Genomic DNA, 53,096 nt, shown 5'->3' with positions numbered 1-53,096 from the left:
GACCTGCTCGATCTGCGCGGCCACCCGGATCAGCAGATCCTCCCGTCCGGCCGCCGCCACGAGCTGCACGCCGACCGGCATGCCCGCCGCGTCCCTGTGCAGCGGCAGCGAGACGGCGGGCTGGCCGGTCGCGTTGATCGGCGAGGTGTAGGCCACCACCTGCGCGGTCCTGCCGAAGGCGGTGCTGAGATCGGCGGGCGGGATCCAGCCGAGCCGGAACGGCGCCGCCCCCGACGACGGCATCAGCAGCAGGTCGTTGCCCCCGGCCCACCAGGAGGCCATGCGGCGGCGGAAGCCGTCCACCCACTGGGTGGCCAGGATGTGGTCGGCCGCGCTGTTGGCGCGGGCGGCGGTGACCATGGCCGCGTTGCGCGGTTCGAGCTCGTGCAGCTCCACCGGCCTGCCACGGGCCGCGCCCAGGCTCACGACGTGCGCGGCGAGGTTGTTGGCGACGATGGCGCCGAAGTGCCGGGCGAACTCCGGCTCGGCGAGCGCCGGCGGGCCGCCGGGGGTCACGTCGTGACCGAGGCTCTCCAGCAGCGCCGCCGCCCCGGTGACGGCCTCGGCCAGGTCGGGGTCGGCGGGCACGTCCGGCCTCGGGTGGGCGGTCAGGAAGCCGATGCGCAGGCGTCCCGGGTCGGCGTGCAGTTCGGCGGTCAGGGGGCCGGGCAGCGCGGGGGCGTCGTAGGGGTCGCCCGGCTCGTAGCCGGAGACCGCGTCGAGCGCGGCCGCCGTGTCGCGCACGGTCCTGCTCACGAAGCCGGGGCAGGAGAAGCCGCTCCAGCCCTCGCCCATGGACGGGCCCATGCTCAGCCGCCCGCGCGTCGGCTTGAGCCCCACCAGGCCGCACAGCGAGGCCGGGACGCGGATCGAGCCGCCGCCGTCGCTCGCCGTGGCCAGCGCGACCATGCCCGCGGCCACCGCCGCCGCCGAACCGCCGCTCGACCCGCCCGCCGAGTACGCCGGGTCGTAGGGGTTGCGCGTGGGGCCGTACGCCACCGGCTCGGTCGTGACCGTGCTGCCGAACTCGGGGGTGTTCGTCCGGCCCAGCAGCACGAAACCGGCCCGGCGCAGGCGGACCACGCCATGGCCGTCCTCGGCGGCGTCCAGGTCGTCGCGCACCCGCGAGCCCGCGGCGTACGGCTCGCCGGCCTGCCGCCAGCCCAGGTCCTTCAGCAGGATCGGCACGCCGCGGAAGGGCGCGTCCGCCGGGAGGCCGTCGATCTCGGCCAGCGCCCGCTCGAACCGCCGGTGGACGACGGCGTTGAGCTCGCCGTCGTGGGCCTCGACGGCGGCGATGGCGGCCTCGGCCAGCTCGCGGGCCGACACCTGCCCGTCCCTGACCGCCTGGGCCTGGCCGACGGCGTCGAGCCGCAGCACGTCGTCCATCAGCCCTCCCGGACCGGGGCCAGGTCGCGCACGGCCTGCTCGATCGGCACCTCGCCGCCGGGGATGGGCGCGAGCACCAGCGTGTCGAGCCCGTTGTCGACGTACTGGCGGATCCTGGCCCGGCAGGTGGCGGCGTCGCCGTGCACGACGAGGGCGTCGACCACCTCGTCGGGGATGGCCTTGAGCGCGGCCTGGCGGTCGCCCGCCGCCCACGCCTCGTGCATGGGACGCAGCACCTCGCCCCGGCCCAGCCAGTCGTGGAAGGCGGCGTAGGCGGGCACGGTCAGGTAGCTCGCCAGCATCCACCTGGCCATCTCGCGCACCTTGTCGGCGTCCTCGCTCACGCAGACGAACAGCCGGGCGATCAGCTCGGTGTCCGGGCCGATCTCGGCGCGCACCTTGGGCACGTCCTCGGGGGCGAGCCAGTTGGTGATCGCGCCGTCGGCCTCCTCGGCGGCCAGGCGCAACATCCGGGGCCGCAGGGCGGCCAGCACGATCTTGGGGGCGGTCTTCGGCGCCCGTTCCAGCTTGAAGCCCTTGATCTCGAACGTCTCGTACCGCTCGGAGACCTTCTCCCCCGCCAGCGCCCTCCGCAGGAAGCGCAGCGTGTCGCGGGTACGGGCGTACGGCTTGGCGAACTCCACGGCGTTCCACCGCTCGACGATCGCCGGCGAGGAGGAGCCGATGCCGAGCACGAACCGGCCGGGGGCCAGGTCGGCCAGGGTGGCCGCGGACATGGCCAGCAGCCCCGGCCCCCGCGTGGAGACCGGGACGATCGCGCTCCCGAGCCGCATCCCCGGCGCCCACTGCGTGGCCATCGCCAGCGGGACGAACCCGTCGTTCCCGTTGACCTCGGCCGACCAGGCGTCGGTGTAGCCGAGGCCCGGCAGCTCCGCGATCAGCTCCTGCGACCTGGCCAGGGAACGGTCGTAGAAGGGGATGGTCATGCCCCAGTTCGGCGTCATTCATGGCCTCCGGTTCGGCGACGGTGAGCCGACCCTACCAAGCGGCCATACCAAGCGGTATGTCACCGCGAGAGCCCCCTCAGGCCCGCAGTTCGTGCACCGCCGCGATGAAGTCCTTCGTGATCCCCTGCAACCCGGGCAGATGTGACAGCCCCACCAGCCGGTCCACCAGCGGCACCGTGACCTCGATCAGCCGGTACGTCCGCACGCACCCCGGCGAGGTGTCGTGCACCCAGAACAGCACCATGCCCATCGACAACAACCACAGCAGCTCGGGCAGCTCCGCCCGCAGCTCGGCGTTCATCCGGTCCTTCGACCCCTCGACCACCTCGCGGTAGATCCCGATGGACGCCTCCCGCGCCGGCGACGACTGCGCGCTGAACGGGCTCAGCGGGTTCGTCGGCTCGGCCGCGTGCTTGAAGAACTTCACCGCGAACTCGTGGTACGGCTCCGACACGCGCACCCACTCGCGCAGCACCCCGCTCAGCCGCGCGGCGAACGACCTCTCCGTGGCCAGGAACTCCCGGCAGGCCTGCTCGTGCTCGGCCTGCGCACGGTCGTAGTAGGCCTGGATCAGCGCCTCCTTGCTCTCGAAGTAGTAGTAGGCGTTGCCCACTGACACCCCTGCCTCGGCGGCGATGGCGCGCATGGTCGTCGCGTCGAAGCCACGCTCACGGAACAGTCGCAAGGCCGTCTCGACGATGACCTCTCGGGTGCTCTCCGATCCTCTGTTTCGGGCTTCGGACACGTTCGTCACTTTACGTCTTGAAAGCGCGGTGGGTCATGGAGTGGCACGGTGATCGCCGCCACAGGGCAAAGATGACTATGAGACATGAGTTATCTCCTGGGAATGGTGGGATTGTCGTTTCAGGCGGAAGGGCTCTTTTCCGCGAAAAGGCATCGACATGTGGATACGTGGAACAGCGCGCACCTTCGTGGTGGCGCTCCTCGGCATTCAGATCACCATAATCGCGCTGGCGTCGGCCGCTTCCGCCGCCTCCCACCCATCAGGTGGAGAGCGGGTTCAGGCGCCAACACCGTTCAACCGTCCTGACGAGACCGGGGGGATGCTCGACCTGTCCCTGTGGTTCCCGGAGGGGATCGACGGACCGTGGACCAACATCCGGCAGGCCGCCGTCGAGGCGGCCCTGGCGGAGACATACCAGGTCGAGCAGCACCAGGCGGACCCCGCGTCCGCCAAGTCACAGCTGTCGAAGGAGGACTCCGAGGAGACGGAGGACGCCTGGGCCGAGGCCGAGGACGCGTTCGCCGCGCAGTCGGACATGCAGGACCACGCCGAGCGCTCAGAAGCCGTCACGAGGCCCGCGAGCGTCGAGGAGGCGGTGGCGCCTCAGAGTCGGCCACAGAGGTCGCAGAAGCGATCTCAGCTTGATCTGGCGCGTGTGCTGCCCAGGCAGGCCGCCATGCACATGACCCACGCCCTGGCCGCCCGCTGGCTCAAGAGCTCGGGCCTGCGCACGAAGTCGTCGGGCCACTGTACGAGCCGCCACATGCACCACTGCACCTCGCTCGACTCCGTAAGGGCCGGCACGATCGCCCGGATCATCGACCTCAAGCATGACAGCGGCTGCCCGGTCCTGGTGACCGGCGGCACCGAGGCGGGTCACGCGCCCGGCCAGTACAGCCACGGAAACGGCTACAAGCTCGACATCACGCACAACGCGTGCATCGACCGCTACATCACCAGGCACCACCGCAAGACGGGGGTCCGCGGCGACGGCGCCGCGCTCTACCGCTCCGCCACCGGAACCGTCTTCGCCAACGAGAGCAGCCACTGGGACATCCTCTTCCGGTGACAGGCCCCGCCCGCGGGAGAACACGCACCGCCGGGAAAGCACGAGTCGTCGGGAAAGCACGAATCGTCGGGAGACGCGACCCCTCGGAGAAGGCGACAGAACCCTCCGGGAAAACGCGAAGGACGCCGCACACTGGCACGGCGTCCCCACGGAGTCGGCCGGGCTACAGCTCGGAGGCCACCAGCTCGGCGATCTCAGCCGCGTTGAGCGCGGCGCCCTTGCGCAGGTTGTCGCCGCAGACGAACAGGTCGAGCGTGTTCGGGAAGTCGATCGCCTGGCGGACGCGACCCACGTAGGTCGGGTCGTTGCCGACCACTTCGAGCGGCGTCGGGAAGACGCCGTTGGCCGGGTCGTCCATCAGCACCACCGTCGGCGCCGCCGAGAGCACGCGGTGGGCGTCCTCGACCGTGATCTCACGCTCGAAGCGGGCGTGCACGGCCAGCGAGTGGGTGGTGATCACCGGCACGCGGACGCAGGTCGCCGAGACCTTCAGGTCGGGGATGCCGAGGATCTTGCGCGACTCGTTGCGCAGCTTGAGCTCCTCGGACGCCCAGCCGCCGTCCTTGTACGAGCCCGCCCACGGCACCACGTTGAACGCGATCGGCGCCGGGAACGGCGACTCGTCGGGCAGCTTGCCGGCCAGCGCCTTGCGCACGTCGCCGGCCGTCTGGCCGAGCGAACGGTCGCCGGCCAGGGCCTCGACCTCGTCGTACAGCCGGGCCGAGCCGGCCACGCCCGCGCCCGACACCGCCTGGTAGGAGGCGACGACGAGCTCCTTGAGCACGTACTCGGCGTGCAGCGCGCCCATGGCCGCCATCATCGACAGCGTGGTGCAGTTGGGGGTCGAGATGATGTTCCTGGGCCGCTGCCGCGCGTCGAGCGGGTTGACCTCGGGCACCACCAGCGGCACGTCGGGCTCCATGCGGAACGTGCCGGACTTGTCGATCGCGATCGCGCCGCGCTCGGCCGCGATCGGCACCCACACGGCCGACACCTCGTCGGGCACGTCAAAGATGGCGATGTCGATGCCGTCGAAGACCTCGGGCGCGAGCGCCTGGACCACGACGTCCTCGCCGCGCACGCTCAGCACCTTGCCCGCCGAGCGCGGGGAGGCGACGAGACGGATCTCGCCCCAGATGTCCTGCCGGCTGGACACGATGTCCCGCATGACGGTGCCCACGGCGCCGGTGGCGCCGATCAGGGCGAGATTGGGCCTGCTCATCGTCCGCTACCTCCGTAAACCACAGCTTCGACCTGGTCGGCGTCGAGATCGAAGGCACGGTGGGCGGCCGCCACGGCCGCGTCGACACCGTCCTGCTCGACGATCACCGAGATGCGGATCTCCGAGGTGGAGATCATCTCGATGTTGACCCCCGCGTCGGCGAGGGCCGCGAAGAACGTCGCCGTGACGCCGGGGTGCGAGCGCATGCCCGCGCCGATCAGCGACACCTTCCCGATCTGGTCGTCGAAGAGCAGCGACTCGTAGCCGATGCGGCCCTGGATCTTCTTCAGCGCGGTCAGCGCCACCTGGCTGTCGGCCGTGGGCAGCGTGAAGGAGATGTCCGTGCGGCCCGTGGCCGCGGCCGAGACGTTCTGGACGATCATGTCGATGTTGATCTCGGCGTCGGCCAGCGTTTTGAAGATCGAGGCAGCCTCGCCGACCTTGTCGGGGACCCCGACAACAGTGATCTTGGCCTCGCTCCGGTCGTGCGCGACGCCGGAGATGATCGGCTGCTCCATCTCGGTTCCTTCGGTGTAAGGGTCGGAGACGACCCACGTGCCTTCCGTGGTGCTGAACGAGCTGCGTACGTGGATCGGCAGGTCGAACCGCCGAGCGTACTCGACGCAGCGCAGATGCAGGATCTTCGCGCCGCAGGCCGCCATCTCCATCATCTCGTCGTACGAGATCTTGGGGATCTTGCGGGCGACGGGCACGATGCGGGGGTCGGCCGTGAAGATGCCGTCGACGTCGGTGTAGATCTCGCAGACGTCGGCCTCCAGGGCCGCCGCGAGCGCGACCGCGGTGGTGTCGGAGCCGCCGCGGCCCAGCGTGGTGATGTCCTTGGTGTCCTGCGAGACGCCCTGGAAACCGGCCACGATCGCGATGTGACCCTGGTCGAGCGCCTCACGGATGCGGCCCGGCGTCACGTCGATGATGCGCGCCTTGCCGTGGGTGGAGTCGGTGATCACGCCGGCCTGCGAGCCGGTGAACGAGCGCGCCTCGTGACCGAGGTTGGCGATCGCCATGGCCAGCAGGGCCATCGAGATGCGCTCTCCGGAGGTCAGCAACATGTCGAGCTCGCGGCCCGGAGGCAGCGGCGACACCTGCTCGGCCAGGTCGAGCAGCTCATCCGTCGTGTCGCCCATCGCGGAGACGATCACGACCACGTCGTTGCCGGTTTTTTTCGTCGCGACGATCCGCTGCGCGACCCGCTTGATGCAGGACGCGTCGGCGACGGACGAACCACCGTACTTTTGCACAACGAGCGCCACGAGAGTCTCCCGGTCTGGACTGTGAACTGCCAGTCTACTGGGGGCCTCTTATGGGCCTGATGGTTCATACCACTATGTGGATGATCATCACACGGTGGTGGCTTCCTCCGCCACGTCGAGCCGCGAGTGCGCGGCGAGGGCCTGCAGCGCGCGCATCGCCGCGCCCGCGTGGTTGCCCCAGGTGTTGAAGTAGGAGTACTGCCACCACCACAGCGCCTCGTGCGGACGGCCCGCGTGGAAGTGACGCAGTCCGTGGATGAGGTCGGCGGCCACCGCGGTCAGGTCGTCCGACAGCCGGTACGGCGTGACCGACGTGTCCTTGTACGGGTCGAACACCTCGGCGTAGTCGTCGACCGCCTCCAGCCGCTCGGCCAGCGCCGTGCGCACGCCGTCGATGTCGGGGTCCTCGCTCATCGGCGGCTCGTAGTTGCCCGACAGGATCACGTCGCGGTTGGCGCCGAGCTTGGCGCCGGCCAGGCTCACCTGCGCGACCTCCACCAGGAGCAGCGACCAGATCGCGTCGCCGCCCTCGCCGCCGGCGACCCTGGTCAGGCCGTCGACGTAGTTCTGCGCGTGCGCGGCGATCTCTTCGGCCAGCACATCCCACATATCAGACATCCAGGAGCCTCCGTCCTTCGAAAGCACGGCCCAGGGTCACCTCGTCGGCGTACTCGAGGTCACCGCCCACCGGCAGGCCGCTGGCGAGTCGTGTCACTTTGATGCCCATCGGCTTGACCAGACGGGCGAGGTAGGTAGCGGTCGCCTCGCCTTCGAGGTTGGGGTCGGTGGCGAGGATGAGCTCGGTGACCCGCCCGTCGGCCAGGCGCGTCATGAGCTCGCGGATGCGCAGGTCGTCGGGGCCGATGCCGTCGATCGGGCTGATCGCGCCGCCGAGCACGTGGTACGTGCCGCGGTACTCGCGCGTCTTCTCGATCGCCACGACGTCCTTCGACTCCTCGACCACGCAGATGACGTGCGTGTCGCGCCGCGGGTCACGGCAGATGCGGCACTCCTCCTCGGAGGCCACGTTGCCGCACACCCGGCAGAAGCGCACCTTGTCCTTGACTTCGAGCAGCGCGTGCGCCAGCCGCTTGACGTCGGCCGGGTCGGCCGCCAGCAGGTGGAACGCGATGCGCTGCGCGCTCTTGGGACCGACCCCGGGCAGCATGCCGAGCTCGTCGATCAGGTTCTGGACGACCCCTTCGTACATGCCTAGAACCCTGGCAGCTGTCCGAGTCCGCCGCCGCCCAGACCTTGGGCGAGCGGGCCGAGCTTCTCCTGCTGCAGGTCGGCGGCGGCGCGCACCGCGTCGCGGACGGCCGCGATCACCAGGTCGGCGATCGTGTCGGCGGTGTCCTGCGGGTCGGCCGCGTCGATCACGCTCGGGTCGATCTTGAGTTCGAGCAGCTCACCTGAGCCGTTGACGACGGCAGTGACCATGCCGCCGCCCGACGAGCCCTCGATCTGCGCGTCGTTGAGCTCCTGCTGGGCGCTCACAAGCTGCTGCTGCATGAGCTGAGCCTGCTCCAGCAGCTGCTGCAGGTTGACATCCCCTGGGTTCACCGTCGTGCGCTCCTCGTGGCTCCGGTTCTTGACTGCCACGAGCCTACGGTGTTTGGGCGGCGTCATGTACTGGGAGGGCTCCCCATGTTTCCCTCCAGGCATTCGTCACGGACCTTTGTCATGGCCGGATCTCGGCCCCCCTCCAGTGTCCGAGACCCGGCCATCACGTCGGACGGAGCGGCCGCACCACGCCGACGCGTGTTTCGGAACGGTAGTGCGCCCAACGTTGCACACACGTTGCGTTCATTCAATCACCCTACGCAATCCCCCTGAACAGCTTGCGCATATCGCCGCCAGGACGGATGCTCGTTGTTGACTACTTGGAGTGACCGATGAGTTACGGCCATCTCGATGCGTACTCCCGTCTTCTACGCGGAGCACACGAAGCGGCGGCTACCGGGCAGAGCTCGCCCGATTCGCCCCGCACCCTGATCACGGCCTCATGGCGGCGATCGCTCGCGGCGGGGATCGACCCGGATGGCCGGAGCGCCCCTTTGGTCTGCGAGTCCTCCGACGTCGTCGAGATCCGCGAGGCTCATCCGCTGCGGCCGCTGCTGCCCCTGCTCGCCCAGACGCTCTCCGGCCTGGCCGACGAGGCCGAGCACGTCATGATCGTCACAGACCGTGACGGACGAGTGCTCTGGCGTAACGGCAAAGGCGGCATCCTGCGCGATGCGGACCAGGTGGGCCTGGCCGACGGCCATCACTGGGGCGAGTGCATGGCCGGCACCAACGGCATCGGCACCGCGCTGGCCACCGGCCGGCCGGTGCACGTCTACTCCGAGGAACACCTGATGCGGGTGCTGCACGTCTGGTCGTGCAGCGCGGCGCCGATCAGCGATCCGGAGTCGGGCGACGTCATCGGCTGCGTCGACGTCAGCGGCATCGCGCGGTCCCTGCATCCGGCGACGGTCGCCCTGGTCGGCGCGACGGCCAGGCTCGCCGAGTCGCAGCTCGCCGTACGGATGCACGAGCGCGACGAACGCCTGCGCCGCCGCTACGAATCGCTGCGCAACCGCGGCGGCATCCTGCTGTCGCCCACTGGCCGGGTCATCTCGGGCGATCCCATGGGCCGGCTCGGCGCCCGCCTTCCCGTGTCCGGCCAGCGCATGATCCTGCGTGACGGGAGCGTCGCCTTCCTCGAACCCTTCTGCGACGGCTACCTGCTGCGCGACACGCCGTCCGCGACGCCGCCCACCCTGCGCCTGACCTGCCTGGGCGAGGGCACCCCGACGGCCGACCTGGGCGAGCGCCCACGTCAGCTCTCACTGCGCCACGCCGAGATCCTCGCCCTGCTCGCCCTGCACCCGCAGGGCCTGTCGGCCGACCAGCTCTCGTTCCACCTCTACGGCGACGACGGCAACCCGGTGACCATCCGGGCCGAGATCCACCGGCTGCGCGGTCAGCTCGGGGAGGTGCTGGCGGCGAAGCCGTACCGGTTGGTCTGCCCGGTCGAGGCGGACTTCCTCGGCGTTCACCGGCTGCTGGCCTCGGGCGACACCGCCGCGCTGGCCCGCGCCTATCCAGGGCCGCTCCTGCCGCGCTCGGAGTCGCCGGACATCCGGCGCGAACGCGAGGAGCTCGAAGCCCAGGTACGCGCGTGCCTCCTGCGTCACGGCTCGCCCGACGACCTGTGGGCCTACGCCCAGACCCCCAACGGCCGCGACGACTACCAGATCCTGGAACGCCTGTCGGCCCTTCCGCCGACGGACCCCCGCTCGGCCGCCGCCCGCGCCCGACTCTTCCCCTGACCCTCGCTCAAGGACCCCCGCTCGGGCGGAGTGGGCCTTCGGTCAGGTGTGGTCGATCTCGCCGATGACCTGGGCGCCGAGCTCGCGTTGCAGCAGGGCCATGCCGGAGACGGCGTCGACGTCGGCGTCCGCGTCGTTCAGCGGGTCGACGTCGTCGGCGTCGGCGGCCTTGTCACGGCCCGGGATCGCGCTCGGCCACGCCGCCGTGCCACCCGCACGTGACCCCGGGGCACGCGGACCCGCCTGAGCGGCCGCCTTGGCGGCCGACCGCGCGGCGGCCAGCCCCGCTCCGACCGGCGCGGCGGCGGGCTGCCGGGCGGTCACGGTCTGGGTGGGGTCGGGGCTCGGCGGGGAACCGGGGCTGAGGTCGTCGGGCGCGTCGGGCCACGACTCGTCGGTGGTCGGGCGCGCGGACTCGGTGGTCGGGCGCGCTGACGCGGCGGCCGGAGGTTGGCCCGGGTCCTGGGAGCCCTGGTCGTCCTGGGAGCCGCCGTGCGAGCCGGACCGCCCCTGGGAGGTCGCCTGGACGCCCGTCCCGCCCTGCGGGCTGGTCGTCGCCTGGCTCGCGGCCGGGGCCGCCTGGGGAGCGGGGGCGCCGTGGCCGCCCGACGGCGGCTGCTGGCGGGCGGGGGCGCGGGTGGCCTGGGGCGCCGGAGAGCCGCCGACCACCGCCTCGACCCGCCAGGTGCCGCCGAGCACGTCGCCGAGCGCGGTCGCCACGACGGCGTCCTTGCCGCCGCCGGTGAAGTTCTTCATCGCGCCGACCTGGCTGAACCCGAGCGTGACCAGGTTGCCTTCGACGCCCACGACCTGGGCGTTCGTACTGACGTTGGCCCAGACCACGATGCTGCGCTGCTTGAGCGCGGCCAGCACGGCGGGCCACTGCTGCTGCATGCCGCCCGCCCCGCCCGCGACCGGGCCCGCCGCCGCGGGCGCCTGAGCGACAGGCGCCTGGGCGACGGGTGCGGGCGCGTCGGAGGCCGGAGCCGCCGCCGAACCGGGACGCACGGGCTCGGGCCAGTCGTCGGCCCCGCCGCCCACCGGCCCCTGACCACCGGCGGAACCGTTGCTCCCCGCGGGCGTCGCAGGCTCCGGAACCGCTACGTCGCCGCCGACCGGCGCCGCCGTGCCGACGGAGACAGCCGGGGGCGCGACGGGAACGTGCACGTCGTGGCCGCCGCCCGGGGCGGCCGGACGCGGGATCGTCACCGCGCCCGCCCTGGAGGCCATCTGGGCGACCGTGCCGCCGCGCTCCAGACGTTCGAGCCGGGCGAGCAGGGACGCCTCGCCCTGCGAGGCGCCCGGCAGCAGCACGCGCGCGCACATCAGTTCGAGCAGCAGCCGCGGCGAGGTGGCGCCGCGCATCTCGGTGAGCCCCGCGTTGAAGATCTCGGCCGCACGGGTGAGCTCCGCCGGCCCCATCGAGGACGCCTGCCCCACCAGCCGCTCCAGCTCGTCGGCGGGACGGTCGAGCAGCCCGCTGGACGCCGCCTCGGGCACGTTGGCCAGGATCACCAGGTCGCGGAAGCGCTCCAGCAGGTCGGAGGCGAAGCGGCGCGGGTCGTGGCCGCCCTCGATCACCCGGTTGACCGCCTGGAACACCTGGCCGCCGTCGCGCGCTGCGAACGCGTTGACGACCTCGTCGAGCAGGTCGCCGTCGGTGTAGCCGAGCAGGGAGACGGCCTTGGCGTAGGTGATGCCGTCGTCCTCGGCGCCGGCGAGGAGCTGGTCGAGGATGGAGAGCGAGTCACGGGCCGAACCGGCGCCCGCGCGGACGACCAGCGGCAGGGCGGGCGGCTCGAAGGGCACGCTCTCGGAGGTGAGGATCTCCTCCATCAGCGCCTTGAGCGTCGCCGGCGGCATCAGCCTGAACGGGTAGTGGTGCGTACGCGACTTGATGGTGCCGATGACCTTTTCCGGCTCGGTCGTCGCGAAGATGAACTTCAGGTGCGGCGGAGGCTCCTCGACGAGCTTGAGCAGCGCGTTGAAACCCTCGCGGGTCACCATGTGCGCCTCGTCGATGATGTAGATCTTGTAGCGCGCCGACACGGGCGCGAAGAAGGCACGTTCGCGCAGGTCACGCGCGTCGTCGACACCGCCGTGGGAGGCCGCGTCGATCTCGATGACGTCGAGGTGGCCGGGGCCGGTCGGGGCGAGCGCCACACACGACTCGCAGGTGCCGCAGGGGTCGGGCGTCGGGCCCTGCTCGCAGTTGAGAGAGCGGGCGAGAATGCGCGCGCTGGAGGTCTTGCCACATCCGCGGGGGCCGCTGAACAGGTACGCGTGGTTGATGCGGCCCGTACGCAACGCCTGTCGCAGCGGATCTGTGACGTGTTCCTGACCCTTGACCTCGGCGAAGGTCCCGGGTCGGTACTTGCGGTAAAGCGCAAGGCTCATGCGACCATCCCGCCTGCGAGGGGGCTCTCAACGAAGAGACCCCCCGCACACCCGCCAGAGCCCGCTTATCCTTGCTGCCTTCCGGCCCTGGGGAGGTTCACAGGATGACGCCGCGCGAGGGGTCCCTGGACAGTCTAACCGGCCTCAGCAGTGCTCGCTCCACGGTTCGGGTTGAGCATGTCCTGGAAAAATCGCGGTCACCGCAGTGCCGGAAGTCCGGTAAGCTCGTCGACGGAGGATTCGCCTAGTGGCCGAGGGCGCACGCTTGGAAAGCGTGTATAGGGCAACCTATCAGGGGTTCAAATCCCCTATCCTCCGCCAGCTCCGAGGGGTCATGCCATGGTCAACGGCATGACCCCTCTTGCTTTGGGTCTCATTTTGGGTCTCAGTTGGCCTCTTCGGGGCTCCTTTCCGCCTCCCAAATGAGACCCCCGACTTGCTTGGCCACGGTCTGCCGGATGCCGTCCGTCACGTGCTGGTACCGCGCCGCCATGCCCGAGCCGGACCACCCCATGATGGACATCACCGTTCGCTCGGGCACGCCCAGGATGAGCAACACCGTGGCGGCCGTGTGGCGAGCGTCGTGAAGACGACCATCCCGTAGGCCAGCGGCCTTCAGCAGAGCCTTCCACTCGTGATAGTCGGTGTACGGACTCACGAGGTGACCGGTTGCCGTGGTGAAGACCCAGTCGCCCTCTTGCCAGAGCTGGCGAGCCTTTTCACGGTCCTTGTCCTGCTCCGCCTTGTGTTTCCTGAGCAGGTTCACCAGCTCGTCCGGCAGACCGATCACGCGCCGTCCAGCCTTCGACTTGGTGTCCGAGGTGGCGTCGTTGACCTGCTTGCGCTTCGGGCAGAAGCCGGGTTTCCGGTCACAAGGTTTGTCGCCGCAGCCGTGGGCGTACTTGGGACGCTGACGGCTGCGCCGCACCCGCAGGACGCCCTTGTCGAGATCCACATGCGCCCAGCGCAGGCCAAGCGCCTCCCCTTGGCGCAGACCTAGAGCCAGCGCGATCCCCCACCGCGCGCTGTTTCGTGGTAGCTCGTCAGCAGCCTTGAGGAGGAGGCGGATCTCGTCGATGTCGTAGGGCTCGATCTCGGAGTCGGCGAGTACCGGAGCCTTCGCCAGTGTCGCCGGGTTCTTCGTGATGTGGCCACGCCGTACGGCCTCGTTGAGCGCGGCCCGGATGGTGCGGTGAACGTGGTGAGCCGTGCCAGCGGACCGGCCGGAGCGCTGGATCTTGGCGTACAGCTTTTCGAGGTGTTCGGGCTCCAGCTTGTCGAGGCGGTGAGCACCGATGCCCGGGATCAGATGGGTCACCACGTCCACCTTGTATCCGGAATGTGTGCTCTCGCGGATGGCGGGCGGGACAGCGATGTTCTCGATCCAGTGGGTCAGCCACTTCTCGACCGTCCATCGTTGGCCAGCCTTTCGGACGTTCCCGCTGTCCCGTTGACGCTCCAGTTCGCGGACGGCCTTGATGACTTCGGACTCCGTCTTGCGCTTCACATGGCGGCGGTCGGGCGTCCCGTCGTCCCTGACCCCCACGGTCACCCGGCCGTGCCACTTCCCGTCGCCGCCGAAGTAGATGCTCGATGCGCCGTTGGGCCTGCGTCCCATGTCAACGACTCCCTTCGCGGAGGCCACTCACGTAAGCGGCCAGGCATTCGATGGGCACCCGGCGAAGTCGGCCGATGCAGACGGACTCCACTTCGCCGGTCTTCACGAGCTGGTACATCTGCGTTCGCCCGATCCTGAGCCGGTGCGCGGCCTCTTCGACGGTGAGCAGCAAAGGCATGTCCTCCTGGGTGGCGATGTCGGTCGTGTCGAGCCGGACGCTGTCCGGCACGGTGATGGTCATGACGGCGCGTCCTCCTCGTGCACAGGGACGGCAGGGACAGCGGGCAGGGTTGTCTGTCCCTGCTCGTTGATGGCGTTCGTGCTGGTCAAGGCAGGTGCTGGGACACTAGGGACGCCGGGGACACCTTCTGAGGCAGGTGTCGCCGGTACCCGGTAGCGGCTGTTGGCGTCCACGCAGAGCTGTCCGTCGCTGGCCATGCGCGGGCAGGTCTTGCGGACGTTCTCGTAGGACAGGCCGGTGCCGTCGGCGATGGTCTTGGGTGTGCTGTTCGGGTTCGCGCGGAGGTAGCGGACGATGGTCGCGCGGGTCTCCCCCAGCGTGTGATCCTCTGGTGGTCCGTCCAGCAGGTGCCAAACTCCGGCGGCGGGCTGGAAGGCCATCGCGTACTCAGCCTCTTCGACGTCGCGGCCGGTGACGTGCAGTACGCCGTCGGCGGTGCCGCGCTGGCGCTTGAGCACCAACGTGGCGTCGGCCGCACCAGCCAGGCCGTTGGTGCCCGAGACCTGCTCCAGGAAGTCGTCAGAGCCCATCTTGCGGACGTGATGAACCAGGACGACAGCCACGCCGTAGGTGTCCGCCAGGTTCTTGGCCCGGCTCATGGCGGCATAGTCGGCGTCGTACGCAGACAGGCCAGGCGGCGTGGTCCCCCGGACCTTCGCGAAGACGTCGATGACGACCATGCGTGCGCCCGGGTTGCGCTCCAGCCACCGGGCGATGGACTGGTCCCCGCCTCTGGGAAGGGTTTCGCACGCCGTGGCCAGGGTCAGTCCGCGCGGGGCTGGCTTGCCTCCCAGGATCTTGCCCATGCGCGACTGGAGACGGCGCGGTGTGTCCTCCAACGCCAGGTACAGCACCGGGCCGGGCTCTACCTCGATGGCCTCCAGAGCCTTGCCTCCCCCTGCGACGGCGACGGCCGTGGCGAGTGACAGCCACGACTTGCCGACTTTGGGAGGACCGGCCAGCAGGTTGAGCCCTTCGGCGATGACGCCGGGTACAGCCCACTTGGTTGGCGGGAAGGTGACGGACATCAACTCATCGGCGGTCCAGGAGGTGCGGAACGGCCTTGGTGAAGCTCCTTGGTCGCCAGGCACGTGGACCGCATCACCCGCGACCAGACGTAGATGTGGTGGGCGTTCGTTCGTCATGCGGCCACCGTTCGCGGGCGGCGCGCACCTGCCCGTAGTCCGCTCGCGATGGTGCGCATGGCCTCGCCGAAGGGCTGACCCACCTGTTGTGCGGCGTCGACGAGCCAGCTCGTGACGTCTCCCTCCGCGAGCTCCCCGCCGGCCACGAGTTGCCCGAGAGCGACCGACGCACGGTAGAGCGCGATGTTGTGGCCGTGAGGCGGTGAGCTGGTCACCCGCTCCAGCTCGCCGGTGATCGCGGCGCGCAGGTACGCGCCATGCCGGTCGGCGGCGAGAGCGATGGAGACGGGTTTCTGTCTGGGCAGCGGCTTGGGTCGCAGCAGCTCTGTCAGCCAGGACGGCAACGGAGCCACGGGCGCGGGGTGAAGCACGTTGTACCGGCCATGACCGTCGCTGGCAGCGACTCGGCTGCCGGGGCCGACGACGTAGCCGCCCGTTGCTCGCGTGTCGATCAGCCAGCCCAACGCGTCTTGGGTGTTGGTCAGGGTCACCCCGTCAGGGGCGCTGTAGTAGAGATGCAGGCCGCCGCGCCGCGTACGGACCTGGAACGTCTCCAGAGGCAGTTCCTGCCCCTGCTCGGCGCACAGGGCCGCGAAGACATCAGCGCCGTGCCGGATGCCGGAGCGGTCCCACGCGGGCGGTGGCGTCTGGCCGGGCTTCGGCATGTCGAGGTCGATGACCACGAGTCCCGACGGGCCGCAGGCAACGCCGACGTTGTACGGCCTGCACCAAGTGGCGCGGATGACGTCGGGCTCTACGGCGGCGCGCTCCTCCCAGCGGGTGAATCCGCGGGGCGGCTCCTTGCCGCCCGGAGCAAGCGGGAAGACGTGCCAGCCACGAGCGGCGGCGGCCAGGGCGTAGCGGATCGGGTCAACGGTCATGGCGCTCTCCTGTTCGTGGTTGGTCATCGGGTCCCGTCGTTGTGAAGGCGGCGGGCGAAGTTGTAGGCGTGGCGTCCCCAGCGGAGCCGCAGGCCGGTGCCGTTGCAGCGGCGGCAGTCGTGGGTGCCTCGGCCGATGCGGTTGGGCAGGTAGCGCTTGCCGTGGCACTTCTGGCAGGTGGCGAACGGCCGGATCCAGCACGCCATGACGTAACGGAAAGTGACTATCGCGACGATCGTCACGGCGGCGATAGCGAGGAAGGTGACGGGGTCCAAGACAGCCTCCAGCGGCCTGTTTTTGGGTGTCGTCAGCCAGGGCGCTAGCGCGCTAACGCCCTGATCAGGGAAGGTTTTGGAGTGCTAGCGGAGGTGCTAGCGCTAGCAGGGTCAGCCGCTAGCGCTAGCAGCCTCCGAGCGGTCAGCCGGAACCGTTCCGACGGTTATGTTCGGCGATGGCGTCGGCCAGATCGTCGAAACGGATGCCACGCCGGGTGACGGGCTTTCCGTCGATCCGGCGGCCGATGGAGGCGACCGTCACTCCGTGCGGCTTGAGCGCGGTGGTGAGCTGTTCGGAGGCCCAGCCGTTGTAGACGTCCGGTCGCAGCTCGCTCAGGTAGCCGCACAGGGTTTCGTTCCAGGCGCCGTTCTCCCCTGCGGGCCAGACCTTCGACAGGTCGGCCAGCAGGTCGAAGGTGGGCGCGTCGTCACGGGTCTGGGTGTCGGGTTCGGGCAGCGTTCCTGCGGCGGTGCGGAGGGCGATGGCCCGGGTGACGACCTTCTGAGCGTCGTCGGAGTTCACCTCGTACGAGCGGCGGGCGGCCGGAGTGCCCAGACCAGCCAGGATGCCCCATCCGGCCTCCACGACCGGCTGGAAGACGGTGGCGCGGTAGCCGTTCTTGTACATCGAGGTGCCGAGGATCATGTCGTTGGCGACCTGGTCGGCGACGCTCATGCAGTAGCGGGTGTTGACGTTGCGGGTGATGCCGGTCGGCAGGCTGTCCTTGTCGGGGATTTGGGTGCCGATTAGCAGGATCACGCCAAGGGCGCGGCCGAGCTTGATGACCTTCTCGCAGATCTCCCCGGCTTCCTTGCCGTGCTTGGGGTCGAGAAACAGTTCCTGGATCTCGTCAATCCCCACGATCAGCGGGTGCAGATCAGAGCCCTTGAGGCTGGCCAGCTCGGGAGTGACCTTGTTCTCCGGGGCCTTCCCGAGAGCGGCGTAGTGGGCGATGCGCTTGGAACGACGCTCGCACTCCTTGTACAGCCAGCGGATCATGCCAGCGCAGCGCGCCTTGGTCTCGTCGTCGAAGCCGTTGCCGTACTCGGTGCAGACCGGCTCCAGGACCTTGAAGTCCCCGACGCCCTTGAGTTCGTAGATGCGCAGCTCGGCGCGCGGGTCCAGCGAAGCGGCGAGGACGGCCAGGCGCAGGGCGAAGGTCTTGCCGGAGCCGGGCTGTCCGCCCACGAGCCAGTTGCGGAACATCAGCGAGGCGTTGACGGTCTCCATGCGGGGCGTGGTGGCGAACGGGAAGGGTTTGAAGACGTCCACCTTGCCGTCTCGCAGAAGTGGCCAGGCGGGCTGCTTCATCTCGGACGCGGGCTGGTAGCCGACCCAGAGCGCGAGGCGGCCGGGGTGGCCGGCACCAGGCTCGGGCCAGACCTGGTCCATCGGCAGGCGCATGGCGGACGCCAGGCGACCGCGCCGCGCCACCACATCAGCGGCCTCGACGCCGTAGGGCAGGTCGATGATGGCCAGGTGGCCGGGACCGTCGCGGTGGATCTCCTGCGGGAAGCTGATCGCGTTCGGATCCTTGCTCACGGCCTGGTTGATGCCAGCGATGCCGCAGTGCATCAAGGCCCGACGGACCAGCTCGGCGGTGAGCTTGCGGTAGCGCGGTCCCTCCGAGACGCGATCCGTGATGGGTGCGTCCGCCGGGCGTCCGGCCCGTGCGAGCACCGGCAGCGCGGCAGCCTGAGTCGCCCACCGAACCCACGTCGGCAGGTCGGCCAGGGCGAACACGAGCAGCCCGACAGCGGCCAGGACGCTGCCTCCGGCCAGCACGAACCAGCGCCACCGGGACTGACGCTGGCGCTGCTTGTCGAGCTTCAGCCAGGTCTCGGGATCGTTCCGGTCGGCGGCGTACTGGCGCAGCGCCCAGTTGCCCTCTTCGGCCGTGGCCCAGTGGAGCAGGCGGCCAAGGGTGCCGAACAGTCCGGGCACGGCGTACCAGAGCGTCTTGGCGGCGTACTTCGGGGCGCGTACGGCGTGGTAGCCGACGACGTATCCTGCATCCCTGGCCTGCCAGGAGAGCATCGCCCGGATGCCCTGCCAGGTGCGGAACCTGGCGGGGATGATGGGTGCCCGACGCTGAGCCTTCTGCGCGGGGTACGGCACGGCGTCTTCGTCGGGCGGATCCACGGGACTGCCAAGGGCCTGGTCCTCGATGGCGATCGTCTCGCGGTCGAAGAACTCGTCGGACTCGGCGTCCTCTTCGGTGGAGGTCGCCCGACGACGGCTGTTCAGTGGCACGACCTGGCCGCCGCGCTCGTCGGCCTTGGGCGGGTCGGCGAACTGGAAGCCGTTCAGGTCGGCCGAGGATCCCTCGGCGAGTGGGTTTTCCGGTTCGTGCGGGTTCTGCGTCATGATGAGGTCACCTCGTTGCCGTAGCTAGGGGCGGGGTTGCGGGGCGCGACCGGAGTCTTGGCGGATGAGGTCGCGCCCTGTGCGTTGGTCTGGAAGGCCATGTGGATCTCAGCCCGGGTACGCGGGCCGGTGACCAACATGCGGATGAAGATGGCCACCGGCACGGCCAGACAGGCGGCCGTGGCGATCATGGCGATGTGGAGCATTGGGAGTCCTCCTCTCAGGTGAAGTTGGGATTGCTGCGTAGGGCGTCGCGAACGGCTCGGGCCGTGTCCATCCCGCAGCCCAGGGCGCGGCGGAACTTGTCCGCCCCGGCATCGACCGAGAGCTGACCGGTGCCGACCAGGCGGCGAGCTCGGGCGGTCAGCTTGTCCACCGTCGCGGCATTCACCCTGTACGAAGGGGTGGTAGGGGTACCGGAAGAGCTGTGATCGAGACCGGAGAACGCGGCCAGGATGATGGGCAGCGCGGTCACGACCGCCACCGCGACGATCGGCCCCAGGACGTGCAGGACCAGCCGGGACAGTGAGAAGTCGTCGGCCACGAACGGCAGGTACGGCCAGGCGTTCATGGAGAGCGTGAGCCCCAGGAACAGCCACTCGATCCGTACGAGCTTGGGGTCGTCGAGCGGTTGGCCTCGCGTGCCGAGATAGGCGCGTGCGCCGACCACGACCAGCAGGGCCAGGGACAGGAACGGTTCGACCAGCCAGGCGAAGACCCAGGCCGGAGACCAGGGCGCGGCACCGTCGGCGGCGAAGTGCTGCACACCGGCCGTTGACCAGGCCAACGCCAGTGTGAGCGAGATGAGCGCGGCCGTAACGAGCAGACGCCGCATCCGTGCGGCCTGCCAGGCGCGCATCTCGGGGTCTTGGGCCAGCGTGTGAAGTCGCGCCGCCTGCTGTGCGGACTTGCGGCGCTTGCGCACCTTGGGCGTGTCCAGCAGCAGCGGGGCGTCGTCCTCCTGGAGGTCGGCCAGCAGGTGCGCTTCGGCGACTTCGGCGCGTAGCTTCCGCACCCTCCGGGTCTCACCGGTTGCTTGCGGTCGGGGCGACGGAGTGGAGGCTGAGCCCTGATTGGCGAGCTCTTCCAGGTGGGCCAGCGCACTGGCCATTTCCTCTGGAGTCGGCTCGTTGGACGGGTCGGGATTACCGATGATGCTCATGACGGGTTGGTCCTTTCAACGACCGGACTGAGAGCGGGCGAGAGTGCGGCAGACCAGGCAGCCGCCGTGCGAGCGCGGGCCGTGGGTGCGGCAGAGCTGCACCTGAACGGCTGCGGTAGGGCCGCAGTGGCGGCAGCTGTACGGACTCTGAGAACGGCGAGTGCATTCAGAGCACTGGAAGCGGCCGGCCATCACGCCACCACCTGTGCCGCGATGGTGTTTCGGTCGTCGGGGCTGAGCCCTGCCCAGATGCCCTCACCGGGGTCGAGCTCCAGCGAGTAGGTCAGGCACTCGACCAGGGCCGGGCAGCGGCGGCAGATGGCCTTGGCGCGCTGTTCGCGCTCCTGGCGCTCGTCGCGCCGCTCTCCGTCGATGCCGGTGAACAGGTCGGCCGTGTCGGGGCCGCACGCAGGATCCGCGTCCAGGACAGCGGTCAGCAGGTCGGCCAGGGTGACGGAGCGGTTCATGCCGACACCCCCGTACCGATCAGGAGATCGGCGAGGATCAGCTGGGCGCAGGTGGGACAGACGGCAGGGATGGGAGGCTCGGTGCCGGGCGGGCACTCCTCCACTCCCTCGCAGACGATGCAGACGAACTGCATGTCCTCAGTCATGATGAGAACACCTCTCTTGAGGAGGCATCGGGGCGGCTCGTGTCTTGGCGGATGAGGGCCGCTCCGATGCCGAATGTGATCGACAGCGAACGATGGGACTTGCTCAGGCCCCATGACGGGAAGACCTGAGAGCCGTTCGATCAGGAGCCGATTCCCCCTGATCAGGCCGCCTTTTCAGTGGGAGGCGGTCACCCGGATTCAGTTCTCAACTGCGGCGGTTGCTCCAGCCCGTCGGCGTGCGCCGATGTCGGCGCCTTCCCAGGTCTTCCGGCTGTGCAATTCGGGCTGCTTGGCCAGCTAGGCCGCCAAGCAGTCCGGCATACTTCCCGCCTGACCAGGTTGGCTAGGCAGGTTGTACAAGCATCATGTTGATTGGCCTGGCTAGTCATGTCAAGAGGCATGACCAACTTGGCTAGTAATGTTGTTCAGGTGGGGCTACGATCGGGGCATGAGACTCGATCCGGACGACCCTCGTCCGCCCTTTCAGCAGGTCGCTACGCAGCTCAGAGCGGCCATCCTCACCAGGAAGTTCGCGCCCGGGGAGAAGCTCCCCTCAGGGCCGGAGCTCGCCAAGACCTTCGGCGTGGCGCGCCAGACGATCCAGCAAGCCATCCGCCTACTCAGGGAAGAGGGGCTGATCGTTTCCCGACAGGGAAGCGGCGTGTTCGTCCGGGAGAAGACCGCGCGCCCCGTTGGCCTGCGTCCTCACATCGAGGAAGCGTTCAAGCGGCCCGAGGTGTCCATAGACTTCGCCGGGTTCTCCGGCGAGACGTTGCACGGCGCGGTTCAGGAAGCGCTCGACAACATCCGGGCGGGTCGCCTGACTCCCGAGCGCATCTCCATCCGGCTCCTGCTGCCTGACACCAGCCGCCCTTGGTCCCTCCCCTGCCGGGTGGACAACGGGCAGGACGAGCCCCTGTTCAGGCAGCGGGCAGAGAAGATCATCTCCCGGCACGCCCAGGCCATCGTGGACTCGGTCCATGAGCTGAGAGATCTCGGCCTGGTGGCGCATGCGTCTGCCCAGGTGCGGATCAGCGGAGAGCCGCCCCGGTCCAAGATGTACGTGATCAACGGGGAAGAGGCGTTCTTCGGCTACTACGCCGTGGCAGAGCACACTGTGGCCTTGGGCGGTGGGCCTGTCGAGATGTTCGACCTGATGGGGAAGGACACCGAGCTCTTTCACTTCGCGCTGAGCGATGGTCCCGATTCGACGTCGGCTCAGTTCGTCGAGCAGTCGTCCGCGTGGTTCGACGCGGTGTGGAACAGCGTCGCCCACGAGGCGGCGTAATGGCGCTCTCGGGATCGGCGGCCGTCCGGGCGGTCATGGGCGAGACTCGATGCCTCCTGCTCGACTTCGACGGGCCGGTCTGCGACATCTTCGCCGGACTGCCGGCGCCTACGGTGGCGGATGCTCTCCGCGCCACGCTGGAAGCAGCTGGCGCACGGCTTCCACCGACAGTGCGCGCCACCAATGACCCGCTGGAGGTGTTCCGGCACAGCGCATCCCTTGGCGACGAACTCAACGAGCTCGCCATGAGGAGACTCACCGAGTTGGAGGTGAAGGCGGCCGGAGTGGCACGGCCGACACCGGGAGCGTCGGAACTCATGGAACGGGCACGCGACAAGGCCCTGCCCGTGGCCATCGTCAGCAACAACTCCGTGGCCGCAGTGACGACCTTCTTGGATCGGGAAGGACTCGCCGACCTCGTTGAGTACGTCTCCGCGCGAGCCACTGCGGACCCATCCCTCATGAAGCCGAACCCGCACTTGCTCAATCAGGCGCTGGTCCATCTCGGCGCGGAGCCGTCGTCTGCTCTGCTGGTCGGCGACTCCACAACTGATGTCGAGGCATCCAAGCACGCCGGGGTGATTGCGGTCGGCTACGCCAATCGGCCGGGGAAGGTCGAGCGGCTCAGTGACGCAGGAGCGGATCTCATCGTCACAGGTATGCAGGAACTGGCAACAGCGCTCAGATGAGCCACCGCCCCCCGAACCCCCTTCTCGCAAGCTATCCCTGGTAACCCAGCCGTGCTCATCTATGTCTTCAACGAGCTCCGCTGACCACGCTCTGTCATCGTCGATTCACTGCTATCAGCGGGTGTTCTTCGACGAGAAGGAGCGGCTTCCGTGACGTACAGCCAGGTGGTGCGACCGGCGTGAACTCGCCCGCCGCGGTGGCAGCTGCTATTAGGGTGCTGCTTGTGCTCTATGCCCTCTACGCCCGTCACCTGCGCTCCCGGCTGCTGAAGGGCCCACTCCCCGCCCACGTCGCCCTGGTGATGGACGGCAACAGGCGATGGGCCAAGGAGATGGGGCTGGACAACCCGAGCCAAGGACACCGCCACGGCGTCGAGCACATCGAGACCGTCATCGGCTGGTGCGCCGACCTCGACATCAGACACGTCACCATCTACGTCGCGTCCGTCGACAACGTTCGCAAGCGCGAGTCGGCGCAGGTCGCCTTCTACATGGGACTGATCGAGGAGATCATCGCGGGACGGCTGGTCGACTCGGCCCCCCGCTGGCGGCTCCACGTGGCGGGACGGCTCGACGAACTGCCCGACCCCACGGCCCACGCGCTCAAGCTCGCCATCGACCGTACCCGCGACAGGGAAGGCTTTCACCTGACGCTCGCTATCGGATACGACGGCCGGCAGGAGGTGGTCGACGCGCTCAGATCCGTGCTGACCGACAGGGCGGACGCGGGCGTGCCAATCGACGAGCTCGCCCGAACGATCACCGCGGACGACATCGCCGCCCGCCTCTACACGGCCGGGCGGCCCGACCCGGACCTCATCATCAGGACAAGCGGGGAGCAGCGGCTATCGGGGTTCCTGATCTGGCAGTCGGCCAACGCCCGGCTCCACTTCTGCGAGGTGTACTGGCCCGGGTTCCGCCACATCGACTTCCTGCGCGCCCTCCGCTCCTACGCCGCCCGCCGCCCCTCATCCCACGAGACCTCGAACCCCCACCCCGTAACCACAGCCCCGTGACCTCGTGACCCGCGTGACGCCCACCGTCCCATGACCCATGACCGTCGTGACTCTCGTGACCCCCGATCCCATGACCCCGCCACCTCCCGGCGGTCACCCGCCTTTCGTCGCGACCAGAACGTGGCCGTGCAGGGGCGCGTGTAGGGCGCCGTCGGGCGCGGCGGGTTCCCGCAGGACCAGTAGGTGACGACTAGGCGCACGCCGTCCTCACCGGCGTGAGCCCTGACCGTTTCGCCTGCACAAACGCCCTTCACTCGTGATCGTCCTGCGGATAATCCGCGGACTGGCATCTCTGGGCACCCGACTTCAGAGCAACGCTCTTCCCGCTTCTCAGGGGCCCTTCAGGGGCTCCCTACGCCTCCTGATCCCCCGATGCAGGACCAGCGTCGATCGCTGATCGCGCCAGGACCTCAGCCCGACCATCCGAATAGGTGACGACCAACACGGGTTCGCCCTCCGGCAGGTTCAAGGTCATGCGCTCCTTGGCCGTCGGCATCCGGGCAGTGATCCTCGCGGGCTTCTCCAGGCTCACCACGGTCAACTCCGGTGGCTGCCGGACGGTGCTCCCCCGCCGGTTCTCCGTGTCGATGAGCCCTTCGGTACGCAGGAGCCGGAGCGCTTGGCGAACGGTCGCCTTGCCCGTGCCGAACTCCTCCGCCAGGGCGTCTTCGTTCTTGAGCTTGTCTCCTGGCCGCAGTGTGCCCTCTTCGATCTGGGCGCGCAGCAGGTCAGCCACCTGCCGGTAGAGCGGCGTGAACGAGTTCGGATCAACCTGCACCGTCCCATGATTCTGGTGCAATAGCGCTTCTGCACCTTTACGCTATTGCGCTATAGAGCAATCTTAAGCGCCTGGTGACCGACTCCACACAGGGAAGTGCAACCATGACCGGGTACACGACCGTCCCGTACACGATCGCGTTCGCCAACGAGCTGGTGGCAGACCCGATCGCCTTCGAGCCCTTCGCGGGAAGGCTGCGCCTGGCCTACCAGCCATCGCAGCCCGGCGACTGGATCAGGCCACCCGCTGCGGAACCATGGCGGCCGGACATCCTCCGAGCAAGGACCCGCGACTTGCGAGACAAGCCTGATCAGCGCGGCCCCGAGCGCATGAGGAAGCTCAACACGCGACGGCAGTGGCGCTGCATGAACAAGCTTCTCTGCCAGGTATGCGGTGGGCCGGCAGCCGACCTGGAGTCGGGTCTGATCCCCTGGCCGCTGACCAAGACCGTGTTCGAGAGGACCGGCTTGGACAGCGGCCGTACCAACGCTCCGCCGACATGCTGGAGCTGCGTCCCCAAGGCGCTGGAACAATGCCCGACGCTCCGGACTGAATTCACCTTGTACACAGTGAGGGCCGTCGAGAGCGTCGGTGTACTGGCTGATCTATACCGGCCAGGAATCTTCCATGAACCGATTCCGACCGCGCACAACGTCTTCGTTCCATGGGATGCGCCCCGATACCACCCTCGTACGCTGGCCGTCGCCCAGGTACTGGAACTCCGTGGCATGAAACTCATAGGGCCTTAGAAGGATCATCATGCGATTTCGAGTATCAGCGTCCCTGCTGTCCCTGCTGTCTCCGAGCCTGCCCCGACCAGCACAAACGCAGAGATCGTCCAGGGACTCTCGCAGAGAGTGCTGTCCCAGCTGTCCCGAAGAGCAAGAAAAGCCGTTCTATACGATCCGGGCTTCTGAGTCCGTCTATGGTCCCCTTCATGGAGGACCTGTTCGGCGGCGCTGCGCCGTACTACGCCAGATACCGTCCGGGCTACAGCGAAGCGGCGATCGAGCACCTGGCGGAAACGCTCGGCTCGCACAGCCGAGTGCTGGATCTCGGCTGCGGCCCTGGGACGATCGCGATCCCGCTGGCCCGGCGGGTGAGGGCGGTACTCGCTGTGGACCCGGCGCAGGAGATGCTCGCCGAGGGCAGGCGCCTGGCTGGGGGCGTCACCAACATCACCTGGTTGCACGGCGACTCGACCGTTCTGCGGGCATTGCCGCCGTTCGAGCACGTGGTGATGGGTCGCTCGTTCCACTGGATGGACCGTAGGTCCGTGTTGATGGAGCTGGACGAACTGCTGCCGCCTGGCGGCGCAGTGGCTCTGATCAGCCCAACAAGGCAGCAGGGAGAGCCGTGGCAGCCGGACGCGCAACCGTGGCAACGAGTCGAAAGGCGGGTATGTGAGGAATTCGGGCTCGACATCCACACCGCCGCCAACTCCTTCCACGCCACCGGCGAGCACCACCACGAGATGCTGGCCGCCTCACCCTTCAGCAGCATGGAATCTCGTGAATTCAGCCGCCTTCTCACCTGGAATGTTGACGGGCTGATCGGGCTCCAGCTCTCCTACTCCTACAGCTCCCCCGCCCGGCTCGGCGACAACCTGTCCGCCTTCGTCAAGACCTTGCGACAAGCGTTGCTCGCCGACAACCCAGCAGGCCAGTGGGAACAGACACTTGCCATCGAGGTACTGGTCGCCAGGCGGCCTGGGCGCTGATCTTGCCCGGCACCCATGAAGCGCCCATAAATTGCGCTTCGCCCGCCTTCCTCGGCCGCGCTACGCGCGGAAGACCGCTGTAACACCCTGGGGGGCGACCCCAGTGTTACAGCCGATTCCCCTCTGCATGGGTCTCATTCGGGGTCTCAGTTCATCCCTGTACAGGGGTGTTCATCAAGGTCTTCACAGGGTCTTTCGGCCCAGCTAGAGGCCACCATGACCGGTGGCGAACGAAGGTCCACAGACTTGGAAAGCGTGTAAAGGGCAACCTTTCAGGGGTTCAAATCCCCTATCCTCCGCCAGCTCAGAAGGGGTGCGCCGAGATCACGGCACACCCCTTCTGGCTTTCCAGTCTCAGTTGGCCTCTTGAGAGGGCTCTTCCCCTCCTCGCTCGACTCCCCGAGCAGGCCATCGCCCTGCTTGGCCACCGTGTTCCGGATGCCGTCGGTGACGTGCTGGTACCGGCGCGCCATGCCGCCGCCGGACCACCCCATGACGCCCATGACCGTTCGCTCGGGAACTCCCAGGATCAGTAGGACAGTCGCGGCGGTGTGCCGGGCGTCGTGGAGCCGACTGTCCCTGAGTCCGGCGGAAGCGAGCAGGTCTTTCCACTCGTGGTAGTCGCTGTAAGGGCTGACGGGACGACCGGTAGCAGTGGCGAAGACCCAGTCCTCCTCTTCCCAGAGCTGGCGCGCCTTGGCGCGCTCCGCTTGCTGTTCGCCTTGGTGCTTGCGCAGTAGAGCGATGAGCTGAGCCGGAAGTCCGATGGTGCGGCGGCCCACGCGAGACTTGGTATCAGCGGTCTCGGCTCTCACCTGCTTTCGGTCGGGACAGTAGCCAGGCTTCCAGACTCATATCGCCTTGTCCCGGCCACCGGTGGCCAGGACAGGGCCCCGTCGCTGCGCTTGCCCATCGTCACAGTGACGATCGTGCTGGAATGAGTGGTGAAGGACTCTCCTACCGCCCTTCCAGTGTCCAGATCCCAGACCGACACGTTGCCGGAGTCATCGCCGTAGCCGATGACGGTGGAGCCGTCACGGCGCTGCCCTGCTGCCATGCCGGCGAACGTGGTGGCGGGGACCCGGATGGACTTTCCGGCAGGCTGTCCCGTGTTCCGGTGAGGGATGGCCGGTGTTCGCGGAGACGGCGGCGGGCGTGTGATCCCGGCGCTTCCCAACCGCCAAGGCTCGGACCTGGCACTCATGACAGCTGAAGAGGTACTTGCTGAGCGGCGCTCCCGGATCAAGGCTTCGGAAGCCGGTTCACAGAAAGTCGTTTCCCCCGGGCAGGGCGGCGATCAGTTCTGTCCCCATGGGCCGATCATGCCTGGCCGTACTGGCTGGACATCTCCCTCACTCCGGGCGCGGCCGGCACCCGGCGGGCCGGCCACTCGGCCGCGCCGCGCACGACAACGTTGATCATCTATGTCCACCCCTACCATCGAACGGTCGCGATTCGGGCCATCATCGGGTCCGCCCAGGTGCGTAGATGTCCGGCGAGCCGCAGCAGCGGCCCCGCCAGCAGATAAGCGCCCACAGCGAGGCCGTAGGCAAGGTATATCCACTGACCCGCACTCAGGGGCTTGCCTCCCACCACGAACGGATACCACAGCGCGCTGAACTCCGGCGTGTAGAAGCAGATCGGCGCCTCGTACTGGCCGCCACCGTCGGGCCAGCACACCTTGGGAACGTCGACGTCCCCGAACACCGCACCGTTGAGCCCAGCCCAAACCGACAGGCCGAGTGCCAAGACTGTGATGAAGTCGGCCACAGCCGAGTCACCCGGCCGATGGCACCTTACGGCCAGCGCGAATGCGGCGGGCACTGCCGCGAACAGCAAATACCGCGGCCCCCAGAACGACGAGCCGCTCCATGACCAATACATCGCGTACAGCAACAGCAGCCCGATCACGAATGCCAACCACAGATCGTAAAGCTGCCGTCCGGCGGCTAGGTCACGCAGCCGCTCTCGTACGGGCAGGAACAACCCGGGGGCGAAGAACAGCAGGCCTTTGCCGAAGGAGAAGACCAGCGACAGAATCCCGAAGAAGATCGGATAGCTGAAACCCGGCAGGCCGGAGTAGGGCATGATCGTGCGATTCCCACGGTTATCCGCCTCGTAGCCAGTCGCGAATGGACTGCCACGCCGGAGCCACGCCTCCACCATCACCAGCGCAACCGCTGAGCAAACCGCCAGTACCCAGCGCAGTCTCCGGACGTCCCAGATCCACTTGGTGGTCATCAGCGCCATGGCGGGCAGGGCAGCGGGCGTGCTGGCGACCCCAACGGCTATCGCCAGCCATCCTGGCCGGACCTTGCCTGCGACCAGCCCGACAGTCCCTGTGAGAACGAGGATGGCGGTGAAGGTCTCGCCGTTGTATCCCAGCTGATGGTGGGCGAACATCGACGCAAAGATCAGCAGCAGGATGAACCGCCGTAGGAGCCGCCGGGGCAGCCGGTCCCGCAGGGTGAACCAGACAAATGCCAGTCCGCCCATGAGCAGAAGGGTGTTGTAGCGCAGTGTCCACCACTCCGGCGATCCTACGAGCTTCCCGATCAGCCAGAGCGGGGCCGAGAGCAGCGGCCCGACCATCGAGTATTTCCCGTCCGAGACCGTGCCTTGCGTGAGCAGGGCCGTCAACTGGAAATAGCGGACCGAGCCGTCGCCCCAATCCAGGCGGGGCAGGAGAAAAAGCATGCCGGCGAACCCTGCGACGATCAAGAACGTCTCGACCCTGGCGGCCACGCGATTGTCGTCCTCGGGAGGCACATGGACCGTGGGTCGCTCAACGACTCTGATGCTCACCCTTCAAGACCATGACGAGTTGCCATCCAAGAGAGAGCCAAAAACACGGCCCGTCATCATCACGAGCATGTCCTTTGAAATCGGCATGCCATGAGGCGGCCGACCACTGGATCCCTGGGATCCAGTGGTCGGCCGCCTCATGATTCGCAAGCCGGACCGGCGGGATGGACCGTCAGCCGGTCACTCGGAGGTTCTTCCTGACCACCGTAGGAGCAGGTGCCAGAGCAAGCCTTAGAGCGCCGGAGGCCATGCGGTATCGGGCCTCCCCGAAGCAGGGCTTCTCGTAGCAGGGCTCATGGGCGCCGTCCCTGTCACAGGATTCTGGGTGGCAGGGCGCCTTGAAGCAGGTCTCGTGGTGCCCATGGTCGTACGAGAACTCCGAGTGGCACTGGCCCTTGGAGCAGACCTCGCGGTGCCTGTCGTCGTACGAGAACTTCGAGTGGCACGGCGCCTCGTAGCAGGGCTCATGGTGGCCATGGTCGTAAGAGAACTCCGAGTGACACGGCGCCTTGAAGCAGGGCTCATGCTGCCCATGATCGTACGAGAACTCCGAGTGACACGGCGCCTCGTAGCAGGGCTCATGCTGCCCATGGTCGTACGAGAACTCCGAGTGGCACGGCGCCTCGTAGCAGAACTCATGGTGCCCATGGTCGTAAGAACATGGCGCGGGCTTGTGGGGCTTCTTAGTCGGCTTCGGCTTCTTAGTGTGGGTCGGGGTGACCGTCGGCGTGACCGTCGGGGTCACCGTCGGAGTGACCGTCGGAGTGACCGTCGGAGTGACCGTCGGAGTGACCGTCGGAGTGACCGTCGGAGTGACCGTCGGAGTGACCGTCGGAGTGACCGTCGGCGTGACCGTCGGCGTCACCGTCGGCGTCACCGTCGGCGTCACCGTCGGCGTCACCGTCGGAGTGACCGTCGGCGTCACCGTCGGGGTCACCGTCGGCGTCACCGTCGGGGTCACCGTCGGGGTCACCGTCGGCGTCACCGTCGGCGTCACCGTCGGCGTCACCGTCGGCGTCACCGTCGGCGTCACCGTCGGCGTCACCGTCGGCGTCACCGTCGGCGTGGGAGTCGTTGTTACGCATTCGTCGATGTCGACGGTGTTGGTGTCAAGGCTGACCTGACCGTTGCGGGCCAGCAGCCGGCCGTTGACGGTGGCGCCTGTGTTCGCCGAAATCGAGGTCAGGGCGAGAATGTTGCCGACGAACGTGGAGTTCGTTCCGAGTGTCGCCGAGCTGCCCACTTGCCAGAAGACATTGCACGCTTGCGCGCCGTTGATCAGGTTGATGTTGCTACCCGACCCGGTGATGAGCGAGGAGCCGACCTGGAAGATGAAGACGGCATTGGGATCATTCTCACCGTCGAGGGTGAGCGTGCCAGTCAGGCCGAGTGTGGAATCGGCAGCGTAAATACCGTGCGGGAGTGTCAGGCCGGTGAGGTCGTCCGGAACACTAGTGGCCGGGGTTCGGCCGGCAGCATCGTCGTATGCGATGGTCAAGTCGGCTTGCGCCTGAAGGGCTACGGCATCAGCACTGTGCTGAGTTCCCAACACTGTTCCAGGCGGGAAACCGGTGATCGCGGTACCCGGGCTCACCCCCAAGTCGTCGCTAATGATGCTGGGGCCGGTGTTGGTGACCGCGCTCCCAGCCAGAACCGAGAAACTTTCGGCCGTTCCCAGGTCTACGGTGGCTACCTGAGCTATGCTCTCGCGAGACTGCACGAGAAAGAATGCACCGACGACGGGGACGAGTATCAGAATCGCCGCCATTCGGGAAAGCCCGGGCAGCCTGAGCAAGGCCTGTGTAAAGGTTCCGTTCATTAGCGCGTCATTCTCCCGGCAGAAGGGCATCGGATACGCCCGGTTCTTCTCGTCCACATAAGGCGAGACGTTCAACCTGCGCGAGATATCAATCCGCCGGACCTACCGCCATGGAGCCGTTGGCGCCCCGCGAAGCCCCGAGAGTGCTATCCCCCGCGACTTGGCACGCTACTTGCAGGCATCAGCCATAGTGAGCGCCAACACTTAAATGGCACATAAAACTCGATCAACTTTGAGTGCAAGCCTACGCTTCGACACAAACGAGAGTTTTAGGCAGTTAGTCCACTTTGCCCCTTGTGCTGCGCAAGCGCTGGTTGACTGCCGAGCAGGAGCAGCAGGAGGCTCGGGCGCGCACCACATCAGAGACCTCCAAGTAGTTACGCCAATCTCTGAAAATCCGACATCTGCTGACACCACGTTCACAAAGTACTGTGCCATCGGGCCATATAAGGTGCCCAGCCGCACACTGGACGCGAGGAGCCCCTCTACTTGAGCAGGGGGCACAGAAGATCATCAGCCGCAAAATGCGTCATAGAGTTGCAAAGCAAGAACTTCGCCAACCGACGCCCCAGCAAATCTTTGCATTGATCGGACCAGGGACAAGATGAGTGGCAGCTTTCAGCAGTGCTATATCTGGAACGCTCTCGCAGGTCCGGAGCCATGGCGTCCGACATTGCATCGACAGCGCGTTCCGAAGTGACGTCACCTCTCCTCTCAGGATCGTTCACCGGATTATTGGAGTTTCTTCTTGCGTGATTGCTTTCACCTCAACAGGCCCTGCCGTGGGGCGGGCTGGTCGACGAAGATGATCGTGTACAGCGCGCTAACGATCACGCCCCTGGCCGCCGCCTGCGGCACAGCCCCAGACAGGCCGCCCCATGTTGCAGCACCGGCTGCGGCCACGCCGCCGATCAAGCCGGTACCCGTATCAGCGGCACAAATAGCGCGATTGCCGCGTGCAACAACTTTCACCAGACTCCGTGGAGCACCGAAGGACTCCGGCTCACTCGATCCGGGAGATGGGAGGGTGACACATCCCACGAAACCACAGATAGTCTATGGCCATCCAGGAGGGCCCCCTCTGGCGATATTGCCTACCACTGAGATGGGGAGCGCAACATGGGTTCCGGTAGTGCAGACACAGCCAGGATGGGTTCGCGTCTTGCTGCCGAGCCGGCCGAACAAGTCAACAGGATGGATCTACAGTGACGGCGGAGGGCTGCAGAATGCATATAGCCCTTACCGCGTAGAAATCGAGCTGTCCGCTCGAAGACTTACCCTGTTCGAGGCCGGACATCGGCTGCATTCATGGAAAGTGGCCGTGGGCGCTGCGGCCACCCCCACACCGACAGGGCGGACATTCCTGCTGGCCGTCCTGTCGCCTCCCAAGCTGACCTACACCCCACTGATTCTGCCGTTGGGCATGCATTCGACTTCGCTTGACAGCTTCGATGGCGGGCCCAGCACAATCGCTTTGCACGGTTGGCCAGACAGAAGTGTGTTCGGCCGGGACATCAGTCACGGTTGCGTAAGGGTTCCCGCCACTGCCCTGCGCGTACTGTCTCGCATCCCATTGGGTAGTTCGGTCCTGATCACCGCTTGACCTCGACACAGTGGGCGATGAGCGAACGCCATCATTTCAACCAGAAACTCCGGCGTTCTGAGCAACCTAGGTCAATGGCGGTCGCGTCAAGGGCTTGAGCCGATTGCGATCTCGGGCTTTCTAGCTCCGGACGAGGCCGCCAACCGACGAGATATCCACTCGGGAGAACGCCAACCGGCCCTGCCGGCCCTTGTCTCGCTGGTGCGACGAGATGGGCCGGCAGGGCCGGTTGCCGTTGAGGTCGGCTATCAAAGATCTAGCATTGGTTCTGAACACCTCCAGGGGCAACAGATCCCATGTTCTCGGGCGCAAGCAATGGCACGTTGATCGTTAGAAGCTGGTAAGCGAGAGCGTTTGCGGGCGGATCACAGGGGGCGAGGGCAATGGCGCGACTCGCGGAGGCGGGGCCTGCGGTCAGCAGAGGCAGGGCCAGAGCGGCAGTGGCAGCAGCCAGTGCGAACATGCGGGAGGTGAAACGCATGAGCGGTGATTCCTTCCTTTGACGGGGTCACAGGAACACTACCCTCCGTAATCAAGCAGTGCAGTGCTCGACATGCCAAGCCGAGCTAGATATCGTTCAATTACTTAGTGTGGAGATGCTTGTCGAGGTCCCATGATGCACATCTCTGCGATGCACAAAAATGCACATGCGGCGAGACCTGGAGTTCTTCGACCAGCCAGAGAACGCTATTTGAGCAAATGCTCGATCGCCCTGAGTGATTTGCTCACCGTCACCTGGCGGACAAAACCACCAGGCGCGCCCCGACCGCTCCGAGGCCACGATTCACATCGCAATGATCGACATCATGAGCCGCCTCCTCACCGGCGAAAACACCCCGACATCGCGCGGCACCTGCACCCGGGACCAGGCAGGGGTGAACGCCCACTGAGCGAGCTTGGACGGAGAAGATGTCGAACACATCCGTGAGCTGCGATCCAACAAGAGTCGTAGTCTCAGTTCACCGTCGTTCGCAGGTGTTCATCGGGGCCCGCTCCATGGACTACAGGCCAGCTAGAGACCCCCATGACCAGCGATGAACGAAGGTCCACAGACTTGGAAAGCGTGTCTAGCGCAACCCATCAGGGGTCCAATCCCCTATCCTCCGCCAGTCCAGAAGGGTCATGCCAGGTCAACGGCATGACCCTTCTGGCGTTGTGTCGCCCTTCGGACGCCTCGACCGGCCGGTCTTCTATGGTCCGGTTCATGGAGGATGTGTTCGGCAGTGCCGCGCCGTACTACGCCAAGTACCGTCCAGGCCACGGGCAGGCGACGACTGAGCACCTGGCGAAGACGTTCGGCGCGGGCAGCCGGGTGCTGGATCTCGGCTGTGGCCCCGGGACGATCGCGATCCCCCTGGCGCGGCGGGTCGGGGCCGTGCTCGCCGTGGATCCGGCGCGGGAGATGCTGGCGGAGGGCAGGCGGCTGGCCGGGGGCGTCGCGAACATCGTCTGGCTGCGTGGTGACTCGACCGGTCTGGGGGCGTTGCCGCCGTTCGATCACGTGGTGATGGGACGGTCGTTCCACTGGATGGACCGCCGGTCCGTGCTGGTGGAGCTGGACGGGCTGCTGCCGCCCGGCGGCGTGGTGGCACTGGTCGGCCCCGCGAGGCAGCAGGGTGAGCCGTGGCAGCCGGACGCGCAACCGTGGCAGCCGATCGAGAGACGAGTGTGCGAGGAGTTCGGCCTCGACATCCACACCGCCGCCAGTTCGTTCCACGCCACCGGCGAGCACCACAGCGACGTGCTCGCCGCCTCGCCCTTCAGCAGCCTGGAGTCCCGGGTGTTCAGCCGACGGCTGACGTGGGACGTGGACGGACTGATCGGGCTCCAGCTCTCCTACTCCTACAGCTCGCCCGCCAGGCTCGGCGACCGGCTGCCCGCCTTCGTCGAAGCACTGCGACGGGCGCTGCTCGCCGGCAATCCCGCGGGCCGGTGGGAGCAGCGGCTGACCGCCGAGGTGCTGGTCGCCAGGCGCCCGGGGCGCTGAGCCGGTCGGGTCAGGCGGTCAGGGAAGCGTGCAGGGCGTCGAGGCCGTCACGGAAGATGGTGGTGAACAGGGCGACCGCCTCGCTCTCGCTCACCCCGACCGGGGTGAAGCAGCCGGACCATTGCACCTCGGCGGCGTCCTCGCGGCCGGGGATCGAGTGCACGCGCAGGGTGGAGAGGTAGCCGGTGACCGGGAAGGGCGCTTCGATGATGGAGCAGGTGTAGTGGCGCTCGGTCTCGCTGAAATGCATGAGGCGTTCGACGATCACCTCGCCGTCCGGGTTCGCCAGCCGGCGGACGCGGCCGCCTTCGAGCATGGTGCTCTCGGGAATGTAGGGAAGCCAGTCGGGCAGGGAGTGGAACCCGCCGATGAGGTCCCAGACCCATTGCGGGGATGCGGGCAGCACGCGGCTGACCGAGGTCGATGCCATGGTCGTTCCCTGGCGGTCGGGGCCGCGCTGGCGATCGGCCGCACCACCGGGCCGGGCAGCGTCCAGCTGAGCCTGCTGCTGTTCGGCGGCCCGATCCTGTACCTGGTCGCGCAGGCGTGGTGGTACTACGTCACCACGGGCCGCGCGTGGGCGGCCCGGCTGCTCGCGTGCGGCGCCTGCGCCGCCGCCGGGCTCGCGGCGCGCCGGCTGCCGCCGCTGGTGTCCGTGCTGATCCTGGACGTCATCCTCGTGGTGCTGGTCCTCGCCCTCACCCGGGTGCACCGCCAGGTGGCCGAGACGCTGAACCCCGATGACGGTGCCTGACGGCCGTCACGGGTGGCGAGAACTGGAATCGTCAGGATATCTTGACGATTATGACTCTGAGCACTGCCGAGCTTCCCGGGCACGAGGGTTTCGTCGCGCCCGTCCTGCCCGACGGGGAGCCGGCCTCGTCGTCCAGCGCCTTCACCAGGACGTTCGTCGGGTATCAGGCCGCCTGTTCGTGCGGGTGGACCGATCGGCGGCGGTATCCGGCGACGCCGGAGGGGGCCAAGGAGGCGGAGTACCGGTGGTGGAGCAGGCACACGCCGCCGCTGCTCGCCGCCGCTCCGCCCGGCTGGCTGGTGACCAGGTCGAACCTGCTGTGCGAGCAGGTCGTCAAGCTCGCGGCCGATCGGCCGCTGGCCGCGCTCACCCTGCTGTCCCAGGTGGAGAGCTGGCAGCGGACGCTGCTCGACCAGGCCGTCGCCGGGGCGCGGGACAACGGCGCCTCCTGGGCGGAGATCGGGGAGGCCATGGGGATCTCCAAGCAGGCGGCCCACGAGCGCTTCAGGGCCCAGGTGAGCCAGTAGAGCCCGTTCAGGCCGGTACGAGCGCCTTGGAGCGGTCGGCGACCATCCGTACGGCGAAGATGCCGAGCACGGTGCCCATCGCGTACCGCTGCACCCGCAGCCACACCGGACGCCGGACGAGGAAGGCGGCGAGAGCGCCGGCCGAGATCGCGATCAGCGCGTTGACCAGCGTGCCGATCGCGATCTGCACCGAGCCCAGCGCGAGGCTCTGCAGCAGCACGTGCCCCATGGCGGGGTCGATGAACTGCGGCAGCAGCGACAGGTACAGGATCGCGATCTTGGGGTTCAGCAGGCAGGTGAACAGCCCCATGGCGAACAGTTTCCGCGGCCTCTCGACCGCCAGCTCGCGAGGCTGGAAGAGCGAGGCGCCGCCCGGCCTGACCGCGTTCCAGGCCATCCAGAGCAGGTACGCGGCCCCGGCCAGCTTGAGCGCCGTGTAGGCCACCGGCACGTACGCGAACACGGCCGTCAGCCCGAGGCACGTCGCCGTCAGGTACGCCATGAACCCCAGCGCGACGCCGACGAGCGAGATCAGCCCGGCACGACGCCCTTGGCTGATCGAGCGGGAGACCAGATAGATCATGTTCGGTCCGGGCGTCAGAACCATGCCCAGGGACACCAGTGCAATCCCGATCAATCCACCCGTCATAGCGGCAGATTAGCTGACAAATCACGGAAAATCCCAGCCCCCTACGTTGCCTTGCGTAATCACCCGACTACGGGGGATGACACACGGTATGCAGTTCGACGATGACGCGCCACTCGACCCCTCACAGGTCGAGGACGTCCGGGCCTCCGGCTCCCAGCCCGGCCGTGGCGGCGGCGGCTGGGGCGGGATGCCGGGCGGCGGCTGCATGTTGCCCATCGGCGGCCGTGGCGGCGGCTGCCTGCTGCTGGTCCTGGCGGTGGCCGGGCTGTTCCTGTTCAAGCTCGCCCCCACGCCGTTCAGCGGCGACGAGGGCGGCGAGCAGGGCGCCGGACGCTACCCGAGCGCCCCCGGCCAGCTCTCCCCCAGCGGCAACCTGGCCGAACGCTGCCGTACGGGCGCCGACGCCGACCAGGCGGAGGACTGCCGGATCGTCGGCACGGTGAACAGCATCCAGTCCTACTGGCGGCAGGAGTTCAAGGAACGCGACCAGCAGTACACGCCGGCCAAGACCGTGCTGTTCTCGCGGGCGGTGAACACGGGCTGCGGCCCCGCCGACTCGGCCGTGGGTCCGTTCTACTGCCCGCGCGACCGCAAGGTCTACCTGGACCTGGCCTTCTTCGACACGCTCCAGCGCGACTTCGGCGCCGAGGGCGGCCCGTTCGCCCAGGCGTACGTGGTCGCCCACGAGTACGGCCACCACGTCCAGAACCTGCTCGGCACCATGGACAAGGTCGGCAACAACAGCAGGCCGGGCGCCGGCAGCGCGTCTGTGCGTCTGGAGCTGCAGGCCGACTGCTACGCCGGCGTCTGGGCGCACAACGCGGTCAAGACGGGCTTCTACCGCGAGCCGTTCTCGCAAGCCGACATCAACCAGGCCCTCGACGCCGCCGCGGCGGTCGGCGACGACAGCATCCAGCGCCGCTCGCAGGGCCGCGTCACGCCCGACGCGTTCACCCACGGCACCTCGCAACAACGCGAGAAGTGGTTCAGCGTCGGGTACGACAGCGGCCTCCCCGACAGATGTGACACCTTCTCGGATGGCATCTAGGCGCCTTCCTGGGGAAGCTCTCTACCGGGCAGCACCCAGAAGGGACGTCAGATATGGATTTCAAGGACGACGTCAACCTCGACTCGTCGCAGGTCGAGGACGTCGGCGGTCGCGGTGGCGGCGGGTTCTCGGGCGGCGGCTTCCCCGGCGGCATGGTCCTCGGGGGCGGCGGCATCGTCGGCCTGATCGCCTTAGTGCTGGTGTTCGTGTTCAACAACCTGGGCGGCGGTGACGGCGGCGGCGAGCCGGCGCAGTCGCAACCCCCGGCCAAGCTCGCCGAGGAGTGCAAGACGGGCAAGGACGCCGACCAGTCGGAGAAGTGCCGCGTCGTGGGCGTGGTCAACAGCATCCAGGACTACTGGAAGGAAGAGATCTCCGGCTACCGGACGTCGAAGACGGTCCTGTACTCCGGCAGCCTCCGTACCGGCTGCGGCGCGGCCAGCTCCGCCGTCGGGCCGTTCTACTGCCCGAGCGACCAGCGCGTCTACCTCGACCTGAGCTTCTTCGACCAGCTCCACAGCCAGTTCGGCGCCAAGGGCGGCCCCTTCGCCCAGGCGTACGTGATCGCTCACGAATACGGCCATCACGTCCAGGACCTGCGCGGCGCCCTCCAGTCGGACACCGGCAGCTCGGTCCCCGTCGAGCTCCAGGCCGACTGTTACGCGGGCGTCTGGGCGCACAACGCCGTCCGCACCGGCTTCTACGAAAAGCCCTTCACCCAGCCGGAAATCGCCGAGGCCCTGGACGCCGCGGCCGCCGTGGGCGACGACAGAATCCAGCAACGCACGAGCGGCAGAATCGATCCCGAATCGTTTACGCACGGCTCGTCCGAGCAACGTGTCAACGCCTTCCAGCGCGGCTACCAAAACGGCCGGCCGGGCGACTGTGAACAGTCTGAGCTGGGCCGATAGCCCCGGACAACCCAGCAGGTCGAATTCTCTCCTAAAATGAGGTGGGTGATCTTCAAGCTCGTCGGCGACGGACGCCCTTATCCCGAACACGGTCTGACGAACCGAGAGTGGGCGCAGATCCCTCCCAGGCAGGTCCGGCTCGACTCGTTGATCACCACGAAGGCCATGCTGGACCTGCACTCACTGCTCGCCGCCGACTCCACCTTCTACGGCGACCTGTTCCCGCACGTGGTGCAGTGGCAGGGCGAGCTCTACCTGGAGGACGGCCTCCACCGGGCCCTGCGCGCGGCCCTGCACCAACGGTCGATCCTGCACGCCCGGGTCCTGGATCTGCCCAACTGAAACGCGCCGGAAAAGGGAGCCGCCATTCGCGGCTCCCTTTTTCATGTGTCAACCTGATCGACGTGCCGTGTGTCACGTCCGCGTCTTTCAACATCATTCGGAGAATGCCGTGTCGTATCCACCGCCACACGGGTCGTGGCCGCCACCCGGATACGGCCCGCCGCCCTACTACTCGCAGCCGCCGGCGTACGAGTACGTCGAGGAGCCCGAGCCGCTCGACAATCGCAACCTGATCGTGCTGCTGGCCATCGGGCTGCCGCTGCTGCTCCTGAGCGCCTGCGGCGCGCTGTTCTTCGTCCTGACCGACGACGGCCGTCCGGAAACCCGCGGCGGCGGGACGGTCCAGACGCAGGTCGTCGAGGACAGCCCGCCGGACATCCAGCTCAACCTGAATCCGCCGGCCGACGGACCCACCCAGCAGCCCTGAGGGCAAAAGAAACGGGCCTCCGAGGTCGTCGGAGGCCCGATGGCGGTGGTGGTGGGATTTGAACCCACGGATGAGTTGCCCCATCACACGCTTTCGAGGCGTGCGCCCTCGGCCACTAGGCGACACCACCGCGGACGAGCTTACCGGATTCTCCGAGTAGCGAAGAACGTCTTGAGGACAGCGGAGCATTCTTCGGCCAGGACGCCCATGACGACCTCGGGCCGATGGTTGAGCCTGCGGTCGCGTACGACGTCCCAGAGCGAGCCCACGGCGCCGGCCTTGGCGTCGACGGCGCCGTACACGATCCGGTCGACCCGGGCGAGCACGGACGCGCCCGCGCACATCGTGCACGGCTCCAGTGTGACCACCAGCGTGCAGCCGCTCAGCCGCCACTCGCCGCGCAGCGCGGCGGCCCGCCTGAGCGCCAGCACCTCGGCGTGCGCGGTGGGATCCGCGGCGGACTCGCGGTCGTTGCCGGCCGCGGCCAGCACCTCGCCCAGCGGGCCGAGCACGACGGCGCCGACGGGGATCTCGCCCCTGCCGCCGGCCGCGACGGCCTCGGCCAGGGCCAGGCGCATCGCTTCCTCGTGGGTCAACGCAACCGGTCGAGCTCGTCGGCGAACGACAGCCGTTCGGCGATCACCGAGAGGACGTCGGCGGGCAGCAGGCCCTCCTCCATGCTCAGCTCCAGCAGTTCCTCCGAGCTCACGCCGAGGTCGCTGAGCAGCTCGAAGTCACCGGCGGGACGCACGCCGAGCCCGTTGCCCTCCTTGTCGGGGGCCACGCCGGCGAACTCGGCGAACAGCTCGCCCATGCTGTTGGAGGAGATCGCGTGCACGTCCGACAGGAACACCCGGGGCTCGTCCTCGCCGCGGTAGCGGGCGATGGCGAACCATTCGTCCTCGACCTCGACGCAGAGCAGGGCCAGCTCGTCGCCCGTCAGGCCCAGGGTCTCGATGACGGCGTCACCGAAGTCGTCGACGATCTCCGCGTGGCGCAGATCGACCTCTGCGCCGGTCCAGCCGTCGGAAGTCCTGACAAAAGCCGCAGAGAAGGTGTTGGACGCCATGCCCGCACTCCAGGGGGGGTTCAGCCGAAGACCGATTCGATGGCACGCTCGAACGGCTCGGAGAAGCCGAGTCGCGCGGCGATGCTGGACAGCACATCTTCGGGGAGGAGATCGATGTCGCCGGAGAGGATGCCCAGCTCCATCTCGTCCAATCCGAGATCGGCGAAGATCGACAGATCTCCCGCCGGCAGCACGGTCTCCTCGTCCTGGAGGATCTCGTCGAGCTCCTCCTCGTCGGGGACCGGCACGTCGAGGTAGTGCAGCACCTGACGGGCGAGCGGGAAGTCCCAGGAGGCGGCGATGTCGGACAGGAAGACGTCGACCCGCTCGCCGAGCACGCGCAGCGCCACGAAGAACTCGTCGCCGACGGCGATCAGGCCGATGGTGCCGCTCTCGCTCGGCTGCTGCCTGAGGGCCTGGATCAGGCCCTGGAGGTCGGACGTGAGCGTGACGGGCAGCAGCTCAGCGTGCCACCGCTCGTCCTCGCGGTAAATCACTATGGCGAAGTCGAGCGCATCTTCGTCTGTCATCGCCATCCCCACCCGAGCCTCTGACACGACAGGTTCGCACCAGACCCCAATCGTTCCAGAACAGGCCACGCGGCGTGTGCTTCTCCGACCAAATTGTGATCAAAACCAAAGGCCCGGGATGCCACCGCTCCGTCCACCGGATACCGTTGGGCGCTATGGAAACCCTCGTCGTCGACCATCCGCTCGTGGCCCACAAGCTCACCACGCTGCGCGATGTCCGCACCGACTCCCCGACCTTCCGCAGGCTCGCGGACGAGTTGGTGACGCTGCTGGCGTACGAGGCGACGCGCGACGTCCGGGTCACCGACGTCACCGTCCAGACCCCGGTCTCCCCCGCCCACGGCGTGCGCCTGGCCAAGCCCCAGCCGCTCGTCGTGCCCATCCTGCGCGCCGGGCTCGGCATGCTCGACGGCATGACCCGGCTGCTGCCCACCGCCGAGGTCGGCTTCCTCGGCATGATCCGCAACGAGTCCACCCTCCAGGCCGAGACGTACGCCACCCGCCTGCCCGACGACCTGTCCGGGCGCCAGTGCTTCGTCGTCGACCCGATGCTCGCCACCGGCGGCACGCTCGCCGCGGCCGTGCAGTTCCTGTTCGACCGCGGCGCGGTCGACGTCACGGCCATCTGCCTGCTGGCCGCCCCCGAGGGCCTGGCGTACATGGACAAGGTGTTCGCCGGCTCCGGCAAGCCCATCCGCGTGGTCACCGCCGCCCTCGACGAGCGCCTCAACGAGAACGGCTACATCGTCCCCGGCCTCGGCGACGCCGGCGACCGCCTCTACGGCGTGGTCTGACCCTTCCATCGGCTCCCCTTCTCCTTACGCTGGGTCGTCACTTCGTTACATACTGTGGTTGGGTGGGTACGAAGAGACAGGAAGGGAACTTCCGCATGCGCGTGGGGGAAGCACGATGAGCGACATGCCCGGTGCCGAGGAGTCCTCGTGAACGAGCGACCGACCGGCAACAGCAGCGCCCCGTCTCATGCGACCAGCACAGGAGGGCGCATGAGCGAGCACACCGAGGCCGACCCGACCCCGTACGCGGAGGTCGAGGCCGCGCTGCGCGACGAGTTCGCCGGCGTGCATTCCTCCACCACCGTAACCCGCTGTGTGGAAGCAGCGCACTACGGCGCGCTGGAGGTCACCGGCTATGCGCATCCGAGCCTTGTGGAGCGCATCGCCCGGAAGCACCTTCACGTCCTGGCGCTGGTCGCCAGCGAACGTGGCTAAGCAAGATCAAAACTAACCCGCCAAGTTACCTTTACCCCGGCTACCGGGTGGGTAATGTATACGGCGGGTGGAGTGGGTTAGTGGCACGGAGGCGACAGTGCAGGTCAAAAAAGTCCTCACATACAGTGGGATCGCATTTGTGGCGTACTACCTGTTCGCACGACCAGCTGATGCCGCAGACGCGGTGAAGGGGGCGTTCGACACGGTGTTCAACGCGGCCGACTCTCTGGCCCAATTTGTGAACAACCTCGCATGAGACTGGTGACCCACGGGGACTCTGCTCCGTCGTCGGTCAACCGCTACCTCCTCCCCAACGAACAACAGGTCATCATGGTGCGGCGTCATCCCGCCGTGCTGCTGCGCCCGGTCGCCGAGGTCTTCGGCGGCCTGGTCATCGCCGGGCTCCTCAGCAAGTTCTTCGGTGGAGGGGAGTCCGGCGGCACGGCGCTCGTCGTGGTGTGGTGGCTGTGGCTGCTGCTGCTCGTGCGTTTCGTGTGGAAAGTCGCGGAGTGGTCGGTCGATTACTTTGTGGTGACGTCCAAGCGGATGTTGCTCACCACCGGGTTGATCACGCGCAAGGTCGCGATGATGCCGCTCGGCAAGGTCACCGACATGAGCTTCCAGCGATCTCTCCTGGGCCGCATGCTCGGTTACGGCGAGTTCATCCTCGAGTCCGCTGGTCAGGACCAGGCTCTGTCAACGGTCGAGTACATTCCGTATCCGGAGACCCTCTACCTGGAGGTCTGCCAGATGCTTTTCCCCAGCAAGGACGACAGCGACGATTAATCTCCGCGCGGCAAATTCTTCACGCGGGGATACCAGATTCGGCTACTTCATGCAATCATTGCGTGTTGTTGACCCTTCCCCGCCTTGAGAGATGAGATGCCGAGTCAGGGAACCATCGGTGACCGCGTCCGTGGACTGCGGCTGAACAGGCGGATGTCTCAGGCCCAGCTGGCCGGACCCGACCTGTCTGACAGTTATGTCTCGCTCATCGAGTCGGGCAAGCGTACGCCGACTCCTGTCGTGGCCCGCCTCCTCGCCGAGCGGCTGGGATGCACCACCGAGTTCCTCCTGCACGGCATCGAGCCGCGGCAGCGCATCGACACCGAGCTGGGTCTTCGCCATGCCGAGCTGGAGCTTCAGCACGGCGACCCCGCGGTGGCGGCCGACCGCTTCACGGAGATCGTGAAGGCGGCCGACGAGGAGAACGCCATGCTCACCGCGCACGCCCGCTTCGGCCGGGCCCGTGCGCTGGAGGTCCAGGGACGTCTCGGCCAGGCCGTCGAGGCGTTCGAACGGCTGCGCAGGGAGGCCGCCGCGCATCCCGAGCGGCTGGCCGACCTGCCGCTCACGATCGCGCTGAGCCGCTGCTACCAGCGGGCCGGCGACCGGCTGAGGGCTCGCGACCTGGCCGCGGCCGCGCTGGAGCAGGCCGAGCGGCTGTCCATCTCGCAGGGCGAGATCGCGGTCGACCTGGCCACCGCTCTGGTCGAGGCGCGCAGCGAGCGTCAGGGCGACTCCCCCGAGCTCGAGTACGTCAAGCGGGTGCTGGACAACAGCGGCGTTCCTGAAGTTATGGACCGTTCCGAGGAGATCCACGCCCTGTGGCAGGCGAGCTCCGCCGCCGCCGCCGGTGAGGACTCCGCGCTGGCCGTGCGCCTGGCCGACGACGCCATCATGGCCGGTCGTCAGTCCCGGCTCGCGCTGCAGCTCGCGCGGGCGGCCATGCACTGGTCCAGGCTGGTCACCGCGCCGCTCGACGAGGCCGAGCGGCTGGCCGCCGCCGCGTCGCGGGCGTTCGCGTCCTCCCCCGGCAGCGTCCGCGAGCACGGCGAGAGCCTGGTCGCGCACGCTCGGGTGCGGCTGCGGGCGGGCGACCAGGCGGGTGCCGCCGAGCTGGCCACCACGGCGCTGGGGCTGGCCCACGACGGTTCGGGCACCACGCCGGCCGAGGCGAACCTGGTGCTCGCCACCGTCGCGCTCGACCTCGACGGCAGTGCCACGACGCAGCTCCGTACCGCGCACGAACTGCTCGACTCGCTCGACCGTCCGGTGTTCGGGTCCGACAGGCAGGCCGCCCGCTGCTGGCGCGAGCTGGGTGACCTTTACGGGAGGGTCGGGGCAAGAGCACAGCAGACCGCCGCATATCGTAAAGCCCTTGAAGCTGCCGGAGTTCGCTCCGCGTTGGCAGGGGTGACGGTCGAGGCCACGGTCGCGCACTGAACCTCCGGGAGCTCCAGATTTGGACTTTTGAGTCTGGAATAATTAGGGTCGACCAGTCATTGACTCATAGGATGATTGGTTTCCCCGGAGGAGGCGGACTGTGAGTCTGCGTACGGCGCAGCGGGCTTCGCTCGTCGACCAGGTGATCGATCAGCTCAAGGAGCAGATCACCTCAGGGTCGTGGCAGATGAACGGCAAGATCCCCACCGAGACCGTGCTCGCCGAGCAGCTCGGAGTGGGACGCAACACCGTTCGCGAGGCCGTGCGCGCGTTGACGCACGCTGGGCTGCTCGAGTGCCGTCAGGGGGACGGCACTTACGTCCGGGCGACCAGTGAGCTGTCGGGGGCGATGCTGCGCCGGCTGCGCCAGGCCGAGCAGTTGGAGATCCTTGAGGTGCGGCGCGCGCTGGAGGTCGAGTCCGCCCGGCTGGCCGCGACCCGCCGCACCGACGAGGACATCCGCCGCATCGAGGCCGCGCTGGCCGAACGCGACCGCGCTTGGGAGCTGGACGACCCCGACTTCTTCGTCGAGGCCGACCTCGCCTTCCACATGGCGGTCGCGCACGCCACCCACAATCTCGTGCTCATCGACCTCTACGAGGACTTCTCGGCGGCTCTGCGGGCCAGCATCACGGCCGCGGGCACGTCGTTCAACAAGAGCTACATCCCGCACGACGCCATCGCCCGCGCCATCGCCGCCGGCGACGCCACCGCGGCCGAGCGGGCCGGGCACGCGTGCATGGAGCACATCCTCATCGCCCTCACCGACTCCTGACCGGCCCTCAGGCGGCGGGGCGCAGCTCGGCCGCATGGTCCTTGGCGAACTCGGTGAAGCTGCGGCCCGGGCGGCCGGTCACGTCGGTGAAGGCCGTCGTCGTCAGGTCGCCCCAGTTCGCGGCGTAGGCCGTGAGGTATTCCCTGGTGACGGCCGCGTCCCACTCGCGCAGGCCGGCGTCGAGCATCGAGCGGTAGGCGTCGTCGGGGGCGACGGGTTGGTGGGCGATCGGCGTGCCGTAGACCTCGGTCAGGGCGGTGGCCGCCTCCCCCATCGAGATGCTGGCCGGGCCCGTGAGGGTGTAGGTGCGGCCCTTGTGCGGCGCCGGGTCGCGCAGCACCGCGGCGGCGAAGTCGCCGATGTCGCGGACGTCGATCAGCCCGATCCGGCCCTCGCCCGTGCCGCCGTAGAGGGTGTCGCCGGCCACCGAGCCGAGCAGGTTCTGCATGAAGAAGGCCGGGCGGATGACGGTCCAGTCGAGGCCCGAGGCGGCCAGCTCGACGTCGGAGAGCGCGTGCAGGCGGCCGTTGCGCGTGGGGGCGTCGTGCGCGGCTCCGATGGCCGACAGGCGCACGACGTGCCGCACCCCCGCCTTCCGGGCCGCCCAGAGGGCGTTCATGCTCGCATGGGGCGCCTGGGGGCCCATGGCGGTCAGCAGCCACAGGGTGTCGACCCCCTCGAATGCGGCGTCGAGCGTGGCAGGCTGGTCGAGGTCGCCGACGGCCACTTCGACGCCCTCGGGGGCCTTGGCCGCGTCACGCACCAGGACGCGCACGTCGCTCAGGTCGCCCAGCGACTTCAGCACGGCCCCGGAGACGGTGCCGGTGGCACCGGTGATCAGGATGGTCATCGCAATGTCCCCTCTTCTGCAGAGATCAACTCGTCGATCAGGTCGAAGAACTTCTGGATGCCGGGCAGGTTCGCGCCCTTGGCACGGGAGGCGGCGAAGTCGTCGCCCGAGCGCCAGTCGACGATGTCCAGCCACTCGTCGTCGGACAGGCGGACCAGCCGGGCGCCGAGGAATCCGGCGCGGTCGGCCGCGAAGTCGGCGAGCATGCCCGGACGAGCCGCCAGCAACTGGCCGGCGCGTTCCGGGGACACTCTGAATCTGGTGAGTTCCACCGTCGTGGTCATGGCATGACGATATAGTAAGAATCAGTGACAGTCAAAATCAGTGACTAATTGGAGGGCCGCCCGTGCGCAGGAGTCATCGCAAGCAGGACGAACCAGATCTGGGGGTCCTGGCGGGGCGCACACTCTTCGCCCTGCAGCGCGACCTGTTCGCCAAGCTGGCCGAGCAGGGCCATCCGGGGCTGCGGCCGCGGCACGGCGCCGTGCTGGCCTACCTGGACGAGGAGGGCAGCAGGGCGACCGACCTGGCCGCGCAGTCGGGGCAGCACAAGCAGGTGATCGGCACGCTGGTGGACGAGCTGGTCGCGCTCGGCTACGTGGAGCGGCAGCCCGACCCGGCCGACCGGCGGGCCAAGCTGATCGTGCCGACGGACAAGGCGCTGGACCACATGGTGAAGTCGGACGCGATCATCGCCGAGATGGAGGCCGCGCACGCACGGGCCGTGGGCAAGCAGGCGTACGCGGAGTTCAAGAGGGTCTTCAAGCTGGTCGCCGAGCGGCAGACGCGCGCGGCGGAGTGACGGCCGCTCAGGTCAGGCGCAACGACATGACGAGGTAGCGGAAGGCGGGCTGGGCGTCGCCCGGCACGTCCTGGATGAGGGCGGGCCTGGTGGGCGACTCCATGTTGATCCTGGCCAGCTCGCCTTCGATGCCGGTCAGGCCGTCGAGCAGGAACTGCGACTGGAAGGCGATCTGGATGTCGTCGCCGCGCAGCTCGCAGGGGACCACCTCGGTGCCGCGCCCGATGTCGCCGCCGCCCGCCTGGATCAGCACCTGGCCCTGCGTGAACGACAGCCGGATCGCGGTGTTGCGCTCGGCGACCAGGGCCACCCGCTTGATCGCGTTGACGAACGGAGTCACCGCGACGTCGGCCCTGATCGACCAGTCGGAGGTCAGCCTGGCCCGGTAGTCGATGAACTGCTCGTCCAGCAGGCGCACGGTGGTGCTGCGGCCGACGCTCTCGAACCCGGCCACGCCGTCGCCCATCGCGACCGACACCTCGCCGCCGCGCAGCGACTTGGCCACCTCGACCAGCACCTTCGCCGGCACCATGGCCGAGACGGCGACGTCGGGCGCGGCCGGACGCCAGGTGAAGTCGCGGGCGGCGATGCGGTAGCGGTCGGTGGAGGCCATCGCCACGGACTCGCCCTCGATGTCGACCCGGATGCCGGTGAGCATCGGCAGCGTGTCGTCGCGGCTGGCGGCGGGCGCGACCTGGCTCACCGCGGAGGCGAACACGCCGCCGCCGATCGCGCCGATGCTCGGGGGCATCGTCGGCAGGGCCGGGAAGTCCTCGACCGGCATCGTGATCAGCCCGAACTCGGCGCTTCCGCAGGTCAGCACGGCCTCGGCGCCTTCGGTGACGATCTCGACGTCTTCGGCCGGCAGGCTGCGGCTGATCTCGGCGAGCAGCCGGCCGGGGATGAGCACGCTCCCGGACTCGACGATGTCGGCGTCGACCAGGGCGCGCGCGGAGACGTCGTAGTCGAAGGCGGACAGGCTCAGCTCGTCGCCCGCCTCCAGCAGCAACCCGGAGAGTACGGGCACCACCGGGCGGCTGGGCAGGACTCTGGCGGCCCATGCCACCGCATCTGCCAGTACATCGCGGTTAACCCGGATCTTCACGAGGATCCACCCTTTCGTCGCGCCGTGCCTCTATGAAAATAGCCGCTCCCACCGACAACTCCGGCTGTGTCCGGGCACGGTTGGGCGTCCTGTGCACGATGGGCCTGGTGGGACCGGAAGGGCGTCAGGCGCGGCTGTTCAGGTAGGCGAGCACGGCGAGGACGCGGCGGTTGTCGTCGTCGGAGGGGGCCAGGCCGAGCTTGGCGAAGATGCCGGCCGTGTGCTTGGCGACGGCGCTCTCGCTGAGGAAGAGCCGCTGGGAGATCGCGGCGTTGGAGCGGCCCTCCGCCATGGCCTCCAGCACCTCGCGCTCGCGGGGCGTGAGCGCGGCCAGCGGCTCGTTCCTGGCGTTGCTGGCCAGCAGCTTGGCGATCACCTCGGGGTCCATCGCGGTGCCGCCTTCGGCCACCCTGCGCACGGCGTCGACGAACTGCTCCGCGTTGAACACCCGGTCCTTCAGCAGGTAGCCGATGCCGCCCGAGCCGTCGGCCAGCAGCTCGCGGGCGTAGAGCTGCTCGACGTGCTGCGACAGCACCAGAACGGGCAGCCCTGGAATCTGCGCGCGGGCGGCCAGCGCGGCCTGCAGGCCCTCGTCGGTGAACGTGGGCGGCAGCCGTACGTCGACGACCGAGACGTCGGGACGCAGCTCCAGCAGGCCCTTCAGCAGCTCCGGCCCGCTCTCGACGGCGGCGACGACCGTGAAGCCGTGCGCCTGCAGCAGGTGGACCAGGCCGTCTCTGAGCAGGTAGAGGTCTTCGGCGACGAGCACCCGCTTCATCAGCAGGGCCCCAGGCCGCCGACGCGGCCGAGTACGAGGCTTCTGTTGTGGACGAGCCGGATGCGCATGGCCGCAATGTACATGAGCGTGCCGAGGGCGATGTTGGCCACGATCACCGGCCACTGCAGGGGCTCGGGCAGGTAGAGGGCCAGGAACCAGCTCCGCTCGTCGATGTGGAACGCCTTGAAGACGGCCGTGACGAGGCCCTGGGGGAAGAGCGGGCACCAGGCCGTGCCGTACAGGACGGCGATCGTGGCGGCCTTCTTGGGAGGCAGCTTCGCCTGGTCGGCCTGCTCGGGCAGGACGTGCGGGATGTCCAGGGTGACGGTGGTCGGGCCGCCCGGCGGGCTGTGCAGGGCCAGCACGCCGTCGAAGGCGGCCAGGCGGCGTTCGATGCCGGTCAGGCCGCTGCCCTTGGCCGGGTCGGCGCCGCCCATGCCGTCGTCGCTGACGGTGACGCGCAGGGCCGCGCCGTTGACGCTGATGTCGATGGCCACCGACTCGGCGCCGCTGTGCCGGGCCGCGTTGGCGAGCAGTTCGCTGATCGCGAAGTAGGCCGCCGCCTCCACCGGGGGTTCCAGGCGGTGGGGCAGCTCGACGTCCACCTTGACGCGCAGCGGGCTGTCCATGGCCAGGGCGCGTACGGCGTCGGCGAGGCCGCGTTCGGCCAGCACCGGCGGGTGGATGCCGCGGATGACGGTGCGCAGCTCGGTCAGGGTCTCGGCGGAGGCGTCCCTGGTCTTGGCCAGCAGGGCCTTGGCGGCGGCCGGGTTGTCGTCGATGAGCTGTTCCACCGCGCCCAGCGTCATGCCGATGGCCACCAGGCGGGCCTGGGTGCCGTCGTGCAGGTCGCGTTCGATCCTGCGCATCTCGGCGGCCTGGGAGTCGGCGGCGAGGTTGCGCACCTGCCGCAGATGGGTGATCTGGACGGCCAGGCGGCTGGCGGAGGTGGCGCCGAGCAGCAGGCGGACGGTGAGGGCGTACAGACGCAGGCCGCGCGCCGGGAGCAGGACGAACAGCGGCAGCAGGACGATCTTGACGATCGGGTCGAGCGTCAGCCAGAGCGTGTCGCGCCAGGTCGCCGGGTCGGTGAGCAGCCACTTGAACCGGTCGTTCCAGGCCGGCATGCGCGGCGACTTGTACAGCGTGCGGTCGACGCGGTAGAGGCCGTCGGCCATGGGGACCGGCGGCGGCGGCTCGGGCAGGTAGGGCGCCTCGATCTCGACGCCGGTCCAGGCGCGCAGCAGGCGCCGGTGCCGCTCGGCCGCCCGCCTCACCAGCCTGGCCTGCCACGGGAAGAAGAAGACCATCCCCAGCGCGAACGACAGCATGATCATGGCGCCGGCCAAGGGGATCAGCGCCACCTCGACCAGCAGCAGCGCGAACAAGACCGCGACCTGCCCGAACCGTTGAAGCATGCCCCCAGTCTGCGCCACCATCGCCGCCGGGGACATTGCACCTAGATACACCCTTGCTCGGCATCTACCGAGATTCCCCGGAAAACCCGCAGCTCCTAGCGTCGATGCCATGAAGGTGATCGAAGTGCGGAACCTGCGCAAGCAGTATCCGAACCACCTCGCGGTGGACGACGTGTCTTTCGAGGTCGCCGAGGGCGAGATCTTCGGCATCCTCGGCCCCAACGGCGCCGGCAAGACCACGACCGTGGAGTGCGTGGCGGGCATGCGCCCGGCGGACGGCGGCACCGTACGCGTGGCGGGCCTGGACCCGCGGCGCGACCGGGGCGAGCTGCGCCAGGTGCTCGGCATGCAGCTGCAGAGCGCCGCGCTGCCGGAGAAGATCAAGGTGTGGGAGGCCCTGGACCTGTACGCCTCCTTCTACCCCGACCCGGCCGACTGGCGGGAACTGCTCGAACACGTCGGTCTGGCGCACAAGCGGGACGCCGCCTTCAAGAGCCTCTCCGGCGGCCAGCGGCAGCGGCTGTCGGTCGCGCTGGCGCTGGTGGGCCGGCCGCGGGTGGCGGTCCTCGACGAGCTGACCACCGGCCTCGACCCGCAGGCCCGCAGGGACACCTGGGAGCTGATCGAGCAGGTGCGCGACTCGGGCGTGACGATCGTGCTGGTCACCCACTTCATGGAGGAGGCCGAGCGGCTCTGCGACCGGCTCGCGCTCATCGACGCGGGCAAGGTGGTGGCCACCGACACGCCCGCGGGGCTGATCGCCCAGGTGGGGGCCGAGCAGCACGTACGGTTCCGCCCCTCCGGCCCGCTGGACGACGCCGTGCTGCTGGCGCTGCCCGAGGTGCGCGAGGTCGTCCGGCACGGCGGGCAGGTCTCGGTGTCCGGCACCGGCAACCTCGCCCACGTGGTCACGCTGGCCCTGGCGCAGCACCAGATCATCCCGGCCGACCTGCGCATCGAGCAGGCGACCCTGGACGACGCGTTCCTCGCGCTCACCGGAAGGAAGTTGTCATGAGGAAGATCCTGCTCGTGGAGGCCAAGCTGCACCTGCGCGACTGGCCGTTCATGATCTTCACCATCGGGTTGCCGGTCGGCCTGCTGCTGGTGCTGGGGCTCAGCGTGCCGGACATGACCAAGCCCGACGCCTCCGGTCTGCGGTCGGTGGACGCGCAGATGCCGGCCCTGATGACCCTGCTCGCGCTGCTGACGCTGGCCCTCAGCGTGCTGCCCACCGTGCTGGCCGGCTACCGGGAGCAGGGCGTGCTCAGGCGCATGTCCACCACGCCGGTGCATCCAGGACGGCTGCTGACCGTCCAGCTCCTGGTCAACCTGACCGTCGGGGCCGTGTCCACGGTCGTCCTGATCGTGGCCGGGATGGCGGCGTTCGGCACGTCGGCGCCCAGGCAGTGGCTCGGGTTCGTGCTGGTCTTCCTGCTCGGCACCGCCGCGCTGATGGCCATCGGCCTGGTGATCGCGGCGCTGGCGCCCAACGGGAAGGCGGCCTCGGGGATCGGGTCGGCGGTGATGTTCCCGCTCATGTTCGTCGGCGGCATGTGGCTGCCGCGCGAGATGATGCCGGACGCCCTGCGCAAGGTCAGCGACTTCTCCGTGGCCGGGCCGTTCGCCCAGGCGCTCAAGGACACCTGGGCGGGACAGAGCCCCCAGCTCCTGCACCTGGTGGTGATGGCCGCGGGGCTGGCGGTGTTCGGGGGCCTGGCCGTGCGGCTGTTCCGGTGGGAGTAGGGACGTCAGCGGCGGGCCCAGACCGGGCGGGCGCCGGTGACGTTGGTCATCAGGGAGTAGAGCGAAGAGGAGGAGGCGATGAACAGCCGATTCCTCTTCAGCCCGCCGAACACCAGGTTCGCCGTGAACTCCGGCAGCCTGAGCCGGCCGATCAGGATGCCGTCGGGGTCGAAGCAGAGCAGCGCCTTGCCCGCCGCGGCCCAGACCCGGCCGGTGTCGTCGAGGCGCATGCCGTCGAAGTTGTCGGCCTGGGTGCCCTCCGCGAAGACCCGGCCGCCCGACAGCGTGCCGTCCTCGCGCACCTCGAAGACGCGCAGGTGCCTGGCCCTGGTGTCGGCGACGTACAGGAGCTTCTCGTCGAGGGAGAAGGCCAGGCCGTTGGGGCGGACGAAGTCGTCGGCCACCACGCGCACCTCGCCGGTCACCGGGTCGGCGCGGTAGACGTGGCAGCCGTCGATCTCCTGCTCGGCCACGACGCCCTCGTAGTTGCTGGTGATGCCGTACGGGGGGTCGGTGAACCAGACCGAGCCGTCGGAGCGCACGACCGCGTCGTTGGGGCTGTTGAGGCGCTTGCCCTGCCAGCGGTCGGCGATGACGGTGATCGAGCCGTCGGGCTCGGTGCGGGTGACGCGGCGGTTGCCCTGCTCGCACGAGATCAACCGGCCCTCGCGGTCGAGGGTGTTGCCGTTGGTGTAGCCGGACGGCTGCCGGAACGGACCGACGGCGCCGGTCATCTCGTCCCAGCGCAGCATGCGCTCGTTGGGGATGTCACTCCAGACCAGGAAGCGGCCGGCCGGGAAGTAGACGGGGCCCTCGGCCCAGCGGGTGCCGGTGTAAAGGCGTTCGATCCGGTCGTCGCCGCCGATCGTGGCGAAACGCTCGTCCAGAACCTCGAACTCGGTGGGGATCGTGTCCATGGCGGCCACCATACGGCATTCGACCATCAGCACATTTCACCAGATACCATTCGGTCATGGATGAGATTGACAGGACGCTGATCGGCCTTCTGCTGGAGGACGCCACGCAGTCGTACGCCGCGCTCGGCAAGGCGGTGGGGCTGTCCAGCGGGGCCGCGCACGAACGCGTACGCAAGCTGCGCGAGCGCGGCGTGATCAGGCGCACCACGATCGAGGTGGACCAGGACGCCCTCGGCCGCACGGTCACCGCCTACGTGCTGGTGGACGGCGCGAGCTGGATGGGCGACAGCGCCGGCCTGCTGGCGCGGATCCCCGCCGTCGAGGAGGCCCACGTCATCGCCGGGCCCGCGTCGCTGCTGCTCAAGGTGCGCACGTCCAGCACCAAGGAGCTCCAGGACGTCCTGCGCCAGATCTTCGAGGTGGACGGCGTGACCGGCACCCAGACCGTCGTCGTGCTGGAGACGTTCTTCGAACGAACCCTCAAGTAAGCTTCAGGAATGGTCGCCTGGAACAGCAGAGAACTGACGGTCGGACAACTCGCCGAGCGCAGCGGCGTGGCCGTCTCCGCGCTGCACTTCTACGAGACCAAGGGGCTCATCGCCAGCCGCCGCAC

General features: G+C 68.4%; 59 protein-coding genes, 2 tRNA genes, 1 other RNA gene and 1 pseudogene (2 of these 63 only partly in view). 27 read left to right on the top strand and 36 right to left on the bottom strand.

What is annotated here, in order from left to right; all coding sequences use genetic code 11:
* The 3 genes from ACIBK9_RS05015 to ACIBK9_RS05005 all read right to left on the bottom strand — a co-directional run.
* Window positions 1–1,389, bottom strand: partial view of an amidase gene (locus ACIBK9_RS05015; RefSeq protein WP_397155236.1) — the 5' portion only. 30 nt of this gene lie to the left of the window's left edge; 1,389 of the gene's 1,419 nt are visible here — the first part of the coding sequence; its start codon is at window positions 1,387–1,389; its stop codon lies beyond the left edge, outside the window.
* Entirely contained in the window at window positions 1,389–2,354 is a 966-nt protein-coding gene (locus ACIBK9_RS05010; protein ID WP_397155234.1) for an LLM class F420-dependent oxidoreductase, read from the bottom strand. The genes ACIBK9_RS05015 and ACIBK9_RS05010 overlap by 1 nt, the downstream gene beginning before the upstream one ends.
* Window positions 2,355–2,433: 79 nt before the next feature.
* Entirely contained in the window at window positions 2,434–3,102 is a 669-nt protein-coding gene (locus ACIBK9_RS05005) for a TetR family transcriptional regulator (protein WP_352318405.1), read from the bottom strand.
* A 319-nt stretch (window positions 3,103–3,421) separates the two neighbouring features.
* Between ACIBK9_RS05005 and ACIBK9_RS05000 the strand changes: the two genes are divergently transcribed.
* Entirely contained in the window at window positions 3,422–4,171 is a 750-nt protein-coding gene (locus ACIBK9_RS05000; RefSeq protein ID WP_397155232.1) for a hypothetical protein, read from the top strand.
* A 163-nt stretch (window positions 4,172–4,334) separates the two neighbouring features.
* Here ACIBK9_RS05000 and ACIBK9_RS04995 read toward each other — a convergent pair whose 3' ends face one another.
* The 5 genes from ACIBK9_RS04995 to ACIBK9_RS04975 all read right to left on the bottom strand — a co-directional run bounded on the left by ACIBK9_RS04995 (window position 4,335) and on the right by ACIBK9_RS04975 (window position 8,227).
* A complete protein-coding gene (locus tag ACIBK9_RS04995; RefSeq protein ID WP_387671721.1) occupies window positions 4,335–5,393 on the bottom strand; it encodes an aspartate-semialdehyde dehydrogenase in 1,059 nt (352 codons plus the stop codon).
* Entirely contained in the window at window positions 5,390–6,664 is a 1,275-nt protein-coding gene (locus tag ACIBK9_RS04990) for an aspartate kinase (protein WP_352318411.1), read from the bottom strand. The genes ACIBK9_RS04995 and ACIBK9_RS04990 overlap by 4 nt, the downstream gene beginning before the upstream one ends.
* A gap of 87 nt (window positions 6,665–6,751) precedes the next feature.
* Window positions 6,752–7,282 carry a DUF5063 domain-containing protein gene (locus tag ACIBK9_RS04985; RefSeq protein ID WP_352362187.1) on the bottom strand — a complete coding sequence of 177 codons (531 nt, stop codon included), beginning with the start codon at window positions 7,280–7,282 and terminating at the stop codon, window positions 6,752–6,754.
* Window positions 7,275–7,874 carry a recombination mediator RecR gene (gene recR / locus ACIBK9_RS04980; RefSeq protein ID WP_125640516.1) on the bottom strand — a complete coding sequence of 200 codons (600 nt, stop codon included), beginning with the start codon at window positions 7,872–7,874 and terminating at the stop codon, window positions 7,275–7,277. Before recR ends, ACIBK9_RS04985 begins: the two co-directional genes overlap by 8 nt.
* A 2-nt stretch (window positions 7,875–7,876) precedes the next feature.
* Complete coding sequence (locus ACIBK9_RS04975) at window positions 7,877–8,227, bottom strand: YbaB/EbfC family nucleoid-associated protein (RefSeq protein WP_125640519.1); 351 nt, start codon at window positions 8,225–8,227, stop codon at window positions 7,877–7,879.
* Between the two features lie 494 nt (window positions 8,228–8,721).
* Here ACIBK9_RS04975 and ACIBK9_RS04970 point away from each other — a divergent pair, with 494 nt between their 5' ends.
* Window positions 8,722–9,978 (top strand): GAF domain-containing protein, encoded by a 1,257-nt coding sequence (locus tag ACIBK9_RS04970; RefSeq protein WP_397155229.1) that lies wholly within the window; start codon window positions 8,722–8,724, stop codon window positions 9,976–9,978.
* 42 nt (window positions 9,979–10,020) lie between these two features.
* On the opposite strand, the gene ACIBK9_RS04965 is transcribed toward ACIBK9_RS04970, so the two are convergent.
* On the bottom strand, window positions 10,021–12,375 hold the full coding sequence (locus tag ACIBK9_RS04965) for a DNA polymerase III subunit gamma and tau (protein ID WP_397155227.1): 2,355 nt from the start codon (window positions 12,373–12,375) through the stop codon (window positions 10,021–10,023).
* Window positions 12,376–12,406: 31 nt separating this feature from the next.
* Window positions 12,407–12,502, bottom strand: an RNA gene (gene ffs / locus ACIBK9_RS04960) — signal recognition particle sRNA small type.
* Window positions 12,503–12,608: 106 nt separating this feature from the next.
* Between ffs and ACIBK9_RS04955 the strand changes: the two genes are divergently transcribed.
* A tRNA-Ser gene (locus ACIBK9_RS04955) sits at window positions 12,609–12,696 on the top strand.
* Between the two features lie 64 nt (window positions 12,697–12,760).
* Here ACIBK9_RS04955 and ACIBK9_RS04950 read toward each other — a convergent pair.
* From ACIBK9_RS04950 to ACIBK9_RS04905, 10 genes are all read right to left on the bottom strand, one after another.
* Complete coding sequence (locus ACIBK9_RS04950) at window positions 12,761–13,993, bottom strand: tyrosine-type recombinase/integrase (RefSeq protein ID WP_397155225.1); 1,233 nt, start codon at window positions 13,991–13,993, stop codon at window positions 12,761–12,763.
* Window position 13,994: 1 nt separating this feature from the next.
* Window positions 13,995–14,234, bottom strand: coding sequence for a helix-turn-helix domain-containing protein (locus ACIBK9_RS04945; RefSeq protein ID WP_397155223.1), 240 nt, complete (start codon window positions 14,232–14,234; stop codon window positions 13,995–13,997).
* Window positions 14,231–15,379 (bottom strand): AAA family ATPase, encoded by a 1,149-nt coding sequence (locus ACIBK9_RS04940; RefSeq protein WP_397155221.1) that lies wholly within the window; start codon window positions 15,377–15,379, stop codon window positions 14,231–14,233. The genes ACIBK9_RS04945 and ACIBK9_RS04940 overlap by 4 nt, the downstream gene beginning before the upstream one ends.
* Entirely contained in the window at window positions 15,376–16,287 is a 912-nt protein-coding gene (locus tag ACIBK9_RS04935) for a bifunctional DNA primase/polymerase (RefSeq protein WP_397155219.1), read from the bottom strand. The genes ACIBK9_RS04940 and ACIBK9_RS04935 overlap by 4 nt, the downstream gene beginning before the upstream one ends.
* Window positions 16,284–16,535 (bottom strand): hypothetical protein, encoded by a 252-nt coding sequence (locus ACIBK9_RS04930; RefSeq protein WP_397155217.1) that lies wholly within the window; start codon window positions 16,533–16,535, stop codon window positions 16,284–16,286. The genes ACIBK9_RS04935 and ACIBK9_RS04930 overlap by 4 nt, the downstream gene beginning before the upstream one ends.
* 142 nt (window positions 16,536–16,677) lie before the next feature.
* Window positions 16,678–18,903, bottom strand: a complete 2,226-nt coding sequence (locus ACIBK9_RS04925) for a cell division protein FtsK (RefSeq protein WP_397155215.1) — start codon at window positions 18,901–18,903, stop codon at window positions 16,678–16,680.
* The gene (locus ACIBK9_RS04920) at window positions 18,900–19,109 is read right to left on the bottom strand and encodes a hypothetical protein (RefSeq protein ID WP_397155213.1); all 210 of its coding nucleotides are present in this window, start codon (window positions 19,107–19,109) and stop codon (window positions 18,900–18,902) included. The genes ACIBK9_RS04925 and ACIBK9_RS04920 overlap by 4 nt, the downstream gene beginning before the upstream one ends.
* A gap of 14 nt (window positions 19,110–19,123) precedes the next feature.
* A complete protein-coding gene (locus ACIBK9_RS04915) occupies window positions 19,124–20,065 on the bottom strand; it encodes a hypothetical protein (RefSeq protein WP_397155211.1) in 942 nt (313 codons plus the stop codon).
* A 191-nt stretch (window positions 20,066–20,256) separates the two neighbouring features.
* Entirely contained in the window at window positions 20,257–20,532 is a 276-nt protein-coding gene (locus ACIBK9_RS04910) for a WhiB family transcriptional regulator (protein WP_397155209.1), read from the bottom strand.
* On the bottom strand, window positions 20,529–20,678 hold the full coding sequence (locus ACIBK9_RS04905) for a hypothetical protein (protein ID WP_397155207.1): 150 nt from the start codon (window positions 20,676–20,678) through the stop codon (window positions 20,529–20,531). Before ACIBK9_RS04905 ends, ACIBK9_RS04910 begins: the two co-directional genes overlap by 4 nt.
* A gap of 448 nt (window positions 20,679–21,126) precedes the next feature.
* On the opposite strand from ACIBK9_RS04905, the gene ACIBK9_RS04900 reads away from it, so the two are divergent.
* The 3 genes from ACIBK9_RS04900 (at window position 21,127) to uppS (ending at window position 23,671) form a co-directional block, all read left to right on the top strand.
* The gene (locus ACIBK9_RS04900; protein ID WP_397155205.1) at window positions 21,127–21,966 is read left to right on the top strand and encodes a GntR family transcriptional regulator; all 840 of its coding nucleotides are present in this window, start codon (window positions 21,127–21,129) and stop codon (window positions 21,964–21,966) included.
* A complete protein-coding gene (locus ACIBK9_RS04895; RefSeq protein ID WP_397155203.1) occupies window positions 21,966–22,655 on the top strand; it encodes an HAD family hydrolase in 690 nt (229 codons plus the stop codon). Before ACIBK9_RS04900 ends, ACIBK9_RS04895 begins: the two co-directional genes overlap by 1 nt.
* Window positions 22,656–22,879: 224 nt before the next feature.
* A complete protein-coding gene (uppS, locus tag ACIBK9_RS04890; protein WP_397155201.1) occupies window positions 22,880–23,671 on the top strand; it encodes a polyprenyl diphosphate synthase in 792 nt (263 codons plus the stop codon).
* 352 nt (window positions 23,672–24,023) lie between these two features.
* Here the strand turns inward: uppS and ACIBK9_RS04885 are convergent, their stop codons facing one another.
* Window positions 24,024–24,449, bottom strand: a complete 426-nt coding sequence (locus ACIBK9_RS04885) for a GntR family transcriptional regulator (RefSeq protein ID WP_397155199.1) — start codon at window positions 24,447–24,449, stop codon at window positions 24,024–24,026.
* 104 nt (window positions 24,450–24,553) lie between these two features.
* On the opposite strand from ACIBK9_RS04885, the gene ACIBK9_RS04880 reads away from it, so the two are divergent.
* Together ACIBK9_RS04880 and ACIBK9_RS04875 are read left to right on the top strand one after the other, a co-directional pair.
* On the top strand, window positions 24,554–25,198 hold the full coding sequence (locus ACIBK9_RS04880; RefSeq protein WP_397155197.1) for a hypothetical protein: 645 nt from the start codon (window positions 24,554–24,556) through the stop codon (window positions 25,196–25,198).
* A 188-nt stretch (window positions 25,199–25,386) separates the two neighbouring features.
* Window positions 25,387–26,169 carry a class I SAM-dependent methyltransferase gene (locus ACIBK9_RS04875; protein ID WP_397155195.1) on the top strand — a complete coding sequence of 261 codons (783 nt, stop codon included), beginning with the start codon at window positions 25,387–25,389 and terminating at the stop codon, window positions 26,167–26,169.
* Between the two features lie 272 nt (window positions 26,170–26,441).
* On the opposite strand, the gene ACIBK9_RS04870 is transcribed toward ACIBK9_RS04875, so the two are convergent.
* Window positions 26,442–26,951 carry a tyrosine-type recombinase/integrase gene (locus ACIBK9_RS04870; RefSeq protein ID WP_397155193.1) on the bottom strand — a complete coding sequence of 170 codons (510 nt, stop codon included), beginning with the start codon at window positions 26,949–26,951 and terminating at the stop codon, window positions 26,442–26,444.
* A 652-nt stretch (window positions 26,952–27,603) separates the two neighbouring features.
* Complete coding sequence (locus tag ACIBK9_RS04865; protein WP_397155191.1) at window positions 27,604–28,974, bottom strand: hypothetical protein; 1,371 nt, start codon at window positions 28,972–28,974, stop codon at window positions 27,604–27,606.
* A 716-nt stretch (window positions 28,975–29,690) separates the two neighbouring features.
* Here ACIBK9_RS04865 and ACIBK9_RS04860 point away from each other — a divergent pair.
* Window positions 29,691–30,098 (top strand): hypothetical protein, encoded by a 408-nt coding sequence (locus tag ACIBK9_RS04860; RefSeq protein ID WP_397155912.1) that lies wholly within the window; start codon window positions 29,691–29,693, stop codon window positions 30,096–30,098.
* Between the two features lie 32 nt (window positions 30,099–30,130).
* Here ACIBK9_RS04860 and ACIBK9_RS04855 read toward each other — a convergent pair.
* Window positions 30,131–30,742 (bottom strand): annotated as a pseudogene (locus tag ACIBK9_RS04855) (ice-binding family protein); the annotation flags it as partial.
* A gap of 856 nt (window positions 30,743–31,598) precedes the next feature.
* On the opposite strand from ACIBK9_RS04855, the gene ACIBK9_RS04850 reads away from it, so the two are divergent.
* Both ACIBK9_RS04850 and ACIBK9_RS04845 read left to right on the top strand, forming a co-directional pair.
* Entirely contained in the window at window positions 31,599–32,396 is a 798-nt protein-coding gene (locus ACIBK9_RS04850) for a L,D-transpeptidase (protein ID WP_397155189.1), read from the top strand.
* A 1,204-nt stretch (window positions 32,397–33,600) separates the two neighbouring features.
* Window positions 33,601–34,383 carry a class I SAM-dependent methyltransferase gene (locus ACIBK9_RS04845; protein ID WP_397155187.1) on the top strand — a complete coding sequence of 261 codons (783 nt, stop codon included), beginning with the start codon at window positions 33,601–33,603 and terminating at the stop codon, window positions 34,381–34,383.
* 10 nt (window positions 34,384–34,393) lie between these two features.
* On the opposite strand, the gene ACIBK9_RS04840 is transcribed toward ACIBK9_RS04845, so the two are convergent.
* The gene (locus ACIBK9_RS04840; protein WP_397155185.1) at window positions 34,394–34,789 is read right to left on the bottom strand and encodes an SRPBCC family protein; all 396 of its coding nucleotides are present in this window, start codon (window positions 34,787–34,789) and stop codon (window positions 34,394–34,396) included.
* On the opposite strand from ACIBK9_RS04840, the gene ACIBK9_RS04835 reads away from it, so the two are divergent.
* Window positions 34,769–35,137 (top strand): hypothetical protein, encoded by a 369-nt coding sequence (locus ACIBK9_RS04835; RefSeq protein ID WP_397155183.1) that lies wholly within the window; start codon window positions 34,769–34,771, stop codon window positions 35,135–35,137. The two genes, ACIBK9_RS04840 and ACIBK9_RS04835, sit on opposite strands and share 21 nt — an antisense overlap.
* Before the next feature lie 50 nt (window positions 35,138–35,187).
* Window positions 35,188–35,664 carry a hypothetical protein gene (locus tag ACIBK9_RS04830; RefSeq protein WP_397155181.1) on the top strand — a complete coding sequence of 159 codons (477 nt, stop codon included), beginning with the start codon at window positions 35,188–35,190 and terminating at the stop codon, window positions 35,662–35,664.
* A 7-nt stretch (window positions 35,665–35,671) separates the two neighbouring features.
* On the opposite strand, the gene ACIBK9_RS04825 is transcribed toward ACIBK9_RS04830, so the two are convergent.
* Window positions 35,672–36,271 (bottom strand): LysE family translocator, encoded by a 600-nt coding sequence (locus ACIBK9_RS04825; RefSeq protein ID WP_397155901.1) that lies wholly within the window; start codon window positions 36,269–36,271, stop codon window positions 35,672–35,674.
* Window positions 36,272–36,401: 130 nt separating this feature from the next.
* On the opposite strand from ACIBK9_RS04825, the gene ACIBK9_RS04820 reads away from it, so the two are divergent.
* The 4 genes from ACIBK9_RS04820 (at window position 36,402) to ACIBK9_RS04805 (ending at window position 39,041) form a co-directional block, all read left to right on the top strand.
* A complete protein-coding gene (locus ACIBK9_RS04820) occupies window positions 36,402–37,361 on the top strand; it encodes a neutral zinc metallopeptidase (protein ID WP_397155179.1) in 960 nt (319 codons plus the stop codon).
* A gap of 53 nt (window positions 37,362–37,414) precedes the next feature.
* Complete coding sequence (locus tag ACIBK9_RS04815) at window positions 37,415–38,272, top strand: neutral zinc metallopeptidase (protein ID WP_397155177.1); 858 nt, start codon at window positions 37,415–37,417, stop codon at window positions 38,270–38,272.
* A gap of 45 nt (window positions 38,273–38,317) precedes the next feature.
* Complete coding sequence (locus ACIBK9_RS04810) at window positions 38,318–38,614, top strand: type II toxin-antitoxin system VapB family antitoxin (RefSeq protein ID WP_352318431.1); 297 nt, start codon at window positions 38,318–38,320, stop codon at window positions 38,612–38,614.
* A gap of 109 nt (window positions 38,615–38,723) precedes the next feature.
* Window positions 38,724–39,041, top strand: a complete 318-nt coding sequence (locus ACIBK9_RS04805; protein ID WP_397155175.1) for a hypothetical protein — start codon at window positions 38,724–38,726, stop codon at window positions 39,039–39,041.
* Between the two features lie 40 nt (window positions 39,042–39,081).
* Here ACIBK9_RS04805 and ACIBK9_RS04800 read toward each other — a convergent pair.
* The 4 genes from ACIBK9_RS04800 to ACIBK9_RS04785 form a co-directional block, all read right to left on the bottom strand.
* Window positions 39,082–39,171: transfer RNA gene (locus tag ACIBK9_RS04800), tRNA-Ser, on the bottom strand.
* A gap of 10 nt (window positions 39,172–39,181) precedes the next feature.
* Window positions 39,182–39,619 carry a tRNA adenosine(34) deaminase TadA gene (gene tadA, locus ACIBK9_RS04795; RefSeq protein ID WP_397155899.1) on the bottom strand — a complete coding sequence of 146 codons (438 nt, stop codon included), beginning with the start codon at window positions 39,617–39,619 and terminating at the stop codon, window positions 39,182–39,184.
* 14 nt (window positions 39,620–39,633) lie between these two features.
* Window positions 39,634–40,110, bottom strand: a complete 477-nt coding sequence (locus ACIBK9_RS04790; RefSeq protein WP_358291272.1) for a tRNA adenosine deaminase-associated protein — start codon at window positions 40,108–40,110, stop codon at window positions 39,634–39,636.
* A 20-nt stretch (window positions 40,111–40,130) separates the two neighbouring features.
* Complete coding sequence (locus ACIBK9_RS04785) at window positions 40,131–40,646, bottom strand: tRNA adenosine deaminase-associated protein (RefSeq protein WP_387671736.1); 516 nt, start codon at window positions 40,644–40,646, stop codon at window positions 40,131–40,133.
* A 149-nt stretch (window positions 40,647–40,795) separates the two neighbouring features.
* Here ACIBK9_RS04785 and upp point away from each other — a divergent pair, with 149 nt between their 5' ends.
* The 5 genes from upp to ACIBK9_RS04760 all read left to right on the top strand — a co-directional run bounded on the left by upp (window position 40,796) and on the right by ACIBK9_RS04760 (window position 44,870).
* Window positions 40,796–41,434 carry a uracil phosphoribosyltransferase gene (upp, locus tag ACIBK9_RS04780; RefSeq protein WP_352362215.1) on the top strand — a complete coding sequence of 213 codons (639 nt, stop codon included), beginning with the start codon at window positions 40,796–40,798 and terminating at the stop codon, window positions 41,432–41,434.
* 210 nt (window positions 41,435–41,644) lie between these two features.
* Window positions 41,645–41,869, top strand: coding sequence for a hypothetical protein (locus ACIBK9_RS04775; RefSeq protein WP_352318442.1), 225 nt, complete (start codon window positions 41,645–41,647; stop codon window positions 41,867–41,869).
* 252 nt (window positions 41,870–42,121) lie between these two features.
* A complete protein-coding gene (locus ACIBK9_RS04770; protein WP_352318446.1) occupies window positions 42,122–42,655 on the top strand; it encodes a PH domain-containing protein in 534 nt (177 codons plus the stop codon).
* Between the two features lie 96 nt (window positions 42,656–42,751).
* On the top strand, window positions 42,752–44,095 hold the full coding sequence (locus ACIBK9_RS04765; protein WP_387671740.1) for a helix-turn-helix domain-containing protein: 1,344 nt from the start codon (window positions 42,752–42,754) through the stop codon (window positions 44,093–44,095).
* Window positions 44,096–44,195: 100 nt separating this feature from the next.
* Complete coding sequence (locus ACIBK9_RS04760; protein ID WP_352318450.1) at window positions 44,196–44,870, top strand: FadR/GntR family transcriptional regulator; 675 nt, start codon at window positions 44,196–44,198, stop codon at window positions 44,868–44,870.
* Window positions 44,871–44,877: 7 nt separating this feature from the next.
* On the opposite strand, the gene ACIBK9_RS04755 is transcribed toward ACIBK9_RS04760, so the two are convergent.
* Both ACIBK9_RS04755 and ACIBK9_RS04750 read right to left on the bottom strand, forming a co-directional pair.
* Complete coding sequence (locus ACIBK9_RS04755; protein WP_397155171.1) at window positions 44,878–45,720, bottom strand: SDR family oxidoreductase; 843 nt, start codon at window positions 45,718–45,720, stop codon at window positions 44,878–44,880.
* Window positions 45,717–46,004 (bottom strand): antibiotic biosynthesis monooxygenase, encoded by a 288-nt coding sequence (locus tag ACIBK9_RS04750; protein ID WP_352318454.1) that lies wholly within the window; start codon window positions 46,002–46,004, stop codon window positions 45,717–45,719. Before ACIBK9_RS04750 ends, ACIBK9_RS04755 begins: the two co-directional genes overlap by 4 nt.
* Before the next feature lie 62 nt (window positions 46,005–46,066).
* Between ACIBK9_RS04750 and ACIBK9_RS04745 the strand changes: the two genes are divergently transcribed.
* The gene (locus tag ACIBK9_RS04745) at window positions 46,067–46,522 is read left to right on the top strand and encodes a MarR family winged helix-turn-helix transcriptional regulator (protein WP_397155168.1); all 456 of its coding nucleotides are present in this window, start codon (window positions 46,067–46,069) and stop codon (window positions 46,520–46,522) included.
* A 7-nt stretch (window positions 46,523–46,529) separates the two neighbouring features.
* Here the strand turns inward: ACIBK9_RS04745 and dnaN are convergent, their stop codons facing one another.
* The 3 genes from dnaN to ACIBK9_RS04730 all read right to left on the bottom strand — a co-directional run bounded on the left by dnaN (window position 46,530) and on the right by ACIBK9_RS04730 (window position 49,823).
* Window positions 46,530–47,627: a DNA polymerase III subunit beta gene (dnaN, locus tag ACIBK9_RS04740; protein ID WP_397155166.1), complete on the bottom strand. Its 1,098-nt coding sequence runs from the start codon at window positions 47,625–47,627 to the stop codon at window positions 46,530–46,532.
* A 124-nt stretch (window positions 47,628–47,751) separates the two neighbouring features.
* Window positions 47,752–48,405, bottom strand: a complete 654-nt coding sequence (locus ACIBK9_RS04735; protein WP_352362228.1) for a response regulator transcription factor — start codon at window positions 48,403–48,405, stop codon at window positions 47,752–47,754.
* Window positions 48,405–49,823 (bottom strand): sensor histidine kinase, encoded by a 1,419-nt coding sequence (locus ACIBK9_RS04730; RefSeq protein ID WP_397155164.1) that lies wholly within the window; start codon window positions 49,821–49,823, stop codon window positions 48,405–48,407. The genes ACIBK9_RS04735 and ACIBK9_RS04730 overlap by 1 nt, the downstream gene beginning before the upstream one ends.
* A gap of 109 nt (window positions 49,824–49,932) precedes the next feature.
* On the opposite strand from ACIBK9_RS04730, the gene ACIBK9_RS04725 reads away from it, so the two are divergent.
* Entirely contained in the window at window positions 49,933–50,838 is a 906-nt protein-coding gene (locus tag ACIBK9_RS04725; protein ID WP_397155162.1) for an ABC transporter ATP-binding protein, read from the top strand.
* Complete coding sequence (locus tag ACIBK9_RS04720; RefSeq protein WP_397155160.1) at window positions 50,835–51,566, top strand: ABC transporter permease; 732 nt, start codon at window positions 50,835–50,837, stop codon at window positions 51,564–51,566. The genes ACIBK9_RS04725 and ACIBK9_RS04720 overlap by 4 nt, the downstream gene beginning before the upstream one ends.
* Before the next feature lie 5 nt (window positions 51,567–51,571).
* On the opposite strand, the gene ACIBK9_RS04715 is transcribed toward ACIBK9_RS04720, so the two are convergent.
* The gene (locus ACIBK9_RS04715) at window positions 51,572–52,483 is read right to left on the bottom strand and encodes an SMP-30/gluconolactonase/LRE family protein (protein ID WP_397155158.1); all 912 of its coding nucleotides are present in this window, start codon (window positions 52,481–52,483) and stop codon (window positions 51,572–51,574) included.
* A 56-nt stretch (window positions 52,484–52,539) separates the two neighbouring features.
* Between ACIBK9_RS04715 and ACIBK9_RS04710 the strand changes: the two genes are divergently transcribed.
* Both ACIBK9_RS04710 and soxR read left to right on the top strand, forming a co-directional pair.
* The gene (locus ACIBK9_RS04710; RefSeq protein WP_352362236.1) at window positions 52,540–52,971 is read left to right on the top strand and encodes an Lrp/AsnC family transcriptional regulator; all 432 of its coding nucleotides are present in this window, start codon (window positions 52,540–52,542) and stop codon (window positions 52,969–52,971) included.
* Window positions 52,972–52,980: 9 nt separating this feature from the next.
* A protein-coding gene (soxR, locus tag ACIBK9_RS04705; RefSeq protein WP_352362238.1) for a redox-sensitive transcriptional activator SoxR crosses the window boundary here: on the top strand, window positions 52,981–53,096 show its 5' portion. Its footprint extends 391 nt past the window's final position; the window shows 116 of its 507 coding nt (coding positions 1–116); its start codon is at window positions 52,981–52,983; its stop codon lies off the right edge, out of view.

It is taken from the genome of Nonomuraea sp. NPDC050227 (assembly GCF_044459705.1).
Lineage (GTDB): Bacteria > Actinomycetota > Actinomycetes > Streptosporangiales > Streptosporangiaceae > Nonomuraea.
Note: the sequence above shows the minus strand (reverse complement) of the source record. Positions and strands in the feature narration are given on the sequence as shown.

What these genes read in the sequence shown, in the direction of transcription:
- ACIBK9_RS04875 (WP_397155195.1), top strand. Translation starts at nt 25,387, where the DNA reads ATGGAGGACCTGTTCGGCGGCGCTGCGCCGTACTACGCCAGATACCGT.
- ACIBK9_RS04820 (WP_397155179.1), top strand. Translation starts at nt 36,402, where the DNA reads ATGCAGTTCGACGATGACGCGCCACTCGACCCCTCACAGGTCGAGGAC.
- ACIBK9_RS04720 (WP_397155160.1), top strand. Translation starts at nt 50,835, where the DNA reads ATGAGGAAGATCCTGCTCGTGGAGGCCAAGCTGCACCTGCGCGACTGG.
- upp (WP_352362215.1), top strand. Translation starts at nt 40,796, where the DNA reads ATGGAAACCCTCGTCGTCGACCATCCGCTCGTGGCCCACAAGCTCACC.
- ACIBK9_RS04895 (WP_397155203.1), top strand. Translation starts at nt 21,966, where the DNA reads ATGGCGCTCTCGGGATCGGCGGCCGTCCGGGCGGTCATGGGCGAGACT.
- ACIBK9_RS05000 (WP_397155232.1), top strand. Translation starts at nt 3,422, where the DNA reads ATGCTCGACCTGTCCCTGTGGTTCCCGGAGGGGATCGACGGACCGTGG.
- ACIBK9_RS04785 (WP_387671736.1), bottom strand. Translation starts at nt 40,646, where the DNA reads ATGGCGATGACAGACGAAGATGCGCTCGACTTCGCCATAGTGATTTAC.
- ACIBK9_RS04945 (WP_397155223.1), bottom strand. Translation starts at nt 14,234, where the DNA reads ATGACCATCACCGTGCCGGACAGCGTCCGGCTCGACACGACCGACATC.
- recR (WP_125640516.1), bottom strand. Translation starts at nt 7,874, where the DNA reads ATGTACGAAGGGGTCGTCCAGAACCTGATCGACGAGCTCGGCATGCTG.
- ACIBK9_RS04880 (WP_397155197.1), top strand. Translation starts at nt 24,554, where the DNA reads ATGACCGGGTACACGACCGTCCCGTACACGATCGCGTTCGCCAACGAG.
- ACIBK9_RS04735 (WP_352362228.1), bottom strand. Translation starts at nt 48,405, where the DNA reads ATGAAGCGGGTGCTCGTCGCCGAAGACCTCTACCTGCTCAGAGACGGC.
- tadA (WP_397155899.1), bottom strand. Translation starts at nt 39,619, where the DNA reads ATGCGCCTGGCCCTGGCCGAGGCCGTCGCGGCCGGCGGCAGGGGCGAG.
- ACIBK9_RS04755 (WP_397155171.1), bottom strand. Translation starts at nt 45,720, where the DNA reads ATGACCATCCTGATCACCGGTGCCACCGGCACCGTCTCCGGGGCCGTG.
- ACIBK9_RS04850 (WP_397155189.1), top strand. Translation starts at nt 31,599, where the DNA reads ATGATCGTGTACAGCGCGCTAACGATCACGCCCCTGGCCGCCGCCTGC.
- ACIBK9_RS04910 (WP_397155209.1), bottom strand. Translation starts at nt 20,532, where the DNA reads ATGAACCGCTCCGTCACCCTGGCCGACCTGCTGACCGCTGTCCTGGAC.
- ACIBK9_RS04965 (WP_397155227.1), bottom strand. Translation starts at nt 12,375, where the DNA reads ATGAGCCTTGCGCTTTACCGCAAGTACCGACCCGGGACCTTCGCCGAG.
- ACIBK9_RS04750 (WP_352318454.1), bottom strand. Translation starts at nt 46,004, where the DNA reads ATGACCACGACGGTGGAACTCACCAGATTCAGAGTGTCCCCGGAACGC.
- ACIBK9_RS04730 (WP_397155164.1), bottom strand. Translation starts at nt 49,823, where the DNA reads ATGCTTCAACGGTTCGGGCAGGTCGCGGTCTTGTTCGCGCTGCTGCTG.
- ACIBK9_RS05010 (WP_397155234.1), bottom strand. Translation starts at nt 2,354, where the DNA reads ATGACGCCGAACTGGGGCATGACCATCCCCTTCTACGACCGTTCCCTG.
- ACIBK9_RS04845 (WP_397155187.1), top strand. Translation starts at nt 33,601, where the DNA reads ATGGAGGATGTGTTCGGCAGTGCCGCGCCGTACTACGCCAAGTACCGT.
- ACIBK9_RS04935 (WP_397155219.1), bottom strand. Translation starts at nt 16,287, where the DNA reads ATGACCAACCACGAACAGGAGAGCGCCATGACCGTTGACCCGATCCGC.
- ACIBK9_RS04920 (WP_397155213.1), bottom strand. Translation starts at nt 19,109, where the DNA reads ATGCTCCACATCGCCATGATCGCCACGGCCGCCTGTCTGGCCGTGCCG.
- ACIBK9_RS04815 (WP_397155177.1), top strand. Translation starts at nt 37,415, where the DNA reads ATGGATTTCAAGGACGACGTCAACCTCGACTCGTCGCAGGTCGAGGAC.
- ACIBK9_RS04725 (WP_397155162.1), top strand. Translation starts at nt 49,933, where the DNA reads ATGAAGGTGATCGAAGTGCGGAACCTGCGCAAGCAGTATCCGAACCAC.
- ACIBK9_RS04765 (WP_387671740.1), top strand. Translation starts at nt 42,752, where the DNA reads ATGCCGAGTCAGGGAACCATCGGTGACCGCGTCCGTGGACTGCGGCTG.
- ACIBK9_RS04830 (WP_397155181.1), top strand. Translation starts at nt 35,188, where the DNA reads ATGACTCTGAGCACTGCCGAGCTTCCCGGGCACGAGGGTTTCGTCGCG.
- ACIBK9_RS04770 (WP_352318446.1), top strand. Translation starts at nt 42,122, where the DNA reads ATGAGACTGGTGACCCACGGGGACTCTGCTCCGTCGTCGGTCAACCGC.
- ACIBK9_RS04925 (WP_397155215.1), bottom strand. Translation starts at nt 18,903, where the DNA reads ATGACGCAGAACCCGCACGAACCGGAAAACCCACTCGCCGAGGGATCC.
- ACIBK9_RS04940 (WP_397155221.1), bottom strand. Translation starts at nt 15,379, where the DNA reads ATGACGAACGAACGCCCACCACATCTACGTCTGGTCGCGGGTGATGCG.
- ACIBK9_RS04710 (WP_352362236.1), top strand. Translation starts at nt 52,540, where the DNA reads ATGGATGAGATTGACAGGACGCTGATCGGCCTTCTGCTGGAGGACGCC.
- ACIBK9_RS04995 (WP_387671721.1), bottom strand. Translation starts at nt 5,393, where the DNA reads ATGAGCAGGCCCAATCTCGCCCTGATCGGCGCCACCGGCGCCGTGGGC.
- ACIBK9_RS04905 (WP_397155207.1), bottom strand. Translation starts at nt 20,678, where the DNA reads ATGACTGAGGACATGCAGTTCGTCTGCATCGTCTGCGAGGGAGTGGAG.
- ACIBK9_RS04775 (WP_352318442.1), top strand. Translation starts at nt 41,645, where the DNA reads ATGAGCGAGCACACCGAGGCCGACCCGACCCCGTACGCGGAGGTCGAG.
- ACIBK9_RS04950 (WP_397155225.1), bottom strand. Translation starts at nt 13,993, where the DNA reads ATGGGACGCAGGCCCAACGGCGCATCGAGCATCTACTTCGGCGGCGAC.
- ACIBK9_RS04715 (WP_397155158.1), bottom strand. Translation starts at nt 52,483, where the DNA reads ATGGACACGATCCCCACCGAGTTCGAGGTTCTGGACGAGCGTTTCGCC.
- ACIBK9_RS04915 (WP_397155211.1), bottom strand. Translation starts at nt 20,065, where the DNA reads ATGAGCATCATCGGTAATCCCGACCCGTCCAACGAGCCGACTCCAGAG.
- ACIBK9_RS04825 (WP_397155901.1), bottom strand. Translation starts at nt 36,271, where the DNA reads ATGGTTCTGACGCCCGGACCGAACATGATCTATCTGGTCTCCCGCTCG.
- ACIBK9_RS04790 (WP_358291272.1), bottom strand. Translation starts at nt 40,110, where the DNA reads ATGGCGTCCAACACCTTCTCTGCGGCTTTTGTCAGGACTTCCGACGGC.
- ACIBK9_RS04900 (WP_397155205.1), top strand. Translation starts at nt 21,127, where the DNA reads ATGAGACTCGATCCGGACGACCCTCGTCCGCCCTTTCAGCAGGTCGCT.
- ACIBK9_RS04985 (WP_352362187.1), bottom strand. Translation starts at nt 7,282, where the DNA reads ATGTCTGATATGTGGGATGTGCTGGCCGAAGAGATCGCCGCGCACGCG.